57 protein-coding genes and 1 pseudogene (2 of these 58 only partly in view) are annotated in these 56581 nt (G+C 70.8%); 34 read left to right on the plus strand and 24 right to left on the minus strand.

From position 1 onward, the window contains the following. The 7 genes and pseudogenes from FM051_RS07230 to FM051_RS54450 form a co-directional block, all read left to right on the plus strand. On the plus strand, positions 1 to 174 hold the end of the coding sequence (locus tag FM051_RS07230; RefSeq protein WP_158841993.1) for an anti-sigma factor family protein. Its footprint begins 537 nt before the window's first position; 174 of the gene's 711 nt are visible here — the last part of the coding sequence; its start codon lies off the left edge, out of view; it ends in the stop codon at positions 172 to 174. A gap of 198 nt (positions 175 to 372) precedes the next feature. Continuing rightward, on the plus strand, positions 373 to 1212 hold the full coding sequence (locus FM051_RS07235) for a helix-turn-helix domain-containing protein (protein ID WP_158841995.1): 840 nt from the start codon (positions 373 to 375) through the stop codon (positions 1210 to 1212). 60 nt (positions 1213 to 1272) lie between these two features. Next, complete coding sequence (pgsA, locus tag FM051_RS07240; RefSeq protein WP_158841997.1) at positions 1273 to 1881, plus strand: phosphatidylinositol phosphate synthase; 609 nt, start codon at positions 1273 to 1275, stop codon at positions 1879 to 1881. Beyond that, positions 1878 to 2810: a phosphatidylinositol mannoside acyltransferase gene (locus tag FM051_RS07245; protein WP_158841999.1), complete on the plus strand. Its 933-nt coding sequence runs from the start codon at positions 1878 to 1880 to the stop codon at positions 2808 to 2810. The genes pgsA and FM051_RS07245 overlap by 4 nt, the downstream gene beginning before the upstream one ends. Next, positions 2807 to 3928, plus strand: coding sequence for a glycosyltransferase family 4 protein (locus FM051_RS07250; RefSeq protein ID WP_158842000.1), 1122 nt, complete (start codon positions 2807 to 2809; stop codon positions 3926 to 3928). Before FM051_RS07245 ends, FM051_RS07250 begins: the two co-directional genes overlap by 4 nt. Continuing rightward, positions 3925 to 4410: pseudogene (locus tag FM051_RS54445) on the plus strand (LemA family protein); the annotation flags it as partial. The gene FM051_RS07250 and the pseudogene FM051_RS54445, both read left to right, overlap by 4 nt. Before the next feature lie 30 nt (positions 4411 to 4440). After that, on the plus strand, positions 4441 to 4905 hold the full coding sequence (locus FM051_RS54450; protein WP_476655315.1) for an NUDIX hydrolase: 465 nt from the start codon (positions 4441 to 4443) through the stop codon (positions 4903 to 4905). Positions 4906 to 4937: 32 nt separating this feature from the next. On the opposite strand, the gene FM051_RS07260 is transcribed toward FM051_RS54450, so the two are convergent. Then, the gene (locus tag FM051_RS07260) at positions 4938 to 5312 is read right to left on the minus strand and encodes a PH domain-containing protein (RefSeq protein WP_053714859.1); all 375 of its coding nucleotides are present in this window, start codon (positions 5310 to 5312) and stop codon (positions 4938 to 4940) included. 53 nt (positions 5313 to 5365) lie between these two features. Here FM051_RS07260 and FM051_RS07265 point away from each other — a divergent pair, with 53 nt between their 5' ends. Next, positions 5366 to 5572, plus strand: coding sequence for a hypothetical protein (locus FM051_RS07265; RefSeq protein WP_158842004.1), 207 nt, complete (start codon positions 5366 to 5368; stop codon positions 5570 to 5572). A 41-nt stretch (positions 5573 to 5613) separates the two neighbouring features. Here the strand turns inward: FM051_RS07265 and FM051_RS07270 are convergent, their stop codons facing one another. From FM051_RS07270 to FM051_RS07290, 5 genes are all read right to left on the minus strand, one after another. Continuing rightward, entirely contained in the window at positions 5614 to 6132 is a 519-nt protein-coding gene (locus tag FM051_RS07270; protein WP_158842006.1) for a DUF4240 domain-containing protein, read from the minus strand. Between the two features lie 86 nt (positions 6133 to 6218). Continuing rightward, a complete protein-coding gene (locus FM051_RS07275) occupies positions 6219 to 7211 on the minus strand; it encodes a TIGR03842 family LLM class F420-dependent oxidoreductase (RefSeq protein WP_158842008.1) in 993 nt (330 codons plus the stop codon). A gap of 9 nt (positions 7212 to 7220) precedes the next feature. Then, entirely contained in the window at positions 7221 to 8606 is a 1386-nt protein-coding gene (gene hydA, locus FM051_RS07280) for a dihydropyrimidinase (protein WP_158842010.1), read from the minus strand. Continuing rightward, a complete protein-coding gene (locus FM051_RS07285) occupies positions 8603 to 9445 on the minus strand; it encodes a nitrilase-related carbon-nitrogen hydrolase (protein ID WP_158842012.1) in 843 nt (280 codons plus the stop codon). The genes hydA and FM051_RS07285 overlap by 4 nt, the downstream gene beginning before the upstream one ends. After that, entirely contained in the window at positions 9442 to 10962 is a 1521-nt protein-coding gene (locus FM051_RS07290) for an NCS1 family nucleobase:cation symporter-1 (protein ID WP_158842014.1), read from the minus strand. Before FM051_RS07290 ends, FM051_RS07285 begins: the two co-directional genes overlap by 4 nt. Positions 10963 to 11342: 380 nt before the next feature. Between FM051_RS07290 and FM051_RS07295 the strand changes: the two genes are divergently transcribed. Further along, positions 11343 to 11795 (plus strand): hypothetical protein, encoded by a 453-nt coding sequence (locus FM051_RS07295; RefSeq protein WP_158842016.1) that lies wholly within the window; start codon positions 11343 to 11345, stop codon positions 11793 to 11795. Positions 11796 to 11852: 57 nt separating this feature from the next. On the opposite strand, the gene FM051_RS07300 is transcribed toward FM051_RS07295, so the two are convergent. After that, on the minus strand, positions 11853 to 13502 hold the full coding sequence (locus tag FM051_RS07300) for a PucR family transcriptional regulator (RefSeq protein ID WP_158842017.1): 1650 nt from the start codon (positions 13500 to 13502) through the stop codon (positions 11853 to 11855). 106 nt (positions 13503 to 13608) lie between these two features. On the opposite strand from FM051_RS07300, the gene FM051_RS07305 reads away from it, so the two are divergent. After that, positions 13609 to 14883 (plus strand): aspartate aminotransferase family protein, encoded by a 1275-nt coding sequence (locus FM051_RS07305; RefSeq protein WP_158842019.1) that lies wholly within the window; start codon positions 13609 to 13611, stop codon positions 14881 to 14883. Next, the gene (locus FM051_RS07310; RefSeq protein ID WP_238412205.1) at positions 14880 to 16385 is read left to right on the plus strand and encodes a CoA-acylating methylmalonate-semialdehyde dehydrogenase; all 1506 of its coding nucleotides are present in this window, start codon (positions 14880 to 14882) and stop codon (positions 16383 to 16385) included. The genes FM051_RS07305 and FM051_RS07310 overlap by 4 nt, the downstream gene beginning before the upstream one ends. Positions 16386 to 16471: 86 nt before the next feature. On the opposite strand, the gene FM051_RS07315 is transcribed toward FM051_RS07310, so the two are convergent. Next, positions 16472 to 18547: an elongation factor G-like protein EF-G2 gene (locus tag FM051_RS07315; protein ID WP_158842021.1), complete on the minus strand. Its 2076-nt coding sequence runs from the start codon at positions 18545 to 18547 to the stop codon at positions 16472 to 16474. A gap of 297 nt (positions 18548 to 18844) precedes the next feature. Here FM051_RS07315 and pdxS point away from each other — a divergent pair, with 297 nt between their 5' ends. After that, positions 18845 to 19753: a pyridoxal 5'-phosphate synthase lyase subunit PdxS gene (gene pdxS / locus FM051_RS07320; protein ID WP_274383502.1), complete on the plus strand. Its 909-nt coding sequence runs from the start codon at positions 18845 to 18847 to the stop codon at positions 19751 to 19753. A 60-nt stretch (positions 19754 to 19813) separates the two neighbouring features. Here pdxS and FM051_RS07325 read toward each other — a convergent pair whose 3' ends face one another. The 3 genes from FM051_RS07325 to FM051_RS07335 form a co-directional block, all read right to left on the minus strand. Then, positions 19814 to 20218, minus strand: coding sequence for a type II toxin-antitoxin system VapC family toxin (locus FM051_RS07325; protein ID WP_158842025.1), 405 nt, complete (start codon positions 20216 to 20218; stop codon positions 19814 to 19816). Then, positions 20215 to 20460: an antitoxin gene (locus tag FM051_RS07330; RefSeq protein ID WP_158842027.1), complete on the minus strand. Its 246-nt coding sequence runs from the start codon at positions 20458 to 20460 to the stop codon at positions 20215 to 20217. Before FM051_RS07330 ends, FM051_RS07325 begins: the two co-directional genes overlap by 4 nt. Before the next feature lie 88 nt (positions 20461 to 20548). Further along, positions 20549 to 21106: a helix-turn-helix domain-containing protein gene (locus FM051_RS07335; protein ID WP_158842029.1), complete on the minus strand. Its 558-nt coding sequence runs from the start codon at positions 21104 to 21106 to the stop codon at positions 20549 to 20551. A gap of 56 nt (positions 21107 to 21162) precedes the next feature. Here FM051_RS07335 and FM051_RS07340 point away from each other — a divergent pair, with 56 nt between their 5' ends. Beyond that, positions 21163 to 21840: an AzlC family ABC transporter permease gene (locus FM051_RS07340; RefSeq protein WP_158842031.1), complete on the plus strand. Its 678-nt coding sequence runs from the start codon at positions 21163 to 21165 to the stop codon at positions 21838 to 21840. After that, entirely contained in the window at positions 21837 to 22145 is a 309-nt protein-coding gene (locus tag FM051_RS07345) for an AzlD domain-containing protein (RefSeq protein ID WP_158842033.1), read from the plus strand. Before FM051_RS07340 ends, FM051_RS07345 begins: the two co-directional genes overlap by 4 nt. Positions 22146 to 22159: 14 nt before the next feature. On the opposite strand, the gene FM051_RS07350 is transcribed toward FM051_RS07345, so the two are convergent. After that, a complete protein-coding gene (locus tag FM051_RS07350) occupies positions 22160 to 22798 on the minus strand; it encodes a DUF6338 family protein (protein WP_158842035.1) in 639 nt (212 codons plus the stop codon). A gap of 73 nt (positions 22799 to 22871) precedes the next feature. On the opposite strand from FM051_RS07350, the gene FM051_RS07355 reads away from it, so the two are divergent. After that, positions 22872 to 23216, plus strand: coding sequence for a hypothetical protein (locus FM051_RS07355; RefSeq protein ID WP_158842037.1), 345 nt, complete (start codon positions 22872 to 22874; stop codon positions 23214 to 23216). Positions 23217 to 23220: 4 nt separating this feature from the next. Here the strand turns inward: FM051_RS07355 and FM051_RS07360 are convergent, their stop codons facing one another. From FM051_RS07360 to FM051_RS53935, 3 genes are read right to left on the minus strand one after another with little or no spacing between them, the layout of a single operon-like run. Further along, on the minus strand, positions 23221 to 23598 hold the full coding sequence (locus FM051_RS07360) for a DUF6292 family protein (RefSeq protein WP_238412206.1): 378 nt from the start codon (positions 23596 to 23598) through the stop codon (positions 23221 to 23223). Positions 23599 to 23617: 19 nt separating this feature from the next. Beyond that, positions 23618 to 25579 carry an acyl-CoA dehydrogenase family protein gene (locus tag FM051_RS07365; RefSeq protein WP_158842041.1) on the minus strand — a complete coding sequence of 654 codons (1962 nt, stop codon included), beginning with the start codon at positions 25577 to 25579 and terminating at the stop codon, positions 23618 to 23620. Positions 25580 to 25598: 19 nt separating this feature from the next. After that, complete coding sequence (locus tag FM051_RS53935) at positions 25599 to 25814, minus strand: winged helix-turn-helix transcriptional regulator (protein WP_158842043.1); 216 nt, start codon at positions 25812 to 25814, stop codon at positions 25599 to 25601. Between the two features lie 52 nt (positions 25815 to 25866). Here FM051_RS53935 and FM051_RS07375 point away from each other — a divergent pair, with 52 nt between their 5' ends. The 3 genes from FM051_RS07375 (at position 25867) to FM051_RS07385 (ending at position 31163) form a co-directional block, all read left to right on the plus strand. After that, positions 25867 to 26523: a group II truncated hemoglobin gene (locus FM051_RS07375; RefSeq protein WP_158842045.1), complete on the plus strand. Its 657-nt coding sequence runs from the start codon at positions 25867 to 25869 to the stop codon at positions 26521 to 26523. Between the two features lie 89 nt (positions 26524 to 26612). Then, positions 26613 to 28205: a M28 family metallopeptidase gene (locus FM051_RS07380; protein ID WP_158842047.1), complete on the plus strand. Its 1593-nt coding sequence runs from the start codon at positions 26613 to 26615 to the stop codon at positions 28203 to 28205. A 93-nt stretch (positions 28206 to 28298) separates the two neighbouring features. Beyond that, positions 28299 to 31163: a S1 family peptidase gene (locus tag FM051_RS07385; RefSeq protein ID WP_158842049.1), complete on the plus strand. Its 2865-nt coding sequence runs from the start codon at positions 28299 to 28301 to the stop codon at positions 31161 to 31163. Here the strand turns inward: FM051_RS07385 and FM051_RS07390 are convergent. Further along, the gene (locus FM051_RS07390) at positions 31135 to 31629 is read right to left on the minus strand and encodes an Lrp/AsnC family transcriptional regulator (RefSeq protein WP_238412207.1); all 495 of its coding nucleotides are present in this window, start codon (positions 31627 to 31629) and stop codon (positions 31135 to 31137) included. The two genes, FM051_RS07385 and FM051_RS07390, sit on opposite strands and share 29 nt — an antisense overlap. Positions 31630 to 31688: 59 nt before the next feature. Here FM051_RS07390 and FM051_RS07395 point away from each other — a divergent pair, with 59 nt between their 5' ends. From FM051_RS07395 to FM051_RS07415, 5 genes are all read left to right on the plus strand, one after another. Then, positions 31689 to 32918: a trans-sulfuration enzyme family protein gene (locus FM051_RS07395; protein WP_158842050.1), complete on the plus strand. Its 1230-nt coding sequence runs from the start codon at positions 31689 to 31691 to the stop codon at positions 32916 to 32918. A gap of 12 nt (positions 32919 to 32930) precedes the next feature. Then, entirely contained in the window at positions 32931 to 34349 is a 1419-nt protein-coding gene (locus tag FM051_RS07400) for an amino acid permease (RefSeq protein ID WP_158842052.1), read from the plus strand. A 128-nt stretch (positions 34350 to 34477) separates the two neighbouring features. Further along, entirely contained in the window at positions 34478 to 35083 is a 606-nt protein-coding gene (pdxT, locus tag FM051_RS07405; RefSeq protein WP_158842054.1) for a pyridoxal 5'-phosphate synthase glutaminase subunit PdxT, read from the plus strand. An 18-nt stretch (positions 35084 to 35101) separates the two neighbouring features. After that, on the plus strand, positions 35102 to 35851 hold the full coding sequence (locus tag FM051_RS07410) for a YebC/PmpR family DNA-binding transcriptional regulator (protein ID WP_158842056.1): 750 nt from the start codon (positions 35102 to 35104) through the stop codon (positions 35849 to 35851). Positions 35852 to 35974: 123 nt separating this feature from the next. Next, positions 35975 to 36490, plus strand: a complete 516-nt coding sequence (locus tag FM051_RS07415) for a DUF4262 domain-containing protein (protein ID WP_158842058.1) — start codon at positions 35975 to 35977, stop codon at positions 36488 to 36490. 333 nt (positions 36491 to 36823) lie between these two features. Here the strand turns inward: FM051_RS07415 and FM051_RS07420 are convergent, their stop codons facing one another. Continuing rightward, positions 36824 to 37357: a TIGR03086 family metal-binding protein gene (locus tag FM051_RS07420; RefSeq protein WP_202918727.1), complete on the minus strand. Its 534-nt coding sequence runs from the start codon at positions 37355 to 37357 to the stop codon at positions 36824 to 36826. A gap of 195 nt (positions 37358 to 37552) precedes the next feature. Here FM051_RS07420 and FM051_RS07425 point away from each other — a divergent pair, with 195 nt between their 5' ends. Then, positions 37553 to 38530, plus strand: a complete 978-nt coding sequence (locus FM051_RS07425) for a peptide MFS transporter (protein WP_158842377.1) — start codon at positions 37553 to 37555, stop codon at positions 38528 to 38530. Between the two features lie 148 nt (positions 38531 to 38678). Here the strand turns inward: FM051_RS07425 and FM051_RS07430 are convergent, their stop codons facing one another. Continuing rightward, a complete protein-coding gene (locus tag FM051_RS07430; protein WP_158842062.1) occupies positions 38679 to 39977 on the minus strand; it encodes a cytochrome P450 in 1299 nt (432 codons plus the stop codon). 100 nt (positions 39978 to 40077) lie between these two features. Between FM051_RS07430 and FM051_RS07435 the strand changes: the two genes are divergently transcribed. Then, positions 40078 to 40560 (plus strand): hypothetical protein, encoded by a 483-nt coding sequence (locus FM051_RS07435; protein ID WP_158842064.1) that lies wholly within the window; start codon positions 40078 to 40080, stop codon positions 40558 to 40560. Further along, positions 40557 to 41039, plus strand: a complete 483-nt coding sequence (locus FM051_RS07440) for a nucleoside/nucleotide kinase family protein (protein ID WP_158842066.1) — start codon at positions 40557 to 40559, stop codon at positions 41037 to 41039. Before FM051_RS07435 ends, FM051_RS07440 begins: the two co-directional genes overlap by 4 nt. A gap of 21 nt (positions 41040 to 41060) precedes the next feature. On the opposite strand, the gene FM051_RS07445 is transcribed toward FM051_RS07440, so the two are convergent. Next, positions 41061 to 42233: a cytochrome P450 family protein gene (locus tag FM051_RS07445; protein WP_420803574.1), complete on the minus strand. Its 1173-nt coding sequence runs from the start codon at positions 42231 to 42233 to the stop codon at positions 41061 to 41063. 103 nt (positions 42234 to 42336) lie between these two features. Here FM051_RS07445 and FM051_RS07450 point away from each other — a divergent pair, with 103 nt between their 5' ends. Then, on the plus strand, positions 42337 to 43419 hold the full coding sequence (locus FM051_RS07450; protein ID WP_158842070.1) for a TetR/AcrR family transcriptional regulator: 1083 nt from the start codon (positions 42337 to 42339) through the stop codon (positions 43417 to 43419). Here the strand turns inward: FM051_RS07450 and FM051_RS07455 are convergent. After that, positions 43391 to 43855: an acyl-CoA thioesterase gene (locus FM051_RS07455; protein WP_158842072.1), complete on the minus strand. Its 465-nt coding sequence runs from the start codon at positions 43853 to 43855 to the stop codon at positions 43391 to 43393. The two genes, FM051_RS07450 and FM051_RS07455, sit on opposite strands and share 29 nt — an antisense overlap. Positions 43856 to 43955: 100 nt before the next feature. Then, positions 43956 to 44549 carry a TetR/AcrR family transcriptional regulator gene (locus FM051_RS07460; RefSeq protein WP_158842074.1) on the minus strand — a complete coding sequence of 198 codons (594 nt, stop codon included), beginning with the start codon at positions 44547 to 44549 and terminating at the stop codon, positions 43956 to 43958. 126 nt (positions 44550 to 44675) lie between these two features. On the opposite strand from FM051_RS07460, the gene FM051_RS07465 reads away from it, so the two are divergent. The 6 genes from FM051_RS07465 to egtD all read left to right on the plus strand — a co-directional run bounded on the left by FM051_RS07465 (position 44676) and on the right by egtD (position 51744). Then, the gene (locus tag FM051_RS07465; RefSeq protein WP_158842076.1) at positions 44676 to 45218 is read left to right on the plus strand and encodes a Scr1 family TA system antitoxin-like transcriptional regulator; all 543 of its coding nucleotides are present in this window, start codon (positions 44676 to 44678) and stop codon (positions 45216 to 45218) included. 103 nt (positions 45219 to 45321) lie between these two features. Continuing rightward, positions 45322 to 47097 (plus strand): PQQ-dependent sugar dehydrogenase, encoded by a 1776-nt coding sequence (locus tag FM051_RS07470; protein WP_238412209.1) that lies wholly within the window; start codon positions 45322 to 45324, stop codon positions 47095 to 47097. Positions 47098 to 47457: 360 nt separating this feature from the next. Next, complete coding sequence (locus tag FM051_RS07475) at positions 47458 to 48696, plus strand: glutamate-cysteine ligase family protein (RefSeq protein WP_238412210.1); 1239 nt, start codon at positions 47458 to 47460, stop codon at positions 48694 to 48696. Continuing rightward, on the plus strand, positions 48693 to 50021 hold the full coding sequence (gene egtB / locus FM051_RS07480; RefSeq protein ID WP_158842080.1) for an ergothioneine biosynthesis protein EgtB: 1329 nt from the start codon (positions 48693 to 48695) through the stop codon (positions 50019 to 50021). The genes FM051_RS07475 and egtB overlap by 4 nt, the downstream gene beginning before the upstream one ends. A gap of 2 nt (positions 50022 to 50023) precedes the next feature. Continuing rightward, the gene (gene egtC, locus FM051_RS07485; protein WP_158842082.1) at positions 50024 to 50773 is read left to right on the plus strand and encodes an ergothioneine biosynthesis protein EgtC; all 750 of its coding nucleotides are present in this window, start codon (positions 50024 to 50026) and stop codon (positions 50771 to 50773) included. Further along, positions 50770 to 51744: an L-histidine N(alpha)-methyltransferase gene (gene egtD, locus FM051_RS07490; RefSeq protein WP_158842084.1), complete on the plus strand. Its 975-nt coding sequence runs from the start codon at positions 50770 to 50772 to the stop codon at positions 51742 to 51744. The genes egtC and egtD overlap by 4 nt, the downstream gene beginning before the upstream one ends. A gap of 202 nt (positions 51745 to 51946) precedes the next feature. On the opposite strand, the gene FM051_RS07495 is transcribed toward egtD, so the two are convergent. Further along, positions 51947 to 53011, minus strand: coding sequence for a DUF4037 domain-containing protein (locus tag FM051_RS07495; RefSeq protein WP_158842086.1), 1065 nt, complete (start codon positions 53009 to 53011; stop codon positions 51947 to 51949). A gap of 111 nt (positions 53012 to 53122) precedes the next feature. Here FM051_RS07495 and FM051_RS07500 point away from each other — a divergent pair, with 111 nt between their 5' ends. Further along, a complete protein-coding gene (locus FM051_RS07500) occupies positions 53123 to 54739 on the plus strand; it encodes an alpha/beta hydrolase (protein ID WP_158842088.1) in 1617 nt (538 codons plus the stop codon). Here the strand turns inward: FM051_RS07500 and FM051_RS07505 are convergent. Together FM051_RS07505 and FM051_RS07510 are read right to left on the minus strand one after the other, a co-directional pair. Next, a complete protein-coding gene (locus FM051_RS07505) occupies positions 54687 to 55853 on the minus strand; it encodes a hypothetical protein (protein WP_158842090.1) in 1167 nt (388 codons plus the stop codon). The genes FM051_RS07500 and FM051_RS07505 overlap by 53 nt on opposite strands. A 175-nt stretch (positions 55854 to 56028) precedes the next feature. Further along, positions 56029 to 56581, minus strand: the final stretch of a protein-coding gene (locus FM051_RS07510; RefSeq protein ID WP_158842092.1) for a VWA domain-containing protein. The gene runs 1151 nt beyond the window's last position; only the last 553 of its 1704 coding nucleotides appear in the window; the start codon falls outside the window, past its right edge; it ends in the stop codon at positions 56029 to 56031.

Consider the following 56581-nt stretch of genomic DNA (forward strand, 5'->3'; position numbering starts at 1 on the left):
GGCCTGAACGTGGTCACGACCGACGGCGCCTCGGTGCGCGTCGCGACCTGGACCGCGGGACCCGGTTCCACCACCCGGCCCATCGCGACGACCGAATTGCAACGGTCCGACATCACCGGTGTCGAGATCAGGTTGCTCCCGGACGACCTGGTGATCTTGCGGGTCGGCTTCTGACCCACCTCCCGGATGGCGCTTTCCCAACCCACCCGCAGGGCTTGGACCTGCTGCAGACGCAGGTGTACCGCTGGCTGCACAGGCGTTCACATATGTGTCCGAATCGTGTTCGAGATCACCCGCTCGGGCGTGTGGACGGGGTTTAGACACCTTCCTGGCCGATCGTCAAGAAGAGTGAGCGTCGATACGGTGCGTTGCATGACCGCACCTGAGCGTTCGCGGCTGGCCCGAGAACGGCTCTCGCGCGAGTTACGAAGGCTGCGCACCGAGGCCAAGATGACCGGCACGGCCACGGCGCGCGCTACCGGGATGAGCCAGTCCAAGCTGTCGAAGATAGAGAACGGCATGCTCCTCCCATCCGTGACCGACGTGGAGCGCCTGGTCGCCGAGTTGTCCGCGACCAGGGAGACCAGGGTCGAGCTGGTCGAGTTGGCCCGACAGTTGCACGCCGAGGCGGAGACCCGCCGCGTGGTGTTGCACCGGGGGGCCCACCGGCACCAGCAGACCGTGGCCCGTATCGAGGCCCGTGCCACTACCAGCCGCTTCTTCCAGAACGCGGGTGTGCCCGCGCTGCTGCAGAGCGAGAACTACCTGCGCGTAGTGCTCAACACGACACCCCCGCACGAGCAGGACACCGCGATCGCCACCCTGCGCACCCGCCGCGCCCGCATGGACGACCTGGGCAAGCGGTTCGTGTTCCTGCTCGCGGAGAGCGCGTTGCGCTGGCGCATGGGGTCCGCCGACCTGATGTGCGAGCAGATCGACCACCTCGCGCAGATCATGCGAAGACCCAATGTGCAGCTCGGCGTCGTGCCGTGGACGGCGGACGCGAACCTGGTGGCGCTGCACGGGTTCCAGGTGTACGACGAGCGCGTGGTGACGTTGAGCGTGCTGACCGGCAACGCGACCATCACCGACCCGCACGACGTGCGCGAGTACCTGGCGCTGTTCGGCAGGCTCGAACGGCTGGCGGTGCGCGGCGACGCGCTGGAGGACCTGCTGGAGCAGATCTCCAGGGACCACCGCAAGCTCGGCTGAGCTGGGCGGTTAGGCTGCCGGGGACCACTTCGTCCCCGTCGGTAGGTGCCTCGCCACCCCATGCTGAACATCTTCGCCCGCGCGTCGGTTTCGCGCGTCACCGATCCGATCGGGGCGTGGCTGCTGCGCCGCGGCCTCACCCCGAACACCGTCACGGTGCTGGGCACCGTCGGCTCCGTCGCCGCGTCGCTGTGGTTCATCCCACGCGGGCAGCTGTTCACCGGCGCGGCGCTGGTCACCGTGTTCGTGCTGTTCGACCTGATCGACGGCGCGATGGCGCGCGCGCAGGGCGGCGGCACGAAGTTCGGCGCCGTGCTGGACGCGAGCTGCGACCGCATCGCCGACGGCGCGCTGTTCGCCGCCGTCGCCTGGTGGGCGTTCGGCGCGGACGAGCACGGGCTGGCCGCCGCGACCCTGGTGTCGCTGGTCGGCGCGCAGGTCACGTCGTACGTGAAGGCGCGCGCCGAGGCGTCCGGGCTCTCCGCCGACGTCGGGCTGGCCGAACGCGCCGACCGGTTCATCGTCGCGCTGGTCGGCGTCGGCCTGCACGGGCTCGGCGTGCCCTACATCCTGCCGGTGGCGCTGTACCTGCTGGCGGCGCTGGTGACGATCACCGTCGTGCAGCGCATCCTGGCCGTGCGCCGCGCCGCGAAGGAGCTCGGGACGTGAAGGAACGGCTGGCCGACCTCGCCTACGCGGCCGGTTGGCGCCTGGTGCGGTTGCTGCCGGAGAAGCCGGCGCGGAGCCTGTTCGACCTGGTCGCCGACCGGGCCGCGAAACGCGGTGGCGGCGGCGTCCGGCAGCTGCGGGAGAACCTGCGCCGGGTCGTGCCGCAGGCCGGCGAGGCGGAGCTGGACGAGCTGGTCCGGCTGGCGGTGCGCTCGTACGCGCGGTACTGGCGCGAGGCGTTCCGGATGCCGTCGCTCGACCTCAAGGCCGCCTACACCGAGCTCGACCGCACGATGACCGGCGTCGAGAACCTGGACGCGGCACTGGCCGAGGGCCGCGGCGCCGTCATCGCGCTGCCGCACTGCGGCAACTGGGACATGGCGGGCGTCTGGCTGGTCGGGCACTGCGGCACGTTCACCACCGTCGCCGAACGGCTCAAGCCCGAATCGCTCTACCGGCGGTTCATCGCGTTCCGGGAAAGCCTCGGCTTCGAGGTGGTGCCGCTGACCGGCGGCGACCGCAACCCGGCGGTCGTGCTCGCCGAACGGCTGCGCGCCAACAAGGTCGTCTGCCTGCTGGCCGACCGCGACCTCACCGCGGGCGGCGTGCCGGTCACGTTCTTCGGCGAGCGCACGATGATGCCCGCCGGTCCCGCGCACCTGGCCGCGACCACCGGCGCGGCGCTGATCCCGGCCGGCCTGTGGTTCACCGAGGACGGCTGGGTCATCCGGCTGCACCCGCCGATCCGGGTCCCCGGCACGGCGGGCGTGGCGACCGCGACCCAGCAGGTGGCCGACGTGTTCGCCGCCGACATCGCCGCCCACCCCACCGACTGGCACATGATGCAGCAGCTGTGGGTGGCCGACCTGCCGGAGAGCAGGCAGAAGGCGCTGCGCCGGGTGCTGGCCCGCCGAGGGGAAACAGCGTGAAGGTCGGCATCGTCTGCCCGTACTCCTTCGAGGTACCCGGAGGCGTGCAGGCACACGTGGTCGACCTGGCGCGCGCCCTGCGCGGCCTCGGGCACGAGGTGGAGGTGCTGGCGCCCGCGGACGACGACACGCCGGTGCCGGAGTTCGTCACGTCCGCCGGCCGCGCGGTCGGCATCCCGTACAACGGGTCGGTGGCGCGGCTGTCGTTCGGACCGGTGTCGTTCACCCGGGTCCGGCGGTGGATCGCCGAACACGACTTCGACGTGCTGCACCTGCACGAGCCCACCGCGCCGTCGCTGTCGATGCTGGCGCTGATGGTGGCGGACGGGCCGATCGTGGCCACCTTCCACACCTCCACGCCGCGCTCGAAGATGCTGTCGGCGTTCCAGGTGGTGCTCCAGCCGTTCCTGGAGAAGATCACCGCCCGCATCGCGGTGTCCGCGCTGGCCAGGCGGGTGCAGGTCGAGCACCTGGGCGGTGACGCGGTGGAGATCCCCAACGGGGTGGACGTCGGGTTCTTCGCCGACGCGGCGCCGCTGGACGGCTACCCGCGCCCCGGCGGCACGGTCGGGTTCGTCGGCCGGTTCACCGAGCCGCGCAAGGGCATGCCGGTGCTGCTCGACGCGTTCCGCGCGCTGGACCTGCCGGACGTGCGGCTGCTGGTGGTCGGGCGCGGTGACGAAGAGGAGCTGCGCAAGCAGGCGGGGCCGGAGCTGGCGTCGCGGATGGACTTCCTCGGCATGGTGGACGACGAGACGAAAGCGCGCGCCCTGCGCAGCGTGGACGTCTACTGCGCGCCCAACACCGGCGGTGAGAGCTTCGGCATCATCCTCACCGAGGCGATGTCGGCGGGGGCCGTGGTGGTGTCGAGCGACCTGGACGCGTTCCGGCGCGTGCTGGACGACGGCAAGGCCGGGGTGCTGACCCCGGTTGGCGACCCGGCCGGGTTGGCGACGGCGCTGCGCGACCTGCTGACCGACCCGACGCGGCGGGCGGACTACGTGGACGCGGCGCGGCAGCGGGTGATGATGTTCGACTGGTCGGTGGTGGCGGCGCAGGTGCTGCGGGTCTACGAGAGCGCCATGGCGGCCGACCCGCGCCAGGTGGGTGAGGCGTGACCAGTTCCGGCGTCGCGACGACGTTCCTGGTGCTGTTGGGGTTGGCGGTGCTGATCGGGCCGTGGACGCTCGGCACGGCCAACCGGCTGGACCGGCTGCACGTGCGCACGGACGCGGCCTGGGCGGCTCTCGACGCGGCCCTGGCACGGCGCGCGGTGGTGACGCGGGCGGTCGCGGCGGTGTGCGGCAAGCCCGAGCTGCGTGCGGCGGCGGACCGGGCGGAACGGTCGGCCCGGGGCGACCGGGAGGCGGCGGAGAACCGGCTCTCGGCGTTGCTGGAAGGGCTGGACCGGTCGGTGCTGGAGCCCGCGCTGGCGGCCGAGCTGTCCGACGCCGAGCAGCGGGTGGTGCTGGCACGGCGGGTGCACAACGACGCCGTGCGCGACACGTTGGCGCTGCGCCGGCGGCGGTCCGTGCGGTGGCTGCGGCTCGCGGGCACCGCGCCCACGCCGTCGTACTTCGAGATCGCCGAGCCGGAGGTGGACGTCGAGTCGTCCACGTTGACCCAGCGCGTGGCGGCGCGGGTCGTGCTGCTGGACTCCGAGAACCGCGTGCTCATGTTCGAGGGCTTCGACCCGAGCAAGCCGGACGAGCTGTTCTGGTTCACCGTCGGCGGCGGCGTCGAGCCGGGGGAGGAGCTCCGGGCGGCGGCGGTGCGTGAGGTGTTCGAGGAGACCGGCGCGGAGATCGCCGCCGACGACCTGGTCGGTCCGGTGTGGAAGCGGCACGCCGTGGTCACCTTCGACGGCGTGACCCTGGCGGCGACCGAGTGGTTCTTCGTCGCGCGGGTGGCCGCCGGCCTGGAGTTGGACACCTCGCGGTTCAACGACATCGAGCAGCAAACCATCCGCCGCCACCGGTGGTGGTCGGCGGAGGAACTGGCGTCCACCGACGCCACCGTGTACCCGGTGCAGTTGGCCGAGGTGCTGCCCGGCGCGCTGGCCGAGTGGGACGGCACGACCCGTTCGGTGCGGTGAGCGGGTTCACGAGCAGGCGCTCGACCTGACGGCTAGAGGATGAACGTCGCGATCATCTGACCCAGCAACCGCACGTCCGCGTGCCCCTTGAACTCCAGCCGCACCTGGCCCAGGCCGCTGAACCACAGGTCGAGCTCGGCGTCCATGTCGAACGTGCCCGCCGTCTCGATCGAGAACGCCTGCACCCGGCTGTAGGGCAGCGACGTGAAGTCCTTCTTGCGGCCGGTCATGCCCTGGACGTTCACCGCGATCACCCGCTTGTTGGTGAACACCACGAAGTCCCGCACCGTCTTGAAGCTCGACACGATCTGCTCGCCCTGGATCAGGATCGGCGACACCTGCGACGCGATGTCCTCGGGCCGGCACGGCGCCAGCTTGAAGACGGACTGCTTCTCGAAGTCGATCACGCGTTCGACGGTAGCACCGGGCGCACCGGTCCGCGTCAGGGTTGCCCCCGAGGTTGACACTGGTCGGCGGCACCCCGGTCAACTGCGATCGGACCGGCCAGGAGCGCACGATGAACTCCGGCTGCAACACCTCGACCTACTGGTCCGACGTGCACGCCGGCGACATCGACAACATCCGGTGGATCACGATCTACGTCTGCCGCGACACGTTCATCCCGGAATGCGACAGCAAGGCTTTCCGCAACCCACCGGCACCGTGAGGTGACGTCCGGGGCGTGGCCTCACCGCGCCCCGGACGAGGTCAGGCCTTCCAGCCCGCCGGGTTCGACACCGATTCCCGGGAGATCCCCGACCCCGTATCCGGGCGATCCCCGAACTTCTCGGCGTGCAGGCGGGCGAAGAAGTAGCAGAACGCCGCACCCTCCGCGTCCGGCACCGCCACCCGCGGATCACGGGCCACGGCCTCGTAGAACTCCTGCCCCAGGGCGAGGATGAACCCGCGGGCGTACAGGAAGCCGTCGTCCGAGCCGTCGGTCACCGCCTGCACATCCTCCCGGTCGATCTCGTACAGCTTGCGCTCGGCCACCCGGTCCAGCGCCGTCAGCTCCTCGCCGGACAGGTCCGCGCACGCCCCGGCCAACGACTCCAGCACCTGGTCGAGGTGTTCCTCCAGTTCGGCGGCCTCTTCGAAGGCCTCTACGGACACATCGCGCTTGGCCAACGCGCGCCGCACCTCGTTCGGCCCCGGCCCGAGCCCGGCCCACGCGTTCTCCAACAACGCCCAGAAACGGGCCTCTTCAGCAGCGGTCGGAAGGATCATGCGGCGACGCTAGCAACCGGGTCCGACAATTCCGGCGGCCGAGGTCGGGGGGTGCGCGGACCTGGTCGAAACACCCCCCGATCGGGTCACACCCGGCCGATCACCTCGTGGCCGTAGGACGCGAGCGTCTTGTCCTTGTCGTCGTGCATCAGGTAGAGCGCGAAGTTGTCCACGCCGATCTCCCGCAGCTCCTGCAACCGGTCCACGTGCGCGGACGCCGGGCCGACCAGGCAGAACCGGTCCACGATCGAGTCCGGCACGAAGTCCGTCGACCGGTTGCCCGCCTTGCCGTGGTGGGAGTAGTCGTAGCCCTCGCGGTCCTTGATGTACTCCGTCAGCGCCGCCGGCACCGCACCCGAATCGCCGTACCGCGCGACCAGGTCCGCCACGTGGTTGCCGACCATCCCGCCGAACCAGCGCAGCTGATCCCGCTGGTGCGCCACGTCCGTGCCCACGTACGCGGGCGCGGCCACGCACATCGTGATGGCCGACGGGTCGCGGCCCGCGGCCACCGCCGCCTCCCGCACCGACCCGATCGTCCACCGCGCGATGTCCGGGTCGGCGGTCTGCAGGATGAACCCGTCCGCCTGCTCACCGACCATCTTCAACGCCTTGGGCCCGTACGCGGCCATCCACATCTCCAGCTTGCCGTCGCGCACCCACGGGATGCGCACCGGCGTGCCGTGGTGCTCGACCTCGCGCCCCTCGGCCAACTCCTTGATCACCGTCATGGCCTGACCAAGGGTCGCCAGCGACGCCGGCTTCTGCCCGATCACCCGCCGCGCCGAGTCGCCGCGCCCGATACCGCACACCGTTCGGTTGCCGAACATGTCGTTCAACGTCGCGAACAGCGACGCGGTCACCGACCAGTCCCGGGTGCTCGGGTTGGTCACCATCGGCCCGACGACCAACTCCCGAGTCGCCGCCAGCACCTGCGAGTAGATGACGAACGGCTCCTGCCAGAGCACGACCGAGTCGAACGTCCAGCCGTACCGGAAGCCGTTGTCCTCCGCCGCCTTCATCCCCGCGACCACGTCCCGCGCGGGCGGGTCGGTCTGGAGCACTACACCGAAGTCCATGTCCGCCTCCTACACCAGGTACTGGTTCAGCTCGCGGGACAGGAACTTCCCGTGCCCGGTCGCACCGCGGAAACCACCGGAGTCCACGACCACCCGGCCGCGCGAGAGCACCGTGTCGACCTTGCCGGTGATCTCCATGCCCTCGTACGCCGAGTAGTCGACGTTCATGTGGTGCGTGGCCGCGGAGATGACCTGTTGCGCCGACGGGTCGTACACCACGAGGTCCGCGTCCGCGCCCGGTGCGACGATCCCCTTGCGCGGGTGCAGGCCGAACATCCGCGCGGGCGTGGTGGAGCAGATCTCCACCCACCGCTCCAGCGTGATCTCGCCCTTCACCACACCCTGGTGCAGCAGGTCCATCCGGTGCTCGACGCCCGGCATCCCGTTGGGGATCTTGGAGAAGTCCCCGCGACCCATCTCCTTCTGGTCCTTGAAGCAGAACGGGCAGTGGTCGGTCGACACCACCGACAGGTCGTTGGTGCGCAGACCGCGCCACAGCTCCGACTGGTGCTCCTTGGGCCGCAGCGGGGGAGAGGCGACGTACTTCGAGCCCTCGAAGTCCGGCTTCGCCAAGTCCTCCAGCGACAGGTACAGGTACTGCGGGCACGTCTCGGCGAACACGTTCTGCCCGGTGTCGCGCGCCTTCGTCACCGCGTCCAACGCCTGCGCGGCGGACAGGTGCACGATGTAGAGCGGCGACCCGGTGACCTTGGCCAGCGTGATCGCGCGGGACGTGGCCTCGCCCTCCAGCTCGGCGGGCCTGGTCAGACCGTGTTCGACGGGATCCGTGCGGCCCTGCGCCAACGCCTGCGCCACCAGCTGGTCGATCGCGATGCCGTTCTCCGCGTGCATCATGATCGTCGCGCCGGTCTCCCGCGCCTTCTGCATGGCGCGCAGGATCTCGCCGTCGGTGGCGTAGAAGACGCCGGGGTAGGCCATGAACATCTTGAACGTGTTCACGCCCGCGTCGATGCAGGACTCCATCTCCTTCAACGACGTGTCGTTGACGTCGGAGACGATCATGTGGAACCCGTAGTCGACGGCGCAGTTGCCGTCCGCCTTGCCGTGCCACTTGTCCAGTGTGGACAGCAAGGAGGTGCCCTTCACCTGCACGGCGAAGTCGATGATCGTGGTGGTGCCGCCCCACGCCGCCGCGATCGTGCCGGTCTCGAAGCTGTCGGCGGAGAACGTGCCGCCGAACGGCATCTCCATGTGGGTGTGCGCGTCGATGCCACCGGGGATGACGTACTTGCCGCTCGCGTCGATGACCTCGTCGGCATCGAGCGGGAAACCGGGCGCCAGCAGGGCGGCGATCTTCTCGCCGTCCACCAGCACGTCGGCTACGACGGCGCCGGTCGCGTTCACGACCGTGCCGCCCTTGATCAGGATGGTCATGGCTTCACCAGCGATTCGTACGTGTCGGGACGGCGGTCGCGGTAGAACTGCCACAGGTTGCGGACCTCGGCCAGCAGCTCCATGTCCAGATCGCGGACGACGACCTCCTCCTCCGTGTCGGAGGCCGCCTCGCCCACCAGCTGACCGCGCGGGTCGGCGAAGTACGACTGGCCGTAGAAATCGTTGTCACCCAACGGTTCCACGCCGACGCGGTTGATCGTGCCGACGTAGTACTCGTTCGCCACGGCCGCCGCGGTCTGCTCCAGCCGCCACAGGTACTCCGACAGGCCGCGGCTCGTCGCCGACGGGTTGAAGACGATCTGCGCGCCGTTCAGCCCGAGCGCGCGCCAGCCCTCCGGGAAGTGCCGCTCGTAGCAGATGTAGACGCCCACCTTGCCCACCGCGGTGTCGAACACCGGGTAGCCGAGGTTGCCGGGCTTGAAGTAGAACTTCTCCCAGAACCCCTTCACCTGCGGGATGTGGTTCTTGCGGTGCTTGCCGAGGTACGTGCCGTCCGCGTCGATCACCGCGGCGGTGTTGTAGTAGATCCCCGGCTGCTCCTCCTCGTACATCGGCACGACGAGCACGACACCCAGCTGCTCGGCCAACTCGCACATCAGGTCGGTGGTCGGACCGTCGGGGATGCCCTCGGTGTAGGAGTAGTAGTCCGCGTCCTGCACCTGGCAGAAGTACGGCCCGTAGAACAACTCCTGGAGGCACACGACCTGTGCGCCCTGCGACGCGGCGGAGCGGACCGCCTCGACCGCGTTCGCGATCATCGACTCCTTGTCGCCGGTCCACTTCTGCTGCACCAGACCTGCTCGGACGATGTTGCTCACGCGTTCTCCTTCCGTGGCGTCAGCGCCAGGTAGACGAGCATGCCGCCGACCAGGCCGACGACCCAGTTGTAGTCGTAGAGCGGTTTGAGGAGCGGGATCAGCCCGTCGGCCGGGAACGGCCCGTTGTACGCGCCGCCCACGGCGAGCACGGAGCCGACCAGCGTCGCCACCACCGCACGCCAGTTCCACCCCGCCTTGAACCAGTACGCGCCCTTTCCGGACATGTACAGGTCCGACAGCTCCAGCCTGGTCCGGCTGAGGATCCAGTACCCGGCGATGAACACGCCGGCCACGGACGCCAGCAGGCCGCCGTAGAAACCGAGCCAGGCGAAGATGTAGATGCCCGGGTCGGAGATCAGCCGCCACGGCTGGATCACGATACCGATCACACCGGTGATCAGACCGCCCACCGCGAACGTGATCTTCTTCGGGAACGCGTTGGAGAAGTCGTACGACGGGCTCACCACGTTCGCCGCGAGGTTCGCCGAGACCGTCGCCAACACCAGCGCCACCAGGGCCACCAGCACCACGGCGGTGCTGTCGAACCGGCTCGCCAACTCCGCCGGGTCCCAGATCGCCTCGCCGTACAGCGCCATCGCGCCGGACGTCGTCAGGATCGCCACGATCGCGATGAACGACATCGTGGTCGGCAGGCCGAGGATCTGGCCGACGACCTGCTTGCGCTGGCTGCCGCCGAACCGGGTGAAGTCCGGCATGTTCAGCGACAGCGTCGACCAGAACGCGATCATGCCCATCAGCGACGGGAAGAACACCTTCCAGAAGTCCGCGCCCCAGCCGAGCTTCGACGGCTCGGACAGGATCGGGCCGAACCCGCCCGCCTTGACCGCGACGTACCCGAGCAGGACCAGGAAACCGACGCTGACCAGCGGCGCGGTCCAGTTCTCGAACCGGCGGATGGCGTCCATCCCGCGCCAGATGATCAGCATCTGCACCACCCAGAAACCCAGGAAGCACAGCCACAGCGTCCAGACCTGGCCCAGCACGACGGGGGCGTCGACCCACCCGTCACCGGCCAACCGGCCGACGATCACGTGCAGCGCCTTGCCGCCCACCCACGTCTGGATGCCGAACCACGCGCACGCGATGAACGCGCGGAGCAACGCCACCAGGTTCGCGCCGCGCACCCCGTAGAACGCACGGGCGAACACCGGGAACGGGATGCCGTACTTCGTGCCCGCGTGGCTGTTGAGCAGCATCGGGACCAGCACGATGAGGTTGCCCAGGGTGATGGTCAGGAACGCCTGCACCCAGTCCATCCCCAACGCCACCAGGGACGCGGCGAGCGTGTAGCTGGGGATGTTGTGCGCCATGCCCATCCACAGGGCGAAGAAGTTGTACGTGGACCAGGTGCGCTGCTCGATCGGCACCGGCGCCAGGTCCGGGTTGTAGTGGGGGCTGTCCGCGATGGCGGAGTGATCACGAAGCTCGACGCGGCCGTCGGCATCGGTCGTTGTGACCTGCGTTGCGGCGGGGGTGGCGGCGGGGTCAAGGACCATCAGTCACTTCCCTGTTACGCTCGTGAAACGCCCTTGGGGCGGGCAGTTCGGCGCGATTTCCATCCCGGCATCCTCCGGTCGGTCCGCGTGCGTCGGGAGTGGCAAAGTGTCCACGCTTCCCATGATCAGGGCACACTCTGTCAATTGCCACCCCAACCCCAACTCCGCCCAGGTCCGCGCGGCTCCAACCACCCCTCGACCGACGAGGCCGGCAAATCCAACGTGCCCCCACTCCTTCCCCTACCCCCTCAACCCTCACTCGATCGGGTGGTGTGGGGATACGGAGCGTCAGTCACCTGATCGAGCGGCTACGGAAGTGTTCGGTTCCGGTCGATGCCATGGGGGTCAACTTGCAGGTCCCCAACCAGGTTAGGAAAACCGTGTCCGGAAACCGCACGCGCGGACTCCTGCGTGCCGCCGCCCTGCTCGCCGTCGGTACCACTCCGCTGCTCGCGTCCGCCGCGAGTGCCGCCGAGGCCCCCACCGACATCGTGGACGGCAAGATCGGCAATGCCCCCGAGGTCGTGGACGCCGCCAAGCCCGCCACCGACCTGCTCAACGGTCAGGCGGTGAAGCTGCCCGCACCACTGCCCGCGCCACTGCCCGGCAGCGCGCCGGAGGTCCGGGCGCCGCAGGTGGCGGCACCCGCCGGCATCAAGGCCCCGGCCACGCCGGAACTGCCGGCGGTGGGCGACGCGCTCGCGCCGCAGGCCCGTGCCCTGCCCGCGGCCCCGGCGGTGCCGGGGTTGCAGCCGCCCGTCGCGGGCGCCGAGCAGTTGCCCGCCCTCCCGGAGCTGGGCCAGTTGCCGGTGCAGGCGCCGACGCTCGGCTAGGTCGTCGATGCTCGGCTTGGTCGACGACGCTCGGCTAGGTCGCCGACCGACGCTCGGCTAGGTCGTGGACGTGGGCGGGCGGGACAGCTGAGGGTCCCGCTCGCCCATCTCCTGCACCAACAACGCCACGTACAGCGAGAGCACCGACTCCGGGTCCTCCAACGACACCCCGAGCACCTGCTCGATCCGGCTCAACTGCTGGTAGTACGCCGTCCGCGAGAGGTGCGCGGCGGCTGCGGCGGCGGACTTGTTGCCGCCGTGTTCGCAGTAGCACCGCAGCAGCTCCAGCAGCCGAGTGCCCTGGGCGGCGTCCCGCGACAGCAGCGGCCCCAGCTCGCGGTCGGCTAAAGCCAGCACCCGCTCGTCGTCGCGCAGCAGGTGCAGCAGACCGCGCAGCCGCACGTCTTCCAGCCGGTGGTACAGCCGGGTTCCCGGTGACCGCAGTGCCGCGCCCGCGACGTGCGCCGCCTCGCCCAACGACCGCCGCACGTCCGGCAGCGTGGTCACGGTCGTGCCGACGGCCATCACCACGGGCAGCCCGTGCGGCGTCGCCGCCGCCCTCCGGTGCACCTCCCGCGCCAGCCGCCGCAGCACACCGTCCAACCCGGCCTGCGGTGGCAGCGACAGCAACGCCCGCACGCTCGTGTCGTCCACGACGCCGACCAGCGCGGGCACCGTCACCCGTCGAGCCGCCAACGCCGTCGCCTCGGCGAGGTCCCGCAGCACCTCCTGCGAGGCCAACGCCTGCGCGGGCGCGGTCGCCGTGCCGGGCCGGATCGCCACCCCGACCAGCTGCCGCCGTTCCAGCGGCACGCCGAGCGCCGCAGCCCGTGCCGGCAGGTCGTGCGGTGGCTGCCCGAGCAGCTGGGTGAGCAGCGTCCGGTGGGTCTGCCGTTCCAGCGATTCGCGGTCCCGCGCCACCAACCGGTGCACGGCCAACGCCGACGCGGCGCGTTCGGCCACCACGACGTGCCGGTGCGGCGGCGCTTCCGGCGTGAGCAGCACCAGCCGCCCCCAGTCCGCGCCACGCGCGCCGACCACCGTGACCAGCCACCCGGCCTGCTCGTGGTACGCGGTCCGCTCGGACACGACCACCGCACGTGACCGCTGCCCCCAGTCGGCGAGCAGCGCGGTCGGGTCCTGCCCGGCCGCGTCGTAGGCCAGCACCTCGTGCCCCAACGTCTCCAGCACCACCGGCAGCCCGGCGGTCCGGGCCACCTCGCGCAGCACCTCGGCGGGCTCGGCCCCGGCCACGGTCAACGCGGTGAACGCCTCGTGCACCTGCTCGGCCGCCCGCAGCTCGGCCAGCTGCGCGTCCACGATCAGCGCCACCACGGCCTCGGTCACCGACACGAACCGGGTCTCCCGCGCCAACGTGACCAGCGGCAGCTCGTGGTGCTCGGCGGCGGCCACCAGTGCGCCCGGCACCTCGTCGCTCCACCGCCGCACCAGCTCCACGACCAGCCCGGACGCGCTGACGGACGCCAGGTCGGCGACGTACTGCCGCAACGCCTCCGGGTCGTCGGGCAGCGCGATGCCGGTGGTCAGCACCAGCTCGCCGCCGCGCAGCAGGTGCGCGATGTCGGCGACCTCGGCGACGTGCACCCACCGCACCCGACGTCCCATCCCGGACGCGCCCGCGACCACGGCGGGCTTGCCGCGCCGGACCACCGGCAGGGCGAGCGCTTCGGCGACCGTGGGGTACATGGACACAACGTAATGCCTGGAGCCCGAAAGGGGTACAGGTTGTCCATGGCGGCCCACCGCACCGCCGACCAGACTCATCCGGAGGGACCTACGACCGGAGGACGCGATGGGACACGAGGAGTTGCTGGCCCGGCACCGCGCGGTGATGCCCGACTGGATCGCCCTCTACTACGACCAGCCGATCGAGCTGGCGAGCGCGAGCGGACGCCGCGTCACGGACCGTGAAGGCCGCACCTACCTGGACTTCTTCGCGGGCATCCTGACCAACGCGATCGGCTACGACGTGGCCGAAATCTCCGACGCGATCCGGTCCCAGCTCGACACCGGCGTGCTGCACAGCTCCACGCTCTACCTGATCCGCTCGCAGGTCGAGCTGGCCGAGAAGATCGCCGAGCTGTCCGGCATCCCGGACGCCAAGGTGTTCTTCACCAACTCCGGCACCGAGGCCAACGAGACGGCGCTCATGCTGGCCACCCAGTTCCGCCGCAGCGACCAGGTCCTCGCGCTGCGCAACTCCTACCACGGCCGCGCGTTCGCCACCGTCGCGATCACCGGCAACCGCGGCTGGTCGGCGTCCTCCCTCAGCCCGGTGAAGGTCAGCTTCGTGCAGGGCGGCTACCGGTACCGCAGCCCGTTCAAGGACCTCTCCGACGCCGACTACGTCAAGGCGTGCGTGGCGGACCTGCGCGAGGTGATCGAGACGACGACCGCGGGCGACGTGGCGTGCATGATCGCCGAGCCGATCCAGGGCGTCGGCGGGTTCTCGTCGCCGCCGGACGGGATGTTCGGCGCGTTCAAGGAAGTGCTGGACGAGTACGGCATCCTGTTCATCTCGGACGAGGTGCAGACCGGTTGGGGCCGCACCGGTGAGCACTTCTGGGGCATCCAGGCGCACGGCGTCACGCCGGACGCGATGACGTTCGCGAAGGGCCTCGGCAACGGTCTGGCGATCGGCGGCGTGGTCGCGCGCGGTGACCTGATGGACTGCATCACGGCCAACTCGCTGTCCACGTTCGGCGGCAACCCGATCGCCACTACGGGCGCCCTGGCCACCCTGAACTACCTGCTCGACCACGACCTCCAGGCCAACGCCGCGAAGCTCGGCGCCCGGCTCGTCGACGGGCTGCGCGAGATCGCGGCGAACCGGCCCGCGGTGGGCGACGTGCGCGGCAAGGGCCTGATGATCGGCGTCGAACTGGTCGGCGCGGACGGCGCGCCGGACCCGGCGAAGGCGGTCGCGGTGCTGGAGGGCGCGCGGGAACGCGGGCTGCTGGTGGGCAAGGGCGGTCTGTACGGCAACGTCATCCGGATCGCGCCCCCGATGACGTTGACCGAGGACGAGGTCGAAGAGGCGCTGGGCATCCTGAAGGACGTGCTGTGAGCATCTCACCCGGAAAGATCACCCACCGGATCAACGGAAAGCCGTGGAACGGCGACAGCGCGCGCTCCGGCGACGTGTACGACCCGGCGACGGGGCAGGTGGCCGCACGGGTCGACTTCGCCGACGAGTCCACTGTGGACGAGGCGGTGGCGGCGGCCCGGTCGGCGGCGGCGTCGTGGCGCAACGCGTCGCTGGCGCAGCGCTCCACCGTGATGTTCGCGTTCCGCGAGCTGCTGAACGCCCGCAAGGGTGAGCTGGCCGCGATCGTCACCGCCGAGCACGGCAAGGTCTTGTCGGACGCGGCGGGGGAGGTGCAGCGCGCGCTGGAGGCCGTGGAGTTCGCGTGCGGCATCCCGCACCTGCTCAAGGGCGGGTTCAGCGAGAACGCGTCCACCAAGGTCGACGTGTACTCGATCCAGCAGCCGCTGGGCGTGGTCGGTGTGATCTCGCCGTTCAACTTCCCCGCGATGGTGCCGCTGTGGTTCGTGCCCAACGCGATCGCGTGCGGCAACGCGGTGGTGCTCAAGCCGTCGGAGAAGGACCCGTCGGCGGCGAACTTCATCGCGGAGCTGTTCGCCGAGGCCGGGTTGCCGGACGGTGTGCTGAACGTCGTGCACGGCGACAAGGTGGCGGTCGACCGGATCCTCGAACACCCGGACGTGAAGGCGGTGTCGTTCGTGGGGTCGACGCCGATCGCGCGGTACGTCTACGAGACCGGCACCCGGCACGGCAAGCGCGTGCAGGCGTTGGGCGGCGCGAAGAACCACATGGTGGTGCTGCCGGACGCGGACCTGGACCTGGCGGCGGACGCGGCGGTGTCGGCCGGGTTCGGCTCGGCGGGCGAGCGGTGCATGGCCATCTCGGTCGTGGTCGCGGTGGACCCGGTCGGCGACGAGCTGGTGTCGAAGATCGTCGACCGCATACAGAAGCTGCACGTCGGTGACGGCCGCCGTCCGGGCTGCGAGATGGGCCCGCTCGTGACGGGCGCGCACCGCGATCGTGTGCTGTCTTATGTAGACAATGGACCGGCCGAAGGCGCTTCGTTGGTCGTAGACGGTCGATCTCATGCAATCGACGGTGCCACCGAGGGGTTCTGGCTCGGGCCGACCCTGTTCGACCACGTCGGCACGGACATGTCGATCTACCGGGACGAGATCTTCGGGCCGGTGCTGTCGGTGCTGCGGGTGTCGACGTACGACGACGCGCTGGACCTGGTCAACGCCAACCCCTACGGCAACGGCACCGCGATCTTCACCAACGACGGCGGCGCGGCGCGGCGGTTCCAGAACGAGGTCGAGGTCGGCATGGTGGGCGTGAACGTGCCCATCCCGGTGCCGGTCGCGTACTACTCGTTCGGCGGGTGGAAGGACTCGCTGTTCGGCGACTCGCACGCGTACGGCCCCGAGGGCGTGCACTTCTTCACCCGCACGAAGGTGATCACCGGCCGGTGGCTGGACCCGTCGCACGGCGGCGTCAACCTCGGCTTCCCCCAGAACACGTGAGTCCGCGGAACACATGAGTCCGCGGAACACGTGAGCCGGAGCCGAGGGCCGGGCCGATCGCCCGGCCCTCGGCTACGGGGTGACCGCTACTTCGCCTGGGCCGCCAGCGCCTGGGGAAGTGGGTCGTACCGGCTGAACCGGCGCGTGTAGGTGCCGGTGCCCGAGGTCAGCGAGCGGAGTTCCACCGCGTACCGGAGCAGTTCCGTGGCGGGCACCTCGGCGCGGATCACCGTGTAGCCGGCGGTGTCCGCCTCGGTGCCGAGCACTCGACCTCGCCGGCCGGACAGGTCGCCGAGCACGGTGCCCAGGTGTTCGTCCGGCAGCCGCACGATCACCTCGTCCACCGGTTCGAGCAGCACGGTCTTGCCGTTGGCGGCGGCGTCCTTCAACGCCAGCGCACCGGCCGTCTGGAACGCGGCGTCCGACGAGTCCACCGAGTGCGCCTTGCCGTCGACGAGCGTCACGCGGATGTCCACCACCGGGTGACCGCCGTGGAGACCGCGTTCGAGCTGGGCCCGCACGCCCTTCTCGACGCTCGGGATGAACTGGTTGGGGATCGCGCCGCCGACGATCCGGTCCACGAACTCGAAGCCGGACCCGCGCGGCAGGGGGTCGACCACGATGTCGCACACCGCGTACTGGCCGTGCCCGCCGGACTGCTTCACGTGCCGCCCGTGGCCCTTGGCCTGGCTCGCGAACGTCTCGCGCAACGCCACCCGCACCGGCTCCGTGTCGACCTCCGCGCCACCCGCGCGCAACCGGGCCAGCACGACGTCCGCGTGCGCCTCGCCCATGCACCACAGCACCAGCTGGTGGGTCTCGGCGTTGCGCTCCAACCGCAGCGTCGGGTCTCCCGCCACCAGTTTGCCCAGGTTGCGGGCCAGGTTGTCCTCGTCGCTGCGGCTGCGCGGCACCACGGCGACCGGCAGCAGCGGTTCCGGCATCTCCCACGGCGCCATCAGCAGCGGCTTCTCCGGCGCGGACACCGTGTCGCCGGTCTCGGCGGAGCCGAGCTTGGTCAGCGCGCACAGGTCGCCCGCCACGCAGTACGGCACCTCGCGCAGGTTCGCGCCCAACGGCGAGTAGACGTGCGCCACCCGTTCGTCGACGTCGTGGTCCTCGTGGCCGCGGTCGGCCATGCCGTGGCCGGACACGTGCACCGGCCGTTCCGGGCGCAGCGTTCCGGAGAACACGCGGACCAGCGACACCCGGCCCACGTACGAGTCGACGGCGGTGCGCACGACCTCGGCCACCAGCGGGCCGTCCGGGTCGGCCTCGATGCGCGGGTGCGGTATGCCGTCCACGCCGGTCACGTCGGGCAGCGGGTGTTCCAGGGGAGAGGGGAACGCGCGGGCGATGCCGTCGAGCAGTTCGGGCAGGCCGAGGCCGGTCATCGCGCACACCGGCATCACCGGGTGGAACGAGCCGCGTGCGACCGCCGTCTCCAGGTCCTCGATGAGCGTCGCCTGGTCGATGTCCTCGCCACCGAGGTAGCGGTCCATCAGGGTCTCGTCCTCGCTCTCCGCGATGATCCCCTCGATGAGCGCGTTGCGCTGCTCCTCGTAGCGGGGGTCGTCGGTGGTGAGCAGGTTGACCAGGCCGCCTTCGGCGCCGGGTTCGTCCAGAGAAGGCAGGTAGAGCGGGACAACCCCGGCGCCGAAGGCCGCCTGGCAGGAAGCGATCTCGGTGAGCACGTCGGCGCGCTGGTGGTCGGTGCGCGCGACCACGACCGCGCGCGGCATGCCGACCATCGCGCACTCCTCCCACAACGCCACCGTGGTGGCGTCCACCCCTTCCGCCGCGCTGACCACGAACAGCGCCGCGTCCGCCGCGCGCAGGCCGGCCCGCAGCTCGCCGACGAAGTCCGCGTAACCGGGTGTGTCGATCAGGTTGATCTTGATGTCTCCGTGTCGGACCGGCGCCACCGCGAGACCGACCGACCGCTGCTGGCGGACCGCGGCGGGGTCGTGGTCGCACACCGTGTTGCCCTCGGTGACCGATCCGGCTCGGGTCAGCACGCCGGTGCTGGCGAGCAGGGCCTCGGCGAGCGTCGTCTTGCCTGAGCCGGACGGGCCGACCAGCACGACGTTGCGGACCTTGGCCGGGTCGTCCACAGCGACCGCGCCTGCCGAGTGGCCGTTGTCCGAGTGTTTGCTACCCATGGGACCACCCTCCACAAGTGTTTAGTGTTCGATCTCACACCCGTGGGGCGCGCGGTACAACCCCAAGCGGTCACAACCGACCCGGCAGGAGGAACCCGGGCGGTGTCCGTCACCAGGTCCGCGGCACCGTGTCGGCCCGTCGGCGGTGGCCGGGTTGTTCGAAGGGGTGGCGTAGGCCACTACCTGCGAAGGGAGTGGAAGTGGACTGCTGATAACGGGCGTGATTGGCATGCTTCGGCGGTCCACGTCGGCCGTACCATGGGTGGTGTTCGAGCACTACTTCGAGAAAGGTTGGTCGTGACCACTTCACCCGACGCCGGCATCCAGGTCACCGGCACTTCCCGCGTCAAGCGGGGCATGGCGGAGATGCTCAAGGGCGGCGTGATCATGGACGTGGTCAACGCCGAGCAGGCCAAGATCGCCGAGGATGCGGGCGCGGTGGCCGTCATGGCGCTGGAGCGGGTCCCCGCCGACATCCGCGCGCAGGGCGGCGTGTCCCGGATGAGCGACCCGGACATGATCGACGGCATCATCTCCGCGGTGTCCATCCCGGTGATGGCCAAGGCCCGCATCGGCCACTTCGTCGAGGCGCAGGTGCTCCAGTCGCTCGGCGTGGACTACATCGACGAGTCCGAGGTGCTGACCCCGGCGGACTACGCCAACCACATCGACAAGTGGCAGTTCACCGTGCCGTTCGTGTGCGGCGCGACCAACCTGGGCGAGGCGCTGCGCCGCATCACCGAGGGTGCGGCGATGATCCGCTCCAAGGGCGAGGCCGGCACCGGCGACGTCTCGAACGCCACCACGCACATGCGCAAGATCCGTGCCGAGCTCCTGCGGTTGCAGAACCTGCCGACCGACGAGCTGTACGTCGCGGCGAAGGAACTCCAGGCGCCGTACGAGCTGGTCCGCGAGGTGGCGGAGGCGGGCAAGCTGCCGGTCGTCCTGTTCACCGCGGGCGGCATCGCCACCCCCGCCGACGCGGCGATGATGATGCAGCTCGGCGCGGAGGGCGTGTTCGTCGGTTCGGGCATCTTCAAGTCCGGCAACCCGGCGCAGCGCGCGGAGGCGATCGTGAAGGCGACGACCTTCTACGACGACCCGGACGTGATCGCGAAGGTCTCGCGCGGCCTGGGTGAGGCGATGGTCGGCATCAACGTCGACGAGATCCCGGAGCCCCACCGCCTGGCCGAGCGCGGCTGGTAAGCCACGACGCTCTGTGACGACTGCGGCCCGCCGGACCTCCGGCGGGCCGCAGTCGTCCGGTCAGGAGACCGGGTAGACCTCGAAATGCGCCTGGTGGCCGTTTGAGCCGGCCATTCGCTTGTCGCACGTGATGAGCGGAACGCCCAGTTGCTCCGCGAGTGCCACGTAGAACGAGTCGAACGCGGACAAGCTATGGCGGATGGCCCACGCCCGTTCAACCACCGCTCGATGGGTGAAGCGCGTAATCGGAGCCTCCTGCACGTTCTGCATCACCGTCTGCGCCTGCTCGGCCGTCAGGGTGCCGTTCAGATGCAGGTGTCGTAGGACTTTGAACGCTTCGGCGTCGATCAGTTCCGGGGCCGCGATCGTTCCGGTCAACATCCGTTGCGCGAGCTTGGTGTTCGGCTTCGGATTGACCAGAAACTCGATGAGCGCCGAGTTGTCGACAACGGCGGTGAAGCTCATTCGTCTTCCTCTCGGGCTTCCCGGACAGCGTGCTGGAGCGTTTCCCCGTCGATGCTCCACGGACGGGGCCAGCTCCGCTGGTAGATCTCGGACATGGTCGGTCGGCCGGCCATCTCGATGAATGCGTTGCGCAGGTAGGCGGTCAGTGACATGCCTTCGGCGTTCGCACGGGCCTGGAGGGTGTCGACCACGTCGGCGGGCACGTCGCGGATGTGGACCGGCTTGGTGTCGCGCTCGCTCATGTCTTCGACTATAGGTGGGCGGTTGCGGTCTGCATGCAAGATCTATTCGGTCGAGTGGAGGCCGGACTGGATCGCTCGAACGTGCGTTCTAGACGTGTTCCGAGACCAGCAGGGCGGTGGTGGCGGGTTCCAGGGCTTGGGCCGTGTGCGGGACGTCGCCGGGGTACATCAGGTAGTCGCCCGGTCCCAGTTCGATCGGCTCGTCCCTCGGGCCCGCGAGCATGCGGCCGGTGCTGACGATCAGGTGTTCCACGGTTCCGGGCATGTGCGGTTCGGACTCGCGGGCCGCGCCTGGTTCCAGTTGGAGCATGTAGATGTCGCGCCGGGCGCCCGGTGGGCAGGACGCCAGCAAAGTCGCGGTGTAGTGGGCGCGTTCCGAGTAGATCGCCGGGCCCTCGCCCTTGCGGATCACCCGGACGCGCGGTGTCGGCGGGTCGACCAGGCGTGAGATCGGCACGCCCAACGCCACCGCGAGCGCCCACAGGGTCTCCACGCTGGGGTTTCCGCTGGCCGACTCCAGCTGGGACAGGGTCGACTTCGCGATCCCGGCCCGCTTCGCCAGTTCGCTCAACGACAGCCCGACGCGTTCGCGTTCCCGGCGCAGCGACGCGGCGATCACCTCGAGCGGGGCGCCTGTGTTCGACATAACGGTCCAATCGTTCGGCTTGACGAACAGCCCTCGACTGTTCATTTTAGAAGACGATGCGTTCGATATGGCGAACCCTGGATCCCGAGCTGCTGCGTGACGTCTCCGCGGTGGCCGCCGGCGCCGCGGTCAGCGGCGCTTCCTTCGGGGCGATCTCCACCGGCGCGGGCCTGCCGTGGTGGTTGCCCGTGGTGATGTCGCTGCTCGTCTTCGCGGGCGGCTCGCAGTTCATGGCGGTCGGGGTGGTCGCGGCCGGTGGCAGTCCGGCCGCCGCCGTGCTCGCCGGGCTCCTGCTCAACGCCCGGCACCTGCCGTTCGGCCTCGCGGTCGGCGACGTGCTGGGCAAGGGCCTGCTGCAACGGCTCGTCGGCAGCCACCTGCTGGTCGACGAGACCACCGCCTTCGCGCTGGCCCAGAGCGACCCGCGCAGGGCCAAGGCCGCCTACTGGTCGTGCGGCATCGCGCTGTTCGTCGCCTGGAACGTCGCGGTGGTCGCGGGCGCGCTGATCGGCCGGAACATCGGCGACCCGAACGCCTTCGGCCTGGACGCGGCGTTCCCCGCCGCACTCCTCGCCCTCCTGCTGCCCGCCCTCAAGGACAAGGCCACCCGGCACGCCGCCCTGCTCGGCGCGGCCGTCGCGCTCGCCGCCACACCGTTCCTGCCCGCAGGCGTCCCGGTGCTGTTCACGCTGGTCGGCCTGCTGATCACCGCACGACAGGAGCCGAACGCGTGAACTTGACCGCCGTCCTGGTCCTCGCCGTCGGTACCTACGCGTTCCGCCTCGCCGGACCGCTGCTGCGCGACCGCGTCCGGCTCTCCGGCCGGGTCGAGCTGATGATGTCCACCTCGGCGACGATCCTGCTGTTCGCCCTGGTCGCGACGGCCACGCTCACCAAGGGCCAGGGGTTCGCGGGCCTCGCGCTGCCGATCGGCGTGCTGGTCGGCGGGGTGGCGGCGTGGCGGAAGGCGCCGTTCGTGGTGGTGGTCGTGCTGGCCGCCGCGACGACCGCCGCCCTGCGGTTCGCGGGCCTGTCCTAGACCTTGAACACGGCCTAGGACTCCGCGTCATCCGGCAGGTACGACACGTTCAGCAGCACGATCCGCCGGGCGCTGATCGCGGTCGCGCCGACGTCGGGCAGCACCGAGGTCTCGGTCTTCTCCGGAGCGCGGTAGGTGATCGGGCCGGTCAACGTCAGCTCGCGATCGGCGACGTCCTCGGCGGCCCGGCTGAACGACAGCAGCCGACCGGCCACGTACGACCCGTCGTCCAGCACGCAGCCGACGAACACCTTGGCGTCCGGGTGCGCGGTGAACAGCAGCGTCCACGCCGAGACGCCCGACTCGTGCTCCTTGCCCCGCCGGCCACCGGCCGCGAACGCCACCAGCGTCGCCACCGCCAACAGCCCGACGCCCCAGCTCAGCAGCTGCGCGTAGTGCTCGACGGCGTACCGCTGTGGTTCCCGCACGAGCGCGCCCACGTCCGGCGTCCACGACGGGAACACGATCCGCAGCACCGCGAACAGCGCGAGCACCGCACCGTTGGCCGCCACGCTCACCAGCGCCACGGTGGTGGTCTCCCGGAACGCCGACAGCGTCCGCCCGGACCGCACCCGCTCCCGCCGCAACGTGAACGCGAAACCCGGCGCGAGCAGGACCAGGAACAGCACCAGTCCCAGCAAACTGGTCGGCACCGGTTCTCCCTCCCCACGCGCTACGGGCTCGCGTAGCGTAATCGTGACGACACATTCGTATGGGAGGTACGCGGTGTCCGCCCACGACGACCCCGACCAGACGCCACCCCACGGGATTCGGGCACAAGGCTTTCCAGCACGAGTCGGGGAACCGCCGGGTGGCCAGTTCGTCCACCCGCACGCCGCAGAACCCGAACTGGCGAGGGGGATCGGCCTCGAAGGCCGAGCCGGCGGTGACCGCTACCGGACCGACGCGGACGACGCGGGCCCGTGGAGCGTCGCGCCCCCGGTGATCGACGGAGCCGAGTCGCTGCCGTCGCCGATCCCGCGACCACCCGCACCGAAGCCGCAGGTCGAATCGGAGCCCGAAGCGCGCAAGCGTTCGCTCTGGGACAGGATCGTGCGCCGCGACCCGTGACCGGCTAGAGGTATTCGGCCAGCCGGTTCGCGAGCCGACGGCGGTCGTGCGTCACGCCGAACTCCGGCTCGGGGCTGCCCGGCTTGCCCGCCAACACGTCGTCCACGAACCGCGCCACCGCGTCCGGCGGCGGTACCAGCGGCAGGCCGAGGTGCGCGATGACGAGCGGCTTCTCGGTCGGATCGGTCTCCACCGCGATCGACCAGCCGCGCTGCTCGGTCCACAGCAGCATCAGGTCACGTCCCGGCCCCTCCAGGCCCAGGTAGGCGGTGGCGGTGTCGCTGACCTCGAACTCGGTGCCCTCGGGGGGAACGCCGACCTCCTCGGCCACCGCCCGCACGTACCTGGCCAGACCGAGGCTGATGTGCGCGCTGTCATCCATAGCACCCATTCTGGACCTTTCAGGTGACGATCGGTGCCGTGAGCCACGTCTCGGGGATGCCGAACGCGTCCACGAGGGTCCGCGCGTGCGGCCGCAACCGCCCGCACAACTCGTTCACCGCCTGCGACACGGCCTTCGACCGCTGCGGCGAGAGCCGCCCGTGTTCCAGGAACCACGCCCGGTCCGCCTCGATCGCGCTCAACGCGTACAGGTCGCACACCTGGTTCAACAACGCCGTCGTCTCCGGGTCGTCGCACCGGTCCACCGCCGCCACGAACGCCTCCAGCACCACCCGGTCCACGTGCACCCGCGCGGCGTGCAGCACGTGGTCCTGCGCGGCGTTGAACACGTCGAACGCGTTGTCCCGCGACGCACGCCGCAGCCGCCGCGCCAGCCCTTCCAGCACGTGCTTCTCGCGGTCCTCGAACTGCCGCACCTGCCAGCCCCGGTCCAGCAGGGCGTCCGAACTGCCCGACACCAGCCGGTCGATGATCGCCCGTGCCGCCGTCCGCTCGATCACCACGCCCACCGCCTGGTCGGCCACGAACCGCACCATGCCCCACGGGTCCAGGTCGCCGACGTGGTCGCGGTAGCTGGTCAGCAGGCCCTTCGCGACCAGTTGCAGCAGCACGGTGTTGTCGCCCTCGAACGTGGTGAACACGTCGGTGTCCGCCTTGAGCCCGGCGATCAGGTTCTCCGACAGGTACCCGGCGCCGCCGCACGCCTCCCGGCACGTCTGGATCGTGCGCGTGGCGTGCCAGGTGGCCACCGCCTTCAACCCGGCCGCCCGCGACTCCAGCTGCCGCTGCTGCCGGTCGTCCGCCACGTCGTGCAGCGCGGACACCAGCTCCTGCTGCGCGAAGTGCAGCGCGTACGAGGTGGCCAACGCGGGCAGCAGCCGCCGCTGGTGGGCCAGGTAGTCGAGCACGACGACCTCGTCACCGGTGTCGGGCCGGGTGAACTGCCGCCGCGTGTCGCCGTACCGGATGGCCAGCGCCAACGCCCTCTTGGTCGCGCTGCCCGCACCGCCCGCCACGCTGATCCGGCCGCGCACCAACGTGCCGAGCATGGTGAAGAACCGGCGGCCCTCGCCCTCGACGGGGCTGGAGTACGTGCCGTCCGGCGCGACGTCGCCGTACCGGTTGAGCAGGTTCGCCCGGGGCACGCGCACGTGGTCGAACGACAGTCGCCCGTTGTCCACGCCGTTCAGGCCCGCCTTCGGCCCGCAGTCCTCGATCCGCACGCCCGGCATCGGCGCGCCCTGCTCGTCCCGGATCGGCACCAGCACCGCGTGCACGCCGTGCCCCGCGCCTCCCGCCACCAGCTGCGCGAACACCACGGCCATCCGCCCGTCACGGGCCGCGTTGCCGATGTAGTCCTTGCGCGCCGACGCGTCCGGCGTGTGCACGACGAATTCCTCAGTGGACGGATCGTAGGTCGCCGTGGTGCGCAGGTTCTGCACGTCCGACCCGTGCCCGGTCTCCGTCATCGCGAAGCAGCCCGGCAGTTCCAGGCTCATGATCGCGCGCAGGTACCGGTCGTGGTGAGTGGTCGTGCCCAACGCCTGCACCGCGCCGCCGAACAGCCCCCACTGCACGCCCGCCTTGACCATCAGCGACAGGTCGCCGAACCCCAGCACCTCGAACGCCACCACCGAGCCGCCCACGTCGTCCCGGCCGCCGTACTCGGCGGGGAACCCGATCAGCGGGTGCCCGCCCTCGGCCAGCGCGCGCATCTGCTCCAGCACCCAGGCCCGGTACTCCTCGCGACCCAGGTCAGGCGGTGGTTCCAGGTCGCCGAGCAGGTCCAGCGAACTGCGGCGCAGCGACCCCCAACGGCCGTCGAGCAGTTCGCGCAACGCTTCCGTCTGATTGCGTGCTCCGCCGGCGGCCGTCTGATTGCCTGCTCCACCGGCGGTCGTCTGGTCGTCGGCTTTGCCGATGGTCGTCTGGTTGCCGGCTCCGCCGGAGGTGATCCCCATGCCCCTTGCTAACACACGTTCACGACACGGGCTCGACAACGACCCCGTCCCGGTCGGCCCGCCGCTGACCCCAGTCGTAGAGGACCTGCAGCGCCGGGGCGAGTTCAGCGGCCTCCGCCGTGAGCCGGTACGTCACCGCGGGCGGCGAGCCGCCGTCGGAGGTGCGTTCGACCAGCCCTGCGGCCTCCAGCTCGCGCAGCCTGGTGGTCAGCACCTTCTCGCTGACGCCCGGCATCCGTCGGCGCAGGCGGCCGTAGCGGTGCGGGCCTTCCTTCCGGCGTGCCGCCGTGCACCTGGCCGCCGCGCCCGAGCGCCACGACTTCGAGCTGACCCGCGGCGACGAGGACCACGTCGTCCGCCTCACCTGGGCGTCCGACCCCGAGGGGTTCCGCGCCGGGCCGCACTTCGCGCCGTTCACCGCCGGGTTGGCGGACTTCGCCGCGTACGCGGGGGAACCGCGACGGCACGAGCGCGTGGACATCGGCAGGCCGACGCCCACGCTCTACGAGTGGGCGGGTGGCGCGGAGGCGTTCCAGAAGCTGTTCCACGCCTTCTACCTGCGCGTGCCGGAGGACGAACTGCTGGCGCCGCTGTTCGCCGGCATGGACCCCGAGCACGCGCACCACGTCGCGGACTGGCTCGGAGAGGTCTTCGGCGGACCGCGGGCGTACTCGACGACGCGCGGCGGGCACCGGGGGATGGTGGGCAAGCACGTCGGCAAGGGCATCACCGAGCAGCAGCGCAAGCGCTGGGTGGCGCTCCTGCTCGACACGGCGGACGACGTCGGCCCGCCGGACGACCCGGAGTTCCGCTCGGCGTTCGTCGGCTACCTGGAGTGGGGCACCCGGATGGCGGTCGTCTTCTCCAGCCCCGGCACCCAGCCGAACCCGGCCGAGCCCATGCCGACGTGGGACTGGGGCAACGTGCGCCCCTGGCAGGGGTAGCTCCACGGCGTGCTGGGCCGATCGGTGTAACGGAGGACCGGCGTTCGGGCGACCCCATGAGTGGCGTCTGTCGCACATGGAGGCAAGTCATGCCCTCTCGTTCCCGTCGCGGGCGGCTCGCGGTCGCCGCCGCGCTGGTCCTTATCGCACCACTGCTCGTGGTCGGCCCGGTCGCCGCCGATCCCAACAACAACTCACCGGCCAAGCTGACCAGGGCCGTCACGCTCCACGGGGTGCTGCGCCACATGGCCGCGTTCCAGGCCTTCGCCGACATCCACGGCGACCGCGCCGCGGGCAGGCCCGGCTACCGGGCGTCGGTGGACTACGTCGTGCGCACCCTGACCGCCGCCGGGTACGCGCCGACCGTGCAGGAGTTCGAGTTCCCGTACGTCGAGGACAGGTCCGAGCTCCAGCAGATCTCGCCCACGGCGACGACCTACGTCCGGGACCGCGACTTCACCCGCAACGGCTTCACCCCGACCGCCCCGGGTGACGTCACCGCCGAGGTTCGGCCGGTGGACGTCGTCGTCCCGCCCGGACCCGAGCCGAACTCCAACACCAGCGGCTGCGAGGCCGCCGACTTCGCGGGCTTCCCGGCGGGCTACATCGCGCTGATCCAACGCGGCACCTGCCCGTTCACCCAGAAGGTGCTCAACGCGCAGGCGGCGGGCGCGTCCGGCGTGATCCTGTTCAACGAGGGCCAGCCGGGTCGCACGGGGCTGTCCACGCCGGTCGGCGAGACGCCCGGCCTGGCGATCCCGGTCGTCTTCGCCACCTTCGAGGTGGGCGCGGAACTGGCCACCGGCGGTCCGCGCGTCGTCCGGGTGAAGGTCGACTTCACGTCCGAGACCCGCACCACGTGGAACGTGTTCGCCGAGTCGGACGAGGGTCGGGCCGACAACACCGTGATGGCGGGCGCGCACCTGGACAGCGTGCAGGACGGCGCCGGGATCAACGACAACGGCACCGGCTCCGCCGCGCTGCTGGAGATCGCGGTCCGGATGGCCAAGGTCAAGTCGGACAACCTGGTCCGGTTCGCGTGGTGGGGCGCGGAGGAGGAGGGGCTGCTCGGCTCCGAGCACTACATCGCCACCCTGCCGCAGGCCGAGCAGGACCGGATCGCGCTGTACCTGAACTTCGACATGGTCGGCTCGCCGAACTACGTCTACGGCATCTACGACGGTGACAACTCCAGCGGCGCCGCACCGCCCGACTTCATCCCGCCCGGCTCGGCGCAGATCGAGGACGTGTTCGAGAAGTTCTACGCCGACCGCGGCCTGCCCTCGGAGGACGCGGAGTTCTCCGGCCGGTCCGACTACGGCCCGTTCATCGCCGTGGGCATCCCGGCCGGTGGGCTGATCACCGGGGCGGAGGGCGTGAAGACAGCGGCGCAGGAGGCCCTGTACGGCGGCGTCGCGGGCGCGGCGTACGACCCGTGCTACCACCAGCCGTGCGACAGCTTCACACCCGTCGCCGACGGTGCCGACGCCGCCCTGTACGCGCAGTTGGACGCGGAGTACGACCTGCGCGGCAACGTCAACGCGGAGGCGCTGGACGTCAACGCCGACGCCATCGCCACGGCGGTCATCACGTTCGCCTTCGACACCCCGACCGTGAACGGCGTCCGCTCGCAGGGCAGGTCGCACGGCGCGGGCACGTCGTCGGTGCGGATCACCGCCTGACCGGGCGCGGGTCGGGGCCGGTCACGCCCGGTCCCGACCCGCGTTTCCCCGAACCTCCCCACGACGCGACGCCCGCCGGCTAACCTGGCGGACGTGGAGTTGCCCGACGCGGCCCTGCTGAGAGTCCTGAATGGACGGTCGCAGCCGGTCGGCGTGGCGTTCCTGGTCGACACCGCGGCAGGCGTCCGCATCCTCACCTGTGAGCACGTGCTGGGCGACGACCCGGTCTTCACCACCTTCGACGGCGTGCACCGGGTTCCCGCCGAGTTGGTCGACTCCGAGGACGACCTGGCGTCGTTACGCCCCCTCGGACCACTGCCCGCCGGCACGACGACCCTGCGCCTCACGCCGACCGACCCGTGGAACGGGGAGGTCCGCTGCTTCGGCTTCCCCGCGGGCTACGACGACGGCGTGTGGGCCACCGGCCGGTTGTCCGGCCGCCAAGGCGGCGGCCTGGTGCTGGTCGAGGACGACCGCACCACCGGCTTCGCCGTCCAGCAGGGCTTCAGCGGTGGCCCGGCCTGGGACCCGGAGACCCGCAGCGCCGTCGGCATGGTCGTGTCCGTGTCCAAGCGGGCCAGCAGGCGCACCGCGTTCCTCGTCCCCGCCGCCACCCTGCTCGACCGCTGGCCCGCGGCCGGTCCGCCGCCCAGCCCGTACCGGGGCCTGAAGTCGTTCCGGGAACAGGACGCCGAGCTGTTCCACGGCCGTGACGAGCTGGCCGAGGCGGTCGCCGCGAAGGTGCTCGCCGAGCGGGTGGTCGCGCTCGTCGGGCCGTCCGGGCGCGGCAAGTCGTCGCTGATCTTCGCCGGTGTGGTGCCCAGGCTGCGGGCCCGCGGCGAGCTGACGATCGTGTCGGTCCGCCCGCGCGGCGACGCCCTCGGCGCGCGGGCGGGTGCACTGGTGGACGTGCTCGAACCCGACCTCACCGAAACGGCCAGGCTCGCCCAACGGCCGGCGCTGGCCGAGGTGATCGCGGCCGGGCGGCTGGCCGAGGTGGTCGACCGGGTGCTGGCCAAGACCGGTGACGCCGAACTCCTGGTGATCGTCGACCAGGTCGAGGAAGCCCTGGCCCAGAACGACCACGACACCGCGGACGTGCTCGGCGCGCTGGCCGACGCGCCGGTGCGGCTGCTGGTGGCCATCCGGTCGGACTTCCTCGACCGCGCCCTGGACCGCCCGGAACTGGCCAGGGTGCTGCGGTCGTGCGACACCGTCGGCGCGATGACCGCCGACCAGTTGCGCGCGGCCGTGACCGGTCCGCTGCCGCCGGACGTGCGGCTGGAGGGCGACCTGGCCACCCGGATCGTGGACGACGTCCGGCTCGCGCCGGGCCGGCTCCCGCTGTTGCAGGTCGCGCTGGACAAGCTGTGGGACAAGCAGGTCGGCGGTCTGCTCACGCACGCCGCCTACGACGAGCTGGGCGGCGTGGCGGGCGCGGTGGCCCGGTACGCCGAGCAGGAGGTGTGGTCGCGGCTGTCGGAGGCCGAACGCGCCGTCGCGCCGGGCTTGTTCCTGCGCCTGGTGCGCACCGCGCCGGACCAGGGGCTGTGGTTCGCGGGCGATGTGCTGGTCAGCCTCACCGATGGGCGGGTGCGGCGCTGGGACGTGGTGAGCGGCGACTTCACGCCGGTGCGCGACGGCATCACGGCGGTGGCCGTCGATGCCGCTGGCACCGTCCTGATCACCTGCACCAGCGAGTCGCCCGAGGCACGCACGGTGTACGAAGTCCGTCCGGTGACCTCTCTCGACGCCGCACCCGAGTACACCTTCCCGACCAGCTCATACGAGTGCGGCGACGGCGTGCACGTCGATCCGACCGGGCGCTACCTGGTGCTGCCGGCCGACGGCACGAGCTCCGGGTTGCTGGTGGACCTGCGGGAACACAGGAGCGTCGCCCAGTACGAACAGGAAGGGGTTGCCCAAGCGGTGTTCACCGCACCCGAGGGCGTGCGCGTGGTCGCCACGGTCGACAGTTCGGTGACCGTGGCCCGCGTGGTGCCCGGGACCCTGCCCAACTCGGTGACCAGCCCTCACGCGGGCGTGTTGGGACAGCAGTTGTCCGCCGCCCTGCACTGGGACGTGGACGGCACGCTGATCGCCCTGTGGAACGACGACGGGCAGCGCCTGAGGGGTGGCGGCAAGGTGGCCGGCGAGGCGACCAGGGCGTGGCTCACCCCGGACGACCGCCACCTGGTGATCGCCCACGCCGAGCGGCCGGGCCTGGAGATCCGACGGTTGCCGGACCTCGACTTGGTCGCGGAGGTGCCCGCGACCGGCCCGGTCGTGGTCCGGTTCGACCCGCTGGGCCGCCTGCTGACCGGCGGCGACGGCCGGGTGGCCACGTGGGACGTGGCCACCGGCAGGCAGGTGGGGCAGATCGCGGTCCCGACGCCCGACCGCGCCGGCGGCTCGGTGCCGTTCGACGTGCTGGGGGAGGGCCGGATCGTGGTGGTGAGCCCGGACGGCCACGGCCTGGACGAGTTGGACCTGGCATCCGGGCGGCGCGGCGCGCACCACGACGTCGCCGGCTCCCCGGTGGTCGGGGTTCACGCCACACCGCGACCGGGGATCTTCGTGTTGGTGCGGAACGCGGGCGACGGCGGGTACCAGCTGACGATCGGCGACAAACGGATCGACTCCGTCTCCACATCCCGCGACCACACGGTCGCCGACATCGACAGCGAACTGCGGCCGCAGCTGGACTTGGGCGCCGAGCGCATCCGCCGCGCCGACTTCTCGCTGAAGACCTGGGACTACGACGGCACCGACCACCCCACGCTCGACATCGGTGGAGCTCGTGCTTTCGCCCTGGACGGCGACCGGGTGCTCACCGAGAACGGTGTGGTGTGGCTCGACCCGGAGCAGTGGGCGCGGCACCTGTGCGGGCTCGTCGGGCACCGCGACCTGGCCGAGGACATCGCGGGCGTCACGACCACGGGTCTCTGCCACCGCTAGCCGGCGGCACGGTGTGCTTGCGGACGTGCTGGAACAGCAGGTTCGTCTGCACCTCGCTCACCTCGCGGCGGGTGGTGAAGCGGTCCAGGACCAGGCGTTGCAGGTGGGCCGTGTCGGCGACGGCCACGTGCACCAGGAAGTCCTCCGGCCCGGCCACGTGCGACAGCGCCAGCACCTCCGGCAGCGTCAATACGTACTCCATGAACGGCTCCACGATCGCCCTCGTGTGCGGCCGGACCCGCACCGCGATGATCGCCTGCACCGGACGTCCCATGGCGGTCAGGTCGACCTCCGCGTGGTAGCCGGTGATCACGCCGCGCTCGCGCAGCGACCGGTGCCGGACCACGCACGTGGACGCCGCCACGTTCACCCGGTCCGCCAGGTCCTTGTTGGGCAGCCGAGCGTCCTTCTGCAGCTCCTGGACGATCGCCGCGTCCACCGAATCCAGCACGTCGAACCCCTCCACTCGCCGAACAACCTGCGGAAGTTCCGCCCGAACGCCGAGGATAAGCCCACGATTCGGGCATGAAGCGGTTGCGAACGACGGCGGTGCACGGTGGGCGCGACGACCTCGCGGACCTCGGCGTGCACGCCCTGCCGATCGACCTGTCCACCACGTACCCGATCCCCGACCAGGTCGAGGGCGGCCACGCGCTGCAACACCTCGCCGAGGGCGCCGCGCACGCCACGTCCCCGGTCTACGCACGGCTGCACAACCCGACCGTGGCCCGGTTCGAGCAGGCCCTGGCGGCGCTGGAGGGCACGTCGGCCGCCGTGGCGTTCGGCAGCGGCATGGCCGCGGTGACCGCCGTGGTGCAGGCGGCGTGCGTGCTGACCGGCAAGTCGCACGTGGTCGCGGTGCGGCCGATCTACGGCGGCACCGACCACCTGCTGTCGTCCGGCCTGCTCGGCGTGCGCACGACGTACGCGACCGCCGACCGGGTCGCCGACGCGATCACCCCGCGGACCGGGCTGGTCGTGGTGGAGACACCGGCCAACCCCAACCTGGACCTGCTCGACATCGCCGCCGTCGTCGCGCAGGTCGGTGACGTGCCGGTGGTCGTGGACAACACGTTCGCCACGCCGGTGCTGCAGAACCCGGCCGCGTTCGGCGCGACCTACGTGCTGCACTCGGGCACCAAGTACCTCGGCGGGCACGGCGACGTGCTCGGCGGTGTGGTGGCGTGCGCCGAGGAGCACGCCGGGCCGTTGCGCCAGATCCGGATCCTCACCGGCGCCGTGCTCCACCCGTTGGGCGGCTACCTCATGCACCGCGGGCTGGCCACGTTGCCGCTGCGGGTCGAGGCGGCCCAGCGCGGCGCGGTGGAGTTGGCCGCGAGGCTCGACGCGCACCCCGGCACGGGTCTGGTGCGGCACCCGAGCCTGCCCGGCGCCGACCCGGCCGGCCTCATCGGCACCGGCGCCCAGATGCGCGGTCCGGGCGCGGTGCTCGCCTTCACCACGCGCGAGGACCCGGCCGCGGTGGTGCGCAGGCTGCGGCTCGTCACGCCCGCGGTGAGCCTCGGCTCGGTGGACACGCTGATCGAGCACCCGTCCGCGCTGACCCACCGGCTCGTGCCCGACGCGGCGCGCGAGGCGTCCGGCGTGCCCGCGAACCTGCTGCGCCTCAGCGTCGGCCTGGAGGACGTCGACGACATTTGGGACGATCTCGACCAGGCCCTTTCCAGCCATTGTGAAGAGGATTACATCAAGCCTTCCTCAAGCGGTTTCCGGGAGCCCGCCGCGGGCCACTAGCGTTCAGCCACCATGAATGAGCAGACGGTTGGGGAGCCGGACGCCGACGGCTACACCAAAGCGCTGTCAAAGCGCCAGGTGCAGATGATCGCCATCGGTGGCGCCATCGGCGTCGGTCTGTTCCTCGGGGCCGGTGGCAGACTCGCCCAGGCCGGTCCGTCGCTGGTCTTCTCCTACGCCCTGTGCGGCGTGGCCGCGTTCTTCGTGATGCGCGCACTCGGTGAATTGGTGCTGCACCGGCCCACCGCGGGCAGTTTCGTCGAATACGCCCGCGAGTTCATCGGACCGTGGGCCGGCTTCACCTCCGGCTGGATGTACTGGGTGAACTGGGCGATGACCGGCATCGCCGAGATCACCGCGGTCGCCATCTACGTGCACCGATGGCTGCCGGACCTGCCGCAGTGGGTCTCCGCGCTCGTCGCGCTCGCATTCCTCGTCGTGGTCAACCTGCTCTCGGTGAAGCTGTTCGGCGAACTGGAGTTCTGGTTCAGCGTCATCAAGGTCACCGCCATCATCGTGTTCCTGTTCACCGGTATCGCGCTGGTGATCGGCGGCGCGAACGTCGGCGGCACCGAAGCGGGCGTGCACAACCTGTTCCAGCACGGCGGCATGTTCCCGGCGGGCATCGGCATCGCGTTGATGACCTTGCAGGCGGTCATCTTCGCGTATTCGGCCATCGAACTGGTCGGCATCGCGGCGGGGGAGACCGCCAATCCGCGCCAGGTGCTGCCGAAGGCCATCAACGGCGTCGTCTACCGGATCGGCGTCTTCTACGTCGGCTCGGTGCTGCTGCTCGCGATGCTCCTGCCGTGGACGCTCTACAGCGGCGCGGAAAGCCCGTTCGTCACGGTGTTCTCCGCGCTCGGCATCGCCGGTGTCGGCGACGTGATGAACGCGGTCGTGCTCACCGCCGCGCTGTCGTCGTGCAACTCGGGCCTGTACTCCACCGGCCGCATCCTGCGCTCGCTCGCGCAGCAGGGCGAGGCGCCCGCGTTCACCGGGAAGATGAACCGCAGGCACGTCCCCTTCGGCGGGATCCTGTTCACCTCGGTCGCCTACCTGTTCGGCGTGGTGCTCAACTACGTCGTGCCGAAGGAGGCGTTCGACATCGCGATCGCCGTCGCCTCGCTCGGCGTGGTCGCGACGTGGGCGACGCTGATCTTCTGCCAGCTGCGGCTGCGCCAGGCCGCGCTGCGCGGCGAGGTCGAGCGGCCCGCGTACCGGATGCCCGGCGCCCCCTACACCGGTTGGGCGACCCTCGCGTTCCTCGCGCTCGTCATCGTGCTGATGGCGTTCGCCGGACCCGCCGAGCGGATCGCCTTCTGGTCCATCCCCGTGCTCGCCGTCGTGCTGTTCGTCGGCTGGCGAGCCGTCCAAGCCCGTCGTTCGGCAGCCCACCAGGCCGCCGAGCGGGTCGCGACGCGCGACTAGCGCGCCGCGGGAAGGCGGACCGGGTCGGGCGGGTGCCACGAGCAGCCGTCCGGCCCGGTCACCTAGGCTGGTGGGAGTTCAACGAGACCGTCGGCGGAGCCGACGGACCAGACAGAGGAAACCCAGCCGTGTCCGTCGTCGGAGTACTCGCCCTGCAGGGCGACGTCCGTGAGCACCTGGTCGCGTTGGCCGAAGCCGACGTCCTGGCCCGTCCGATCCGCCGGCCCGAGGAGTTGGCCGAGGTCGACGGCGTGGTGCTGCCGGGCGGCGAGTCGACGACGATCAGCCGGCTGCTGGCCACGTTCGACCTGCTGGAGCCGATGCGCGCGCGCATCAAGGAAGGCATGCCCACCTACGGTTCGTGCGCGGGGATGATCCTGCTCGCCGACCGCGTTCTGGACGGGCGGCCCGACCAGCACCAACTCGGCGGGCTCGACATCGTGGTGCGGCGCAACGCGTTCGGCAGGCAGGTGGATTCCTTCGAGGCCGAACTCGACTTCACCGACGTGGGACAGGTGCACGCGGTGTTCATCCGCGCCCCGTGGGTCGAATCGGCGGGTTCGGATGTGGAAGTACTCGCCCGGGTGCCCGAATCCGAGGACGCGGGAGAGGCCGCCGGTAGGATCGTCGCGGTTAGGCAGGGGCACGTGCTCGCCACCTCGTTCCACCCGGAACTGACCGGCGACGGGCGAGTGCACCGCCTTTTCGTGGACATGGTCCGTGCCGCGGGCTGAGTATTCGACGGAGGAGAAATGAGCGGCCACTCAAAGTGGGCGACCACCAAGCACAAGAAGGCCGCAATCGACGCCAAGCGCGGCAAGCTCTTCGCGCGGTTGATCAAGAACATCGAGGTGGCGGCCCGAACCGGCGGTAGCGACCCCGACGGCAACCCGACCCTGTACGACGCCATCCAGAAGGCGCGGAAGAACTCCGTGCCGCTGGACAACATCGAGCGCGCCCGCAAGCGCGGCGGTGGCGAGGAGGCGGGCGGCGCCGACTGGCAGACCATCATGTACGAGGGCTACGGCCCCAACGGCGTGGCGGTGCTGGTCGAGTGCCTCACCGACAACCGCAACCGGGCCGCGTCCGAGGTCCGCACCGCGATGACCCGCAACGGCGGCTCGATGGCCGACCCGGGTTCGGTGGCCTACATGTTCACCCGCAAGGGCGTGGTGATCGTGCCGAAGGGCGACCTGTCCGAGGACGACGTGCTGATGGCGGTGCTGGACGCGGGCGCCGAGGAGGTCAACGACCTGGGCGAGAGCTACGAGGTCGTGTCCGAGGCCGGTGACCTGGTCGCGGTCCGGAAGGCCCTCCAGGACGCCGGGTACGACTACGAGTCGGCGGAGGCGAACTTCCTGCCTTCGGTGTCCGTGCAGCTGGAGGCCGAGGGCGCGCGGAAGATCTTCAAGCTGATCGACGCGCTCGAGGACTGCGACGACGTGCAGAACGTGTACGCCAACTTCGATGTCACCGATGAGGTGATGGCGGAGGTCGGCTGACCTCGCTCCGGTGGTTCCGCAGCCCCGTGTCGGTCGTGCCGATGCGGGGCTGTCGTCCGTCCGGAGCCGTCCCCGTGGCCGCACTCATGCGGCGTTGACGGCAGAGACGGGCACAATGGCGGGGTGTCGAATCCCGCCGCACCCACCCCCGAGGACCTGAACCTGCGCAACTGGCTGCTGTCGCAGGCCGAGCAGCACGGCCACGCCGTGGTCACCGTGCCCGAGGACGAAGAAGGCCCCGGGTACGCGTTCTCCGTGGGCGCCTGGCGCCGGTTCGGCGTGGCCGAGGCGGTGGTGATCGGTCTGCCGCCCGAGCACGCCCAAGTGCTCATCCGCGCCTACGTCGACCGTGCCCGGCATGGTGAGCGGTTCGTGCCGGGCAAGCTGTACTACGACTTCCTCGCCGGCGTGCCGGTCACGTTCGAGCGCGTCTTCAAGGGCTTCTACCCGGAGTTCTTCGGCAGCGCGTTCCTGCTCTACGGCAAGGGCGACTTCGCCGCCGTCCAGATCATCCTGCCGACCGCGGACGGTCGGTTCCCGTGGCACCACGACGCGCCGGTGGGCTTCGGCGACTGGCAGCTGCTGCTGACCGAGACCGGTCGGCCGGAGAGCTGGGAGCCGGGCGTCACCGGTCCGTGACGGACGCCCCCGGTTGTCCGGGAAACGTTGTCAGGTGTCCGGTCATCGACCGCTGACAACGTGCGCCGGGATATCACTGTGGTGTGCGTCGAGACGTCGGGGACTCCGCACGGTGTGAGGGGGAGGTGCGTCCCGTCCCGCGTAGTCGGGGAGCTGCGTGGGACGGGACGCGCGCGACGAGGCTTGGTCACGGGGGCCCCGCCCGTGCCAAGGAATGGGCCGCGGGGGGAGCCTCCGATGGGCTTCCCCCGCGGTGAACACCCGCGGCGTACCGGGCGAGGTCTTCGCCGGTGTCTTCGCCGGCATCGGTTACGGTGTGGCTTGCGGCGTCGCTCACGGTGTGCGGCCGAGCAGGGCGATCAGCTTGGTCTGGGTGTCCGCGTCGTCGGGCACCGGCACCGGCGGGTCGAACAACCCGCTCGCACCCCACGCCTCGACGTTCGGCGCGATGTAGTCGTACACCGCCTGGGCCAGGTCCGGGTCGATCCGCTCGTCCACCCCGATGGCGCGGGCCAGGTCCCAGGCGTGCACGGCCAGGTCCGACGTCATCTGCCAGCCGTACTCGACCGCCGTCGCCTTGCCGTAGCTCAGGTGCACCGGTTTCAGGAGGGCCTTCGGTGCGATCCACGCCTCGCGCGCCGCGGCCGCCGCCAGCACCCACGAGTGCAGCGGGTCGTCGCCGAGCTGGTCGCCCTCGAACCGGTCGCCCACCTGCTCGATCGTGCAGCCGGCCAGCAGCTCCGGCGCCCACAGCTGCTCGTAGACCAGGTGGTTGACCAGGTCGTGGACCGACCACTCCTTGCATGGTGTGTCCCAGTCCCACTGCTCGGGGCGCACCTGGCGCACCCGCGAGTCGAACTCCGTCATCGCGCGTCCGTGAGCCTCGATCAGATCCACCCCACGAGTGCACCAAACGTTGGAGCGGAGCGCACCCCGAGGCTGTGCGCTGGGCCACTTGGCGGGGCCGCGAGTTTTATCCAGTACACCCGTACGGCGTAACGTGACCCGGTGCGCCGACGGTGACAACGTTGACAAGGAGGACTCCTGTGAGCGCCACAAGCGCTGTGTCCGCCCCGCAGCGGGGCTTTTTCGGCCACGTACGACTGGCACCTGGGCTTCGGCGCGGCGGCGGTCGGCATGGCGTTGGGCCTGCTCGTCTACCGGTTGGGCCGACGCGGTCTCGGTGATTCGGCCTCCGTGCCGCCGTACCCGCTGCCCGCCGAGGAACGCGGCCGGGTGCTGGGGCGGATCGTGGCCGTCGCGGTGGGTGCGGTGGCCGTGGTGGCGTTGCTGGTCGTGCTCGGCGTGCTGGGTGCCGAGGGCGTGATCAACCTGATCAGCCTGCTGTCGGTGCTGCTGCCGGCCGGCTACTTCGCGGTGATGATCCGCAGTCCGCGCACGACTCCGGTGGAGCGGTCGCGGGTGATCGCCTACATCCCGCTGTTCGTCGCGGCGGCGATGTTCTGGCTGCTGTTCGAGCAGAGCGCGACGGTGATCGCGGCGTTCGCGGACACGCGGGTCGACAACACGTTCCTGGGCCTGGAGTTCCCGCCGTCGTTCATCCAGTCGATCAACCCGGTGATGATCATCGCGGTCGCGCCGCTGTTCGCGCTGCTCTGGGTGAAGCTGGCCAAGCGCCAGCCCGCGACGCCGCGCAAGTTCGGCTACGCGCTGCTGTTCGTCGGCTTGGCGTTCCTGCTGATGATGGTCGCCGGCCAGGGTGACCCGGCGGTGCGGGTGAGCTTCCTGTGGCTGGTCGTGATGTACCTGGTCATGACGTGCGGCGAACTGCTCCTGTCGCCCGTGGGTCTGTCCGTGACCACCAAACTCGCACCGCGCGCGTTCGCCTCGCAGACCATGGGCCTGTGGTTCCTGGCGACGGCGGCCGGTTCGGGTGTCGGCGCGATCGTGGTCCGGTTCTACAGCGACGAGAACGCCGTGGCGTACTTCGGCGTGCTGGGCGCGGTGGCGATCGGCCTGGGCGTCGCCCTGGTCGCGTCGACGAAAACCATCCACCGGCTGATGCAGGGCGTGGACTGAGGTCTCGCCGCGGCGGTGAATGCGGGGATTCCCGGGACGTGTTTTCCGCATTGATGCGGATACTGGTGCGGATAAAGCGCAACGACCCGCCGCGGCGGCGGTGCGGCGGGTCGACGCGCGCTACAAGCATGCACCACATTCCTGTGTCTCAGCCGGTGGTTTCCACGATCGGGTGTCGTTTTGTCACGCCCGTCGTGACCGGGAGCCTCGCCGCGCCCCGGATCACCCGTGACGGGCGGCGGCGCACTCGGCCCGCCGCTCTCAGGTCCGGGAAGCGGCGGAACAGGCCGCGCAGGGCCGCCGCGCCCTCCATCCGGGCCAGGCCCGCGCCCAGGCAGTAGTGGATGCCCGACGAGAACGCCAGGTGCTCGCGGACGTCCGCGCGCCCCGGGTCGAACCGGTGGGGATCGGTGAACACCGCCGGATCGCGGTTGGCCCCCGCCAGCATCAGCATGATCGGCGTGCCCTTCGGGATCCACGTGTCCGCGATCTCGGTCGACTTGAACGGCACCCGCACCGTGTACTGCACCGGCGGGTCGTGGCGGAGTGTCTCCTCCACGACGGCCTCCGCGTGACCGGGGTCGGCGAGCAGGCGCGTCCGGACGTCGGGATCGCCCAGCACGGCCAAGACCGAGTTGCCGATCAGGTTGACCGTGGTCTCGAACCCGGCCACCAGCAGCAGTTCCGTGGTGGCGATCAGGTCTTCCCGGGTGAGGTCGTCGTGCGCCACCAACGCGGACACGATGTCGTCACCGCCGGGATGCCGCCGCCGGTGCGCGATGAGGTCGTCCAGGAACTCCTCGAACTCCCGCAACCCCGTGTGCAGCGCGCGCATCTCGCCCATGTCCCGCACGCCGTCGAGCGCGTTGACCAACGCGCTGCCCCACCGGGCGAACGACGCGTGGTCCGCGCCCGGCACGCCCAGCAGGTCCGCGACCACCTGGATCGGCACCCGCGCCGCGAAGTCGCCGACCAGGTCGAACGTCCGCCGCTGCGCCACCTCGTCCAGGTACTCCTCGACCACCCGCTCCACGGTCGCCACCTGCGCCCGCAGCCCGCGCGGCGTGAACCACGGCGCGACCAGCCGCCGCAGCCGGGTGTGGTCGGGCGGGTTGCGCACCAGGAACGACTCCTCGACCGGGTTCACCAGCCGCCGCCCGTCGATCTGGGCGGACGAGTCCACCGGGGACAGCGCGCCGGCCGGCAGCGTGCCGAAACCGGGGTCGCGCAGCAGCGCCGAGCACAGCTCGTGCGACGTGGTCAGGTACAGCCCCATCCTGCTCTTCACCAACACGCCCTGCCGCCGCACCGATTCGTACACGGGGTACGGGTCGCGGGCCGGGCTCATCCCGAACAACCGGGCGGCGGGATCACCGAGGAGGGCCTGCGCCCGGACGATGGTGCGTCCCAGGAACAGCATCGTCGCGTTCTTGACCGTGGACGGCATGTCACCACGGTGACGTGAACGCGAGAAAGGTTCAAGGTCGGCCGTTCGAGCTCGAAAACGGATCGCCACACCGAATCCGGCCGCACTAGCCTCCGGGCCCGTGACCACCGTCCTCTGGCTGCTCGGCCCGTCGGGGGTCGGCAAGTCCACGGTCGGCTGGCGGGTCTACCGCACCCTCGACCGCGCGGCCTACGTCGACACCGACCAACTCGGCCTCTGCTACCCGGCGCCCGCCGACGACCCGGAGACCCACCGGGTCAAGTCCGCCGCCCTCGGCGCGTTGTGGCCGGAGTTCAAGGGCGCCGCGCTTGTCGTCTCCGGCTTCCTCAACACCACCGACGACGCCCGCCGGTACACCGACCGGCTGCCCGGAGCGGACGTCACCCTGTGCCGGTTGCGGGCGAGCCGCGACGTGCTGCGGGCGCGGTTCCTCGGCCGGGGTTGGCTCACCGACCAGGTCGACCTGGTCCTCGACGAAGCCGACGCGTTGGACCGCACCGACTTCGCCGACTTCACCGTGGACACCGACTGTCGCACGCCCATCGAGATCGCGGCGGAGATCCGGGCGAGGTGGGCCGCGTGACCGTCCTCTGGATCACCGGACCCCGCGCGGTCGGCAAGTCGGCGGTGGGCTGGGCGGTGTTCAGCCGACTCGTCACGACCACCAAGGCCGGTTACATCGACTTCGCCCAGATCACCTTCGCCACGCCACCGCTCGACGCGGCGGCCAAGGCACGCCGGGTCGAGACGGTCTGGCGCACGCATCGCGAGGAGGGCGCGCGGCACCTGATCGTCTCGGGCGAGTACGCGGACGTCCTGCCGGAAGCCGAAGTGTGCCTGCTGCGCGCGGGCCACGACGAACTCGTGACCCGCCTGCTCATGCGCGGCAGGGGAGAGGGCCCGACCCTGCCCGGCGACGAGCTCCGCGGCCGGTCGGAAGAGGACCTGCGCCGACTGGCCGTCCCCGCGCCCGAGCCCGGAGCGGACCTCGTGATCGACACCGACGGCCGTGCGGTCGAGGAGATCGCGGACGAGATCGTGCGCCGGGTCTTCAACGCCTGACCAGTGGGTGCCCGTCCTCTCTCAGCGGCTGACCACCAGCGACGCCAACCGCCAGGTGCCGCCGTCCGGCGTCCGCTCCGGCGTCTCGGCCAACGAGAGGTCCGGGAACCGGTGCAGCACGGCCGACAGCGCCACTTCCGTCTGCACCTTGGCGAACGCCGCGCCGAGGCAGAAGTGCGCGCCGTGCGAGTAGCCGAGGTGCCCGACGCCGGGCGTCCGGGTGACGTCCAGTTCGTCCGGCGAGGTGTACGCGCGCGGGTCGCGGTTGGCCGACACGATGGCCGCCATCACCGGCTCTCCCTTGCCGATCACCACGTCCCCGAAGGTCACCTCCTCCTGCGTGAACCGGGGCACGGTCAGCAACTGCGGGCCCACCCACCGGGTCAACTCCTCCACCGCGCGCGGCATCAGGGCCGGGTCCGCCCGCAGCGCGGCGAGCTGGTCGGGGTGGGTGAGCAGTGCCTCCAGTCCGTTCACGATGAGGTTGGCCGGCGTCTGCCCGGCCAGCACCAGCTGCCAGACCAAGGTGACCAACTCGGCGTCGGTGAACCGGTCGCCGTCCTCGTCCTGCACGCGCAGCAGCTGGGAGATCAGGTCGTCCGCCGGTGACGTCCGACGCCGCGCCACGGCGGCCTTCGCGCCCTCGATGATCCCCGGGATCGCCTCGAGGAACGCCAGCCCGTAGCCGCCCACCACGGCCGCGCCGTACTCACGCCACCGCTGCCGGTCGTCGGCGGGGATGCCCACCAACTCGCAGATCACGTCCATCGGCAGCGGGCGGGCGAAGTGCGTCATCAGGTCCACCGTCCCGCCGTCCGGCAGGGCGTCGAGCAGCGCGGTCACGATCGCCTCGATGCGCGGCCGGAAGCCCTCCGCCCGACGTGCGGTGAACGCGGGCGCGGCCAGCCTGCGCAGCCGGAGGTGCTCGGGACCGTTCATCTCGGACATCGTGCGCAGGTACGGCAGGCAGTCGTCCGGGATGCCGGGCAGGCGCATGAAGCTGTTCGCGCTCAGCTCGAAACGCGGGTCGCTCAGCATCGCCTTGGCGTCCTCGTGCCGGGTGAGGACCCACAGGTCTCCCATGCCGGGCACGGGCATCCGCGCCACCGGGCACTTCTCGCGGGCCTCGCCGTAGGCGGCGAAGGGGTCCAGCAGCACCTCGGGCTTGGCCGGGTCGATCTCCGGGACGGTCAACGGATGCCTCCGAAAGAGTCGAATGTTCAGATCAGATGTTCTCGTCATCTGAATGGTGACGGTATCTTGATCCGACGACGCCTGGCAAACGGGGAGCGTGACGGTGCGGCTGAGCAGGGCGGAGGCGCAGGAGCGCAACCGGGCGCGGGTGCTGGACGCGGCCCGCGCGGAATTCACGGAGCGCGGCTTCCGGGACGCCAAGATCGACACGATCGCCCAGCGCGCCGAACTGACCCGGGGTGCGGTGTACTCGAACTTCCCCGGCAAGCGCGCCCTCTACTTCGCGGTGCTGGCCGATCTGGCGGAGCGCGCGTCCGCACCCTCGAACCCGCAACGCGGCGCGGACCTCCGCACCGCCCTCGGCGCGCTGGCCCGCGCGTGGGTCACCTCGCTCGGCCACGACCGGTTGGCGCGGGACTTCATGCCCGAGGTGGTCGCGGAGGAGGTGACGCGGCGGCCGTTCACGCAGTTGCTGAAGCTGGACGCGTTGCTGCTCAGCCTCGCGATGGAAGCCGTCGAACCGGTCGCGTCGCCGTTCGGCGCGCCGCCCGACGGGATGGCGCCCAGCGGGATGGCGCCCAGCCGGATGGTCCGCAAGGCCGAGATCGTGCTCACCACCCTGCACGGCGCGAGCCAGCTGGCCACCGCCGCGCCCGGTTTCCTGGAGCCGTTCGACGTGGTCAGCGCGTGCGAACAGCTCGCGGGCCTGGAGCTGAGCGACTGGTGGCCGCCGCCACCCGGTGCCGCCGTGCGGCGGGACGACACCCCGTGGACGCCGCCGACCGTGGTCGACCTCGTGCGCGGTGAGCCGGTCACGCCGAACGAGGACGGCCTGGTCGTCGTGCTGGGCCTCAACCGCCTGGCCGCGGTGGAGGAGGCGGTGCGGACCGGTGCGCGGGTCACCCTCGCGATGGTCACCGGCACGCCTCAGGAGCTGGCGCCGTTGGCGCGGCTGGTGTTGGCGCAGTTGTGCGTCAACCTGCGGCAGGCGTTCCCGACCGAGGCGTGGCCCCGGGTCCGGGTGGTGTGCGACGAGACGGGCGCGTTGGCGGGGGCGGCGGGCGTGCCGGCCGTGAGCGACGAGACCGAGACCGCGATCCGCGTCGAGGGCGGCCGGATCGTGGCGCGGGCCGAGGGCTCAGGCGCGGGTCACGCGGTCAGCGGCGGGGCGAGGGTGCGGACCTAGGCGCGGGCGCGGACCTGGTGCTGACCGGACGGCGTTCGAGGACTTTGCGGAAATCGGCCGGGATCGGGGTGCTGCGCAGCTCCGGCGTGCCGAACGAGGTGTAGCGGTTCCACCCGGTGGCGACCGGCGTGCCGTCCACGTCCGCGTCGAACCCCATGGTCAACGTCGTGGTGCCGAGCGTCCGCACCCGCACCGAGATCCGCAGCAGGTCGTCGAACCGGGCCGGGCTCAGGTACCGGATGGACGTCTCGGCCATCACGAAGTCGATGCCGTGCTTCTCCAGCTCCTTGTAGGAGCCCAGCAGGGACCGCAGCGTCTCCACCATCGCGGCCTCGAAGAAGACCGGGTAGCGCGAGGCGTGCACGATCCCCTGGCGGTCGCAGTCGGCCGGGCGCACCCGCACCCGGTGCACGTGGGCAGGTCGCGGGTCAGCCATGTCGGCGATCCTATGGGGTCAGCCGGACGGCGCGCTTCGGCCTAGAGGTGACTGCTCCGAGTGACAGCCCTCACCGGCTCCCGGCCCGCGACCAGCAAGATCATCCCGACCGGCGGTGCCTGCGCACGCTCTCCTCGACCAGGTCGAGCACGGGTTCGAGGTCGTCCGCGGGCAGACCCATGGCCAAGTGCGACACCAGGCCCTCCAGCACCAGCTCCAGGAACGACGTCAGCACGTCCACGTCCACGTCGTCACGCAGGTTCCCGGCTTCGCGCTGGCGCTCCAACCGCTGCCGGGTCGCGTCGGTGAGCTGCCGCGACCGCTCCGCCCACCGCGCCCGGAACTCCGGGTCGGTGCGCAGCCTGCGCGACACCTCCAGCCGGGTGCCGAGCCAGTCCGCCGGGTGCTCGACGTCGTGCTCGCCGGGCGCGGACAGCAGGTCGCGCATGACCTGCACCAGTCCCTGCTCGGCGACCACCTCCGCCATGCGCAGCGCGTCGTCCTCGGCGAGGGCGAGGAACAGCGACTCCTTGTCCCGGAAGTGGTGGAAGATCGCGCCCCTGGACAGGCCGGTAGCCTCTTCCAGGCGCCGCACGGTCGCGCCTTCGTAGCCGAAACGCGCGAAACACGCACGCGCACCGTCAAGGATCTGGCGGCGGCGGGCATCGAGGTGGTCCTGGCTCACCCTGGGCACCGGTCGATGTTGCCAGGGCCGCCTGGGGAAATCCAATCAGTACGTACGGCTTCCTGTGTCCTCTTTGGGGTGGACTTTCCGGCTTCGGCTCGAAACGCCTGGTCGACATCACTACGGTGGCGCACCGTGACCGCAGGTGAGGACATCCGGCCGCCGCTCAGGCTGGTGCCGGAATTGGGCTGGTCGAGTGGACCGTCCACGGTGGACCGCAGTCGGCGAGGCCCGGACTTGATCGATCTGATCAGGCTCGTCGGCCGTCGCCCCGGTGAGAACGCCGACAGCCCGAACGGGTGTGAGATCGTGATCTTCGAGACGCTGTGCGTCCCGGAGCCGTTGCGCACGCCCGCCTACGCCCTGGCGCTCGGTGACGACGGCGCCGCTGTCGACCTGCTGCCGCCCGCCGCGCGGTTCTTCGTGCACGAGGCCGCGCTGCACGCGCGCGTCGGCGACGAAGCGGTCATGGCCGATCAACTGGAGGTCCTCGCGGACCGGGCTGACGCGCCGGTCCGGCTCGTGCCGTTCTCGGCGGGCCACGTCGGTGTGCTGCGGTCGTCGTTCGCCCTGCCCGCCGGGCGGCGACAGGCGGACGTGCTGGACCGGATCGCGCTCGACGTGCCGTCCTCGCGGGCGGAGTTCCGCCGCTGGGCGGGGCACTACCGCAACCGGTAGGCCGGAAGGGGCGACCTTGACAGCCGCTCGGGATCCACGAGAAAGTATGTAAACTTTCCTTTTTAATACCGCCGCCTGCTCACGACTGCGTAGGAGGCACCCTGTGGAACCCGATCCAGCGACACCGAGCACCCCACGACGGCGGCTCGCGGTCGGCGCGGTGACCGTCGCGGCGGCCCTGTCCCTGCTCGCCATCCCCGGCACCGCGCACGGGCTCGCGGACCTCCAGTCCGAGTCCGCGACGATCTCGGGCGGCGTTGTCGACTCCAACCACGCCGGGTACACCGGCTCCGGATTCGTCAACTACGACAACGCGACGGGTGGCTACGTCGAGTACGCCGTCACCGCGGCGCAGGCCGGCCCGCACGCGCTGGTCTTCCGCTACGCCAACGGAACCACGATCGACCGCCCGCTCGCCGTGACGGTGGACGGCGCCACGGCCGGCACCGTCTCGTTCCCCGGCACGGGCGCGTGGAGCACCTGGCGCGACGTCACCACGACCGTGACGTTGAAGGCGGGCGCGAACCGCATCCGCGCCACCGCCACCACCGAGAACGGCGGCCCGAACGCCGACCGCATCTCGGTGAACCCCAGCGGCCCGGCCGACACCGAGGCGCCAACCCCGCCGCGCAACCTGCGTTCCACCGGCAAGTCGGCGACCAGTGTCTCGCTGGCGTGGGACGCGTCCACCGACAACGTCGGCGTCACCGGGTACGTCGTCCACCGCGACGGCGCGCAGGCGGGCACCGCGGACGGCACGTCCACCACGGTCAGCGGCCTGACCGCGGGCACCGCGTACCGGTTCACCGTGCGGGCGCGGGACGCGGCGGGCAACCTCTCGCCGTCCAGCAACGAGATCACCGCCACCCCCGGCGGCAGCGCACCGCCCGGCGTGCCGAACCCCGGCGCGGTGACCACGTTGCGCAGCGGCACCGACGTGCCGTGGGGCGTGGCGTTCCTGCCCGACGGCTCGGCGCTGGTCACCGAGCGCGAGGCGTTCAACGTCTACCGGCTCACGCCGAGCGGCCGGCGGACCAACGTCGGCAAGGTGCCGGGCGCGCAGAACACCAACGGCGAGGGCGGCGTGCTGGGCATCGAGGTGTCGCCCACGTTCGCCACCGACGGGTACGTGTTCGTCTACCACACGGCCTCCGGCGGCAACCAGGTCGTGCGGGCGAAGCTGTCCGGTGACGGCCTGTCCGGCTGGACCACGATCCTCGGTGGCATCCCCAAGAACCGGTACCACAACGGCGGGCGGCTGCGGTTCAGCCCGGACGGCCGGTACCTGTTCGTCTCCACCGGTGACGCGCAGAACAGCAGCAACGCGCAGAACATGAACAACAACGCGGGCAAGATCCTGCGCATCAACCCGGACGGGTCGATCCCGTCGGACAACCCGTTCCCGGGCAAGGCGATCTGGAGCTACGGGCACCGCAACGTGCAGGGCCTGGACTTCGACTCCAAGGGCAGGCTGTGGGCGTCGGAGTTCGGCAACAGCTCGCAGGACGAGGTCAACCTGATCCAGCGCGGCGGCAACCACGGCTGGCCCGCGTGCGAGGGGACGTCCGGGTCGTGCGGCGGCACCGTGGCGCCGAAGAGGACGTGGTCGACGTCGTCCGCGTCGCCGAGCGGGTTGACGATCATCAACGACCACGTGTTCGTGGCGACCACGGTCGGGCAGCGGATCTACCGGATGCGCATCAACGACTCGTCGAACCTGGTCGAGCAGCAGGTCTACTTCCAGGGCTCGTACGGGCGGCTGCGCACGGTCGAGGTGGACCACGACGGTGACATCTGGCTGACGACCTCGACGGACAAGGACGGCACGACCGGCAACGACCGCGTGTTGCACGTGGACATCGCGTACCCGCAGCCGTAGATCGTCCGGGCGGGGATCGTCCGGGCAGGCTCCGGTCGGCGAGCGCGCACCACCGCGTGAAGACGTCTTCGGCGGTGGTGCGCGCTCGTTCGTGCCGGGAGGAGTCGTCACCCGGAGACCACGAGTTGTTCATCTGGCCATCGCGATGGTCTCCATCCGGGCACTGTGAAACGTCCACTCGGACCAGTCGGGACGCGGCCGGACGCCGTACCGACCGCCGTTCGGCAACGGCCGTTCGGACGTCACCGCTGCTGCCGACCGCCGACATGTCGTTGATCCGTAAGGGTTTCCACCAGCTGCGAGTGTCGGTACCCCCGTGTAGCGTCGAACCGACGAGATTGATCACGGGGAGTGCGCCAAGTGACTGCTGTCCGTAATGCCCCGGCTCCGGGGCCCACCCCGGCGGTGTTCCGGGATCGAGCGGAGGCCGAGGCCTACGTCGCCTCGGTCTGCTTCAAGCACGGACCTCCGAGGCTGCTCGGAGTCGAACTCGAATGGACCGTCCACCACGTCGAAGATCCCACCCGACCGCTCGACGCGAAGACCCTCGCGTCCGCACTCGGCAAGCACGCGCCACCGACCCTCGTCCCCGACAGCCCTCAGCGGCCACTGCCCTCCGGCACCCCGCTGACCGTGGAACCGGGTGGCCAGGTCGAGATATCCACCCCGCCGCGCGAATCGTTGACGGACCTGCTCAAGACCGTCGCGGCGGACATCGACCACCTGCGGAACCTGCTCGAACCGGCCGGACTCCGGCTCGGTCAGCGCGGCGCGGACCCGTTCCGCCCGCCGCGCCGGTTGCTCCGGGTTCCCCGCTACGCGGCCATGGAACACGCCTTCGCACCGCTCGGGCCCGAAGGCATCACCATGATGTGCAGCACCGCCGGCCTCCAGGTCTGCCTGGACTTCGGGCTGGCGAGCGACCTGCCGAAGCGGTGGGCCGCGGTGCACGCGCTCGGTCCCGTGCTCAACGCCCTGTTCGCCAACTCGCCCGGCGTCAACGGTCGCCGCACCGACTGGGCCAGCGCCAGGATGCGCTCCCTCTACGCCACCGACCCGGTGCGCACCCGTCCGGCGGCGGTGTGCGCGGAACCCGCCACCGCGTGGGCCAAGCGCGTGCTCGACACACCGGTCATCGCGGTGCGCAGACCGGGACCGGACTGGCTGCCGCCGCACCCGCTCACGTTCGCCGACTGGATCGAGGGCAGCCTCGGCCGGCCGGCGACCGCGGACGACCTCGACTACCACCTCACCCTCCAGTTCCCACCGGTCCGCCCCCGCGGGTACCTGGAGGTCCGCTACCTCGACACGCCGCCGGACGGCCGGTGGCTGCCGCCGGTCGTGCTGATGGCCGCCTTGTTCAGCACCCAGGAGGTGGTGGACGGCGTGCTCGCGGCCACCGAGACCGCCGCGAACCGCTGGCTGGCCGCCGCGCGCTACGGCCTGGACGACCCGGTGCTCGCCCGCGCGGCGCGTGACGTGGTCGAGCTGGGCTGTGCCGCGATGTCGGGCACCGACCTGTCCGTCGGCCAGACCGACGCCATCGCCGAAGAACTGCACCGCACGCTCGCTGAGAAGACCGGAGGGGGCCGTTCATGACCAGCACCGATCAGTTCGACGTCAACAGCATTCGCGACAAGGTCGCCGCCCAGCTCACCAGGGCCCGCGACCGCAGCAGGCTGCTCACCGACGCGGTGGACGACCACGACCTCGTCCGCCAGCACTCCAAGCTGATGTCACCGCTGGTGTGGGACCTCGCGCACATCGGCAACCAGGAAGAGCTGTGGCTGGTCCGCGACGTCGGCGGCCGTGAGCCGGTCCGGGCGGACATCGACGAGCTGTACGACGCGTTCAAGCACGCCCGGTCGGTCCGGCCGGAACTGCCGCTGCTCGGTCCCGCCGAGGCCCGCAAGTACGTCGGCGAGGTCCGCGACAAGGTGTTCGACGTGCTGGAGCGCACCCCGCTCGAAGGTCACCGGCTGGTCGACGGCGGGTTCGCGTTCGGCATGATCGTGCAGCACGAGCAGCAGCACGACGAGACCATGCTGGCCACCCACCAACTGCGCGTCGGCGAGCCGGTGCTGGACGCTGCGCCACCGCCGCGTGGCGGCCCGGTCGGGTCGGCCGAGGTGCTGGTGCCCGGTGGGCCGTTCACCATGGGCACGTCGACCGAGGCGTGGGCGCTGGACAACGAACGGCCCGCGCACCAGGTGGTCACCGACCCGTTCTTCATCGACACCACACCGGTGACGAACGGCGCGTACGCGGCGTTCATCGCCGACGGCGGCTACACCGACCCGCGCTGGTGGAGCGAGGCGGGCTGGGCGCACGTGCAGAAGGCGTCGCTGGTCGCGCCGCGGTTCTGGGAGCGCGTCGGAGACCAGTGGTACCGCACCGCGTTCGGTCGCACCACGCCGCTCGACCCGGACCAGCCGGTGGTGCACGTCTGCTACTACGAGGCCGAGGCGTACGCGCGGTGGGCGGGCAAGCGGCTGCCCACCGAGGTCGAGTGGGAGAAGGCGGCCCGGTTCGACCCGGCTTCCGGCCGGTCGCGCCGCTACCCGTGGGGCGACGAGGAGCCGACGGAACGGCACGCGAACCTGAACCAGCGGCACCTGACGCCCGCACCGGTCGGCGCGTACCCGGCGGGCGCGTCGCCGTTGGGCGTGCACCAGCTGATCGGTGACGTGTGGGAGTGGACCAGCTCCGACTTCCACGGCTACGCCGGGTTCGAGGTGTTCCCGTACGCGGAGTACTCGCAGGTGTTCTTCGGTCCGGACTACAAGGTGCTGCGCGGCGGGTCGTTCGGCAGCGACCAGGCCGCGGTGCGCTCGACGTTCCGGAACTGGGACTACCCGATCCGGCGGCAGATCTTCGCCGGCTTCCGCTGCGCGCGGGACGCCTCGCGGGACGAACTGGCCTGACGGTGTGCCGCCACCTGGGTTACCTGGGCCCCGCCGTGCCCGTCGCCTCGCTGGTGCACGACCCGCCGAACTCGCTGGTCCGGCAGTCGTACGCGCCGACGGACATGCGCGGCGGCGGCACGATCAACGTGGACGGCTACGGCGTGGGCTGGTACCCCGCGCCGGGCGGTCCGGCGTTGCGCTACCGCCGTGCGGGCACGATCTGGTCGGACGACAACCTGGTCGCGTTGAGCCGGGTCACGGTGTCCGGCGCGGTGCTGGCCGCCGTTCGGTCGGCGACGGTCGGCATGCCGGTGGTGGACACGGCTTGCGCGCCGTTCACCGACGGGCAGTGGCTGTTCAGCCACAACGGGCGTATCGCGGACTGGCCGGAGTCCGTGGTGGACGTGGCCAAGACGCTGCCGGTGTCGACGTTGCTGACCCTGGACGCGCCGACCGACTCGTCCCTGCTGTGGGCGTTGGTCCGGTCCCGTCTCGCGGCGGGCGGGGCACCGGCCGCCGTGATCGCCGACGTGGTGTCCGAAGTGGCCGCAGTCGCGCCCGGATCGCGGCTGAACCTGTTGCTCACCAACGGAACCGTGCTCGTCGGCACGACGTGGACCCACTCGCTGTGGGTGCGCTCCGGTGACGGCGCGGTGGTGTTGGCTTCCGAGCCGCTCGACGACGACCCGCGCTGGCGGGAGGTGCCCGACGGGCACGTCGTCACGGCCGATGTGTCTGCTGTGGACGTTCAACGGATTGGACGAGGATGACCGAGCCTGTGCTGGACGTGCACCTGACCCCCGAGGACGCGGCGATCGCGCTGCGCGCCGAGGCGAGGGCTGGGCTCACCGCGCGCTCGAAGTGGGTGTCGCCGAAGTGGTTCTACGACGCGGTCGGCAGCGACCTGTTCGAGGAGATCACCCGGCTGCCGGAGTACTACCCGACCCGCGCGGAGCGGGAGATCCTGGTGGCGCGGGCCGCCGAGATCGCCGCTCTCACGAACGCGCACGCGTTGGTGGAGCTGGGGTCGGGGTCGTCGGAGAAGACGCGGCTGCTGTTGAGCGCGTTGCGTGACCACGGCACGTTGAACGAGTTCGTGCCGTTGGACGTGTCGCCGTCGGCGTTGACCGAGGCGGCGAAGGCGATCATGGCCGACTACCCGGGCCTGCGGGTGCACGGGGTGGTCGGCGACTTCACCGAGCACCTCGGCCTGCTGCCCGGCGCGCCGCCGCGGGTGGTGGCGTTCCTGGGCGGCACGATCGGCAACCTCATCCCCGAGGAGCGCGACAAGTTCTTCGCTTCGGTGCGGGACGTGCTGGACGCGGGGGAGTGGCTGTTGCTGGGCACGGATCTGGTCAAAGACCCTGCCGTCCTGGTCCGCGCGTACGACGACGCGCAGGGCGTGACCGCCGAGTTCAACCGCAACGTCCTCCGCGTCATGAACCGCGAGCTGGACGCCGACTTCGACCCGGACGACTTCGAGCACGTCGCGCTGTGGAACGCCGAGGAGGAGTGGATCGAGATGCGCCTGCGCGCGCTCCGCCCGGTCAAGGCCCACGTAGCCGCCCTCGCCCTGGACGTGGAGTTCACCGAGGGCGAGGAACTCCGCACCGAGGTGTCCGCGAAGTTCCGCCGCGAAGGCGTAGCCCGCGAACTGACGGCGGCAGGCTTCGAACCCCACCGCTGGTGGACCGACTCCGAATCCCGCTTCGCCCTGACCCTGGCCCGAGCCCGCCCTTAACCCTCACCCAAACGCGCGAGAGTCCTACGTTCAGAACGCGTGTGTCCAACACTCAGAACGCGTGTGTCCTACGTTCGGGCACCCCGAGTTGAACACTCGGGCCCGTCGAGCCGGTTCTGAACGTTGAATTCGGGTGTCCTGAACGTAGGACACACCTGCCGCGAACGTAGGACTCTCGCGACGTGAACGTAGGACTCTCGCGCTAGTGGGTGAGGGGGCGGATGCGGGACGGGTGTTCCAGGACGTCGGTGCTGTCGATGTACTGGTCGACGGCACCGACCAGGGGGAGGGCGGCTACTTCGGGAGTCGTGATCGCGGCACGGAGGGCGGCGGTGAAGCGGTCCGCGCGCAGGACCCGGAACGGGCGGTCGTGGTACGGGCGGGTGGTCGGGTCCACCGGGTCGGCCAGGCCGAGCGAGTTGCACTGGGCGGCGATCAGCTCGTACGCCTCGGCCAGGTGGTCCTCCCGCTCGTGCCAGTCGGTCGCCGCCAACACGGCCCGCAGCACCGGCACCAGGTCGGTGTACCGGGCGAACGCCGTCCCCAGCCACTTCCCGTACGGCGGGTAACGGCGGTCCAGCAGCAGCCGCAACCGCATCAGGTCACGGGTCAACCGAGCCGCGACGACGGCCGAACCCAGCTCGTCCCCGACCTCACCGCACCGCCCGACGAACGCCTCCTCCTGCGAGATCCGCAACCACTGGCACGCCAGCACGTGCCGCCACACGTCGTCCGGGTACCAGCGCAACGCCTCCCGCGCCGCCACCAGCACACCGAGCCCGTCGTGGAACACCGCGCCCGCCGTCGTCTCCGCCAACCGCTGCGTCGGCGCGCTCAACCAATCCCGCACGGTCACGCCCGCACGCGGGTCGAAACCCAGGTGCCGCTCGAACCACGTGCCCGGATCGGTGACGTCCACCCGGTGGTGCACCGGCCCGTCGGTGTGCGCCATGCGCCGGACGTCGCCGTCATCGGTGCCGACGAAGTGCGTGGGATACCCGAGGAACGCCTTGGGCAGGTGCTCGGCGAGCGCGGCCCGGATGTCGTCGGCACGGGTGTCGTCCGGGTCGAGGAACAGTTGCAGCCGCGGCCCCCATTCGTGGTCGGCGGACCGTTCGGTGTCGTAGCCCAACACCTCGGAACCGGCGCCGATCCGGGCCGCGCTGTGCGGCACCTCGCCGAAGTGCGTCCTGACCAGCGGCTCGACCGCCTCCCGGTAGAAGCGTTCCGCCAACACCAGGCCTGGCAAGAACCGTTCGTCGGACACGAATCCTCCGTATGCAGGGTGTTGCCGGACACGAACGAGTGAAAGCCTCGCGCGATGGCGTCGCGGTGTCACTGAGGGGCGACGCCGAGTGAACCGAGGGAGCGCTACCCAATGCAACTCCGTCACAAAGCGCTGGTTCTCGCGCTGGCCATGGGCACAGTGGTGTCCGGCCTCGCGGGAACCGGTCCCGCCGCCGCCCAGGAAGCGCAGCGGGAAGCTCGGGGCGCCACCCCGATCGAGTGGTCGACCTGCGCGGCCGACGTGCTCGCCGAGATCCCGGCCGCACAGCGCGACAAGGTCAGCTGCGCCAACCACCCGGTGCCGCTGGACCACAGCAAGCCGAACGGCGCCAAGATCACCGTCGCGCTGATGAAGCGCCCGGCCGAGGACCAGGCCAACAAGATCGGCTCGCTGTTCATCAACCCGGGCGGTCCCGGCGGCGCGGGCCTGATCTACTCCGCGTACGGCAGCTCGTTCTTCCAGCCCGAGATCATGAAGCGGTTCGACCTGATCGGGTTCGACCCGCGCGGCGTCGGCCGCAGCTCGCCGTTGCGCTGCTTCAAGACCCTCGAAGAGGCCAACGAGATCTTCGGCCGCATGGCCGCGATCCCGGTCACCCGCACCGAGATCCGCGACACCATGGACGCGACCGTGGACTACACGGACGCGTGCGCGCGCAACGCGGGCCCGCTGCTGAACCACATGTCCACCGAGGCCGTGGCACGTGACCTCGACCTGCTGCGGCAGGGCGTAGGCGACCGCCAGCTGACCTTCGTGGGCTTCTCCTACGGCACGCTGCTCGGCGCGACCTACGCCAACATCTTCCCGTCGAAGTCCCGTGCCCTGGTGCTGGACGGCAACGTCGACCCGGCGCTGCGCACGTCCAACGGCGCGGAGTACGACCGGCAGCGCGCGCAGGGCTTCGAGCTGGCCCTGGACGCGTTCCTGAAGCGCTGCGACGCCGACGGCGACAAGTGCGCGTACAGCGACGGCGACCCGCGGGCGAAGTTCGACGAGGTGCGCGACCACCTGCGCACCCAGTCGATCACGCTGCCGTCCGGCGAGGTCGTGACCTACGCCGGCTATATCGGCCAGGTCACCAGCGACCTGTACGCGCCGACCCGCTTCAAGGCGCTGGCCGCGTGGCTGCAGAGCGCCTACGCGGTGCTGCACCCGACCGCCACCACGTTGTCGGTGGAGGAACAGCAGCAGGCGCAGGCCGAGTTGCCGCCGCTGGCGAACAAGCACGGTCTGGCGGACATCCGGGCCGGGCTCGTGGGCGACACCGAGTACCTGTTCGACGACTCGTACTACGGCGTGAACTGCACCGACAAGCCGTTCCTGCGGATTCCGCAGCTGTTCCCGGTGCTGGCCTCGAAGTGGGAGCGGGAATCGCCCACGTTCGGCCGCCAGCAGGCCGCGTCCGACCTGCTCACGTGCGCGACCTGGCCGGTGCCGCACCCGGACCGCTGGGCCGGTCCGTGGAACAAGCGGACGCCGAACCCGGTCGTCGTGGTGGGCAACTACTACGACCCGGCCACGCAGTACGAGTTCTCCAAGCGCATGGCCCGTCAGTTGGGCAACGCGCGACTGATCAGCGTGGACTCGTTCGGGCACTGCATCCTCGGTGACAGCGCCGGCGCTGACACCGCGGTGACCGACTACCTGGTCAACCTCAAGGCCCCGGCGGACGGTCAGGTGTTCCAGCCGAACGCCCAGCCGTTCTAGTGGTTCCGGGTGCGGCCGTCGCGAAGGCGACGGCCGCACCCGCCAGGACCACCAACTCCACCGGCCGCGCGTCCAGCAGGCTCGGCGTGCCCCACTCCCGCCAGTCCGGCAGCAAGGAGTACATCCCTTCCGGGCTCTCGGCGGGCATGGCGACGAACCAGGCGGCGGCCAGGTACACGGCAGCGGTGAGCATCATGATCGGGCTCCGGCGCCGCCACGACCACACTCCCAGCCCGACCGCGACCACCAACGCCGCGAACAACTCGTCGTAGTCGACGAACGAGTGCGCGACGGCGGTCGAGTTCATCTGGTAGGCGGTCAGGGTCGTGTAGTAGCCGTAGGGAAGACCTTCCAGCACCGGTTCCGGCCACTGCGGCGTGGTCCACTCGTCGAGGATCGACCACGCCACCAGGCCGACGCCTGCCATCAGCAGCGGGTACCACGCGCCGGGGCGGCGGGCGTTCAGGTCGTAGGCCGCCAGCACCGCCGCGACGAGCAGCAACGTCAGCGCGCCGTAGTGCCACAGCGACCCGAGCAGCCCGGCGATCGCGACCACGTGCCACGGCCGCACGCGATCCAACCTCGCGTAGGCGAGCACGGCACCGGCGACGATCACCAGCTCCGGGTGGAGCTGTGTGTCGTATGCGGTCTTCAGCATCCCGAACTCGTCCCGGGACACCCACTGCATGCCTTCCTCGAAGGGCACCGGCAGGAGGTACCAGACGGTGGTCAGGTACCCCAGCGCCGTCACGGCCACGGTGAAGCTGCGTGCCCGCCAAGCCCAGAACCCGAGGCCGATCACGACCGCCAGCCCGATCAGGAACCGCCACGTCTGGAATGCGGCCGACCCGACCACCAGGAACGTCCCGTTCGCCAACCCGCCGGCCACCGCGAACGCGAACGAGGTCGATCCGGTCACCAGCAACGGGAACCAGACGCCGGGTTTCTCCGCGTGCACCTCACGTGCGCGCAGCAGCAGTCCGGCTATCACCAGCGAGGCGGTGGCTTCGGTCGGCGGGCCGTTCTCCCACAACGGGATGACCAGCCCGACCAACACCGGTAACGCCCACAAGACCCGCGACCAAACGGCTTTCGACCGCACAACTGCCCCCATAAGGGCGCAACCTTAGCGGCCCTCCCAGGATCAACGCCTGGCTGCCGTCCTCGGACTTCAGGGCTGGCTCTGACGGTCCTAATAGGACTCGACCTGTTCGGCGCGCTGATCCTGGGGTGGACGCGCGGACGTGAGGGACACCGGGTCGGCGCCCCTCACGTCCGTGCGGTCGGAGCTACTTCGGGGGCGGCGGGACCAGGCAGGTCACCGGCGTCGACTGGTTGCCCGACGCGTCCACGCCGTAGACGAGGGCGTCGCCGTTGAGCGTGATGCGCCAGTCGATGTCACCGACACCGGGCTTCTGGTTCGGCGTCGTGCCGGGCGCCTGCACCAGCTTGATCTCGGTGCCGCTCGGGAACCCGCCGAACACGGCCGGGCTCGCCGAGTCCGCGACGAAGACCTGCGGGTTCGGGTCGACCGCGTCGGTCGCGGCCAGGACGAAGAAACCGTCCTCGTTGTCGGCGGGCGGGATCGTGCCGCCGGCCGGGTTGTTGGTGGGCGCGCACGTCACGACCGGGGGAGTGGTGTCCACCCAGTCCTTCAGCACGTCGTCGCACACCAGGTGGCCTGCGGCGTGCGTGAAGCAGCCGCGGATCGAGTCCGTGCCGAGGCCCGCGAGGCCCTGGGTGGCCGGGTAGGTGAAGTCGGCCGTGCCCGCGGCGGAGGTGTCCGCGCCACCGGCCGCGCCCGCGTTCGGGCCGTTCAGGACGGAGAAGGCGACCGCCGTG

It is taken from the genome of Saccharothrix deserti (assembly GCF_009769385.1).
In the GTDB taxonomy this organism is placed as follows: Bacteria; Actinomycetota; Actinomycetes; order Mycobacteriales; family Pseudonocardiaceae; genus Actinosynnema; species Actinosynnema deserti.

What these genes read in the sequence shown, in the direction of transcription:
- FM051_RS07235 (WP_158841995.1), top strand. Translation starts at nt 373, where the DNA reads ATGACCGCACCTGAGCGTTCGCGGCTGGCCCGAGAACGGCTCTCGCGC.
- pgsA (WP_158841997.1), top strand. Translation starts at nt 1,273, where the DNA reads ATGCTGAACATCTTCGCCCGCGCGTCGGTTTCGCGCGTCACCGATCCG.
- FM051_RS07270 (WP_158842006.1), bottom strand. Translation starts at nt 6,132, where the DNA reads ATGATCCTTCCGACCGCTGCTGAAGAGGCCCGTTTCTGGGCGTTGTTG.
- FM051_RS07275 (WP_158842008.1), bottom strand. Translation starts at nt 7,211, where the DNA reads ATGGACTTCGGTGTAGTGCTCCAGACCGACCCGCCCGCGCGGGACGTG.
- hydA (WP_158842010.1), bottom strand. Translation starts at nt 8,606, where the DNA reads ATGACCATCCTGATCAAGGGCGGCACGGTCGTGAACGCGACCGGCGCC.
- FM051_RS07290 (WP_158842014.1), bottom strand. Translation starts at nt 10,962, where the DNA reads ATGGTCCTTGACCCCGCCGCCACCCCCGCCGCAACGCAGGTCACAACG.
- FM051_RS07300 (WP_158842017.1), bottom strand. Translation starts at nt 13,502, where the DNA reads ATGTACCCCACGGTCGCCGAAGCGCTCGCCCTGCCGGTGGTCCGGCGC.
- FM051_RS07305 (WP_158842019.1), top strand. Translation starts at nt 13,609, where the DNA reads ATGGGACACGAGGAGTTGCTGGCCCGGCACCGCGCGGTGATGCCCGAC.
- FM051_RS07315 (WP_158842021.1), bottom strand. Translation starts at nt 18,547, where the DNA reads ATGGGTAGCAAACACTCGGACAACGGCCACTCGGCAGGCGCGGTCGCT.
- FM051_RS07325 (WP_158842025.1), bottom strand. Translation starts at nt 20,218, where the DNA reads ATGAGCTTCACCGCCGTTGTCGACAACTCGGCGCTCATCGAGTTTCTG.
- FM051_RS07330 (WP_158842027.1), bottom strand. Translation starts at nt 20,460, where the DNA reads ATGAGCGAGCGCGACACCAAGCCGGTCCACATCCGCGACGTGCCCGCC.
- FM051_RS07335 (WP_158842029.1), bottom strand. Translation starts at nt 21,106, where the DNA reads ATGTCGAACACAGGCGCCCCGCTCGAGGTGATCGCCGCGTCGCTGCGC.
- FM051_RS07340 (WP_158842031.1), top strand. Translation starts at nt 21,163, where the DNA reads ATGCGTTCGATATGGCGAACCCTGGATCCCGAGCTGCTGCGTGACGTC.
- FM051_RS07360 (WP_238412206.1), bottom strand. Translation starts at nt 23,598, where the DNA reads ATGGATGACAGCGCGCACATCAGCCTCGGTCTGGCCAGGTACGTGCGG.
- FM051_RS07365 (WP_158842041.1), bottom strand. Translation starts at nt 25,579, where the DNA reads ATGGGGATCACCTCCGGCGGAGCCGGCAACCAGACGACCATCGGCAAA.
- FM051_RS53935 (WP_158842043.1), bottom strand. Translation starts at nt 25,814, where the DNA reads ATGCCGGGCGTCAGCGAGAAGGTGCTGACCACCAGGCTGCGCGAGCTG.
- FM051_RS07380 (WP_158842047.1), top strand. Translation starts at nt 26,613, where the DNA reads ATGCCCTCTCGTTCCCGTCGCGGGCGGCTCGCGGTCGCCGCCGCGCTG.
- FM051_RS07395 (WP_158842050.1), top strand. Translation starts at nt 31,689, where the DNA reads ATGAAGCGGTTGCGAACGACGGCGGTGCACGGTGGGCGCGACGACCTC.
- FM051_RS07400 (WP_158842052.1), top strand. Translation starts at nt 32,931, where the DNA reads ATGAATGAGCAGACGGTTGGGGAGCCGGACGCCGACGGCTACACCAAA.
- FM051_RS07410 (WP_158842056.1), top strand. Translation starts at nt 35,102, where the DNA reads ATGAGCGGCCACTCAAAGTGGGCGACCACCAAGCACAAGAAGGCCGCA.
- FM051_RS07420 (WP_202918727.1), bottom strand. Translation starts at nt 37,357, where the DNA reads ATGACGGAGTTCGACTCGCGGGTGCGCCAGGTGCGCCCCGAGCAGTGG.
- FM051_RS07430 (WP_158842062.1), bottom strand. Translation starts at nt 39,977, where the DNA reads ATGCCGTCCACGGTCAAGAACGCGACGATGCTGTTCCTGGGACGCACC.
- FM051_RS07455 (WP_158842072.1), bottom strand. Translation starts at nt 43,855, where the DNA reads ATGGCTGACCCGCGACCTGCCCACGTGCACCGGGTGCGGGTGCGCCCG.
- egtB (WP_158842080.1), top strand. Translation starts at nt 48,693, where the DNA reads ATGACCAGCACCGATCAGTTCGACGTCAACAGCATTCGCGACAAGGTC.
- egtD (WP_158842084.1), top strand. Translation starts at nt 50,770, where the DNA reads ATGACCGAGCCTGTGCTGGACGTGCACCTGACCCCCGAGGACGCGGCG.
- FM051_RS07500 (WP_158842088.1), top strand. Translation starts at nt 53,123, where the DNA reads ATGCAACTCCGTCACAAAGCGCTGGTTCTCGCGCTGGCCATGGGCACA.
- FM051_RS07505 (WP_158842090.1), bottom strand. Translation starts at nt 55,853, where the DNA reads ATGGGGGCAGTTGTGCGGTCGAAAGCCGTTTGGTCGCGGGTCTTGTGG.